This window comes from Streptomyces sp. NPDC048419, from assembly GCF_043200415.1.
In the GTDB taxonomy this organism is placed as follows: Bacteria; Actinomycetota; Actinomycetes; order Streptomycetales; family Streptomycetaceae; genus Streptomyces.
Window position 1 is genome coordinate 327,299 of sequence record NZ_JBICXT010000002.1, and the last position, 56,253, is coordinate 383,551.

Sequence of the window (56,253 nt, forward strand, 5' to 3'; positions counted from 1 at the left end):
GCGTCCGGTGTGCGCCGGCCGGGTGCCCGGTGTGTCCGTCATGGCTGCCAGGTCACCCGGTGTCTCGACCAGTGGTCCCATGTCGACATCACGGCCTCCCAGCCGTCCGGGAACTTCACGAGCGTGCCCAGCTGGACGGGCTCCGCCGAGGGGTAGTCGTCCAGCAGGTCGCTCACGCCCGCCCGGCAGACCACGATGCAGGCGTGCCGGTGGCGGGAGGCGAGGACGCACAGACGGCCCGTCTCCAGGTGGAAGGCGGTGGCGTCCGGGCGGCCGGAGAGCGGGTGGAGGACGACCGTCACGTCGTACTCGCGGCCCTGGAGGCGGTTCGCGGTGTCGACCGTGACCTCCGTGACGCCCAGCTCCGCGAGCGCCGCGCGGACCGCCGCCGCCTGGTCGCGGTGGGCGGTGCCGACGGCGACGCGGTCGGGGGTCAGCGGCACGGGCTCCTCGGGGGCGCGCTCCGACGTCGCCGCGCCGCCACGGTCCAGCAGCCGCCGTACGATCGCCGCCACCGCGCCCACCGCCTCCGGGTCGGTGCGCGGGGTGTGCCGAGCGGGCAGCTCCAGCAGGCCCCAGCCGGACGCGGCGGCCTCGTCGATCACCCGGTCGGGGCCCGAGCCGTCGGACGGGACGGCGAACGAGAGGGAGCGGTCGCCGTGGTCCGTGCCGCTGCGGAAGGGCGTGTACGGGTAGAAGGCGTCGGAGACCAGGGGGGCCGCGGAGGCGGGCAGACGCCAGGACACCGGCAGGCGGTGCTGCGGAAGGTCGGGATTGTGGGCCAGCAGAGTGGTGACCGCGGAGGCCGAGGGGTCGTACGACAGGCCCGCCCACTGCTCGCTGCCCACGATCGAGAACGGGTCGAGCTGGCCCGGGTCGCCCACGAACAGCGCCCGCTCGAAGAGACCGGCCACGGTGAGCAGCGCGTCCGAGCGCATCTGGTACGCCTCGTCGACGATCGCGTGCCGCCAGGGCTCGTCGACCTTCACATGTGCCCACTTCGCGGCCGTGGAGACGACGACCGGGAGACCGGTCAGCTCCGCCGCCTTCGCCGACGTGCGGACGTGCGGCAGGTCGTCGAGCGCCTTGTCGTACGCGTCGGCGTCGCTGCTGTGCAGCCGGCCGACCGGCAGCCCGGGGCTCTTCTCCGCGAGCCGCAGCACCAGGTCGTCCACCTGTGCGTTCGTCTGGGCGACGATCATCAACGGGCGGCCCGCGTCGGCCAGTTCGAGCGCCGCGCGGACGACCAGCGTGGACTTGCCGGCGCCGGGCGGGGAGTCCACGACCACACCGCGGTGGGTGCCGTACAGGGTGTCGCGGAGGATCGCGTCGGTGGCCTCGGCGGCCGCGGCGCCCGGGTCGAGAACGGTGGTCACAGAACGTCCTCCGCGGTCACGGGATCGGCGGTCTCATGGACGGCCTCGCCCGGCGGCCCGCCGTGGGTCCACGGCGTCTGCTCCGGGTCGGGCAGCTTCGGGCCGCCCCGCTGCTCGTGCTCGAACGTCGTGAAGCAGAGCACGTCGCCCTTCTCCGGCACCGAGCCCGCCTCGGGCACCTTGCCGCGGCCCATCTTGTCGACGATGCGCAGCACGAGCAGATCGTCCGCCTCCCGGCCGGCGAACTCCGCCGCCTGCGGCTTGCCGCCCAGCGAGCGGTACACCTTGGCCCGCTCGCCCAGGTGCGGGCGGTCCTCCGTCCGTACGGTGACCAGCGGGCGGGGGCGGGGCTGCTTGCCCTCGCTGTACGCCATCACCACGTCCGTGACCTCACCGGTGAACGCCTCACCGGACAGCCGCCGCCCCGCCATCACCAGCGGGTCGTCGAGCGCCTCCTGCGCCTCCAGCCGGGCCTGCTCCCGCTCACGCGAGGCCAGCTTGTTCGCCGCCGTGACCGCGTCGTCCCGGCGCGGCTGCGGGGGCTCGCCCGCGACGACCCGGTCGCGGTGGGAGGTGAACGACCAGCGGTCGCGCGTCCACCGCTCCTCGACATGCGCGCCGTCAGGCAGCGCCCGCAGCAGGTCCAGGCCGCGCCAGACCTTCTCCCAGGTGGGCAGGGTGCACTTGAGGACCAGCTCGCGGATGTCCCGCTCGGCGGCGGTGAGTTCACCCAGCCGGTCGTCCGCCTCCAGACCGTCCTCGGCGGCGGCGAGGGCGGTACGCGCGCGGTCGTAGCGCTCGATCGCGGGGGCGAGCAGCTTGTTGTCGAAGGCCGGGTCGGTGGCCGGTCCGGCGGGCGGGCACTCCAGCTGGCCCTTCGCGTCCCGGGCGAGCTCGGCCGCGAGAGCCGCCTCCGCTCCGGATGCGCCCTCGGGCGGGTCGATCCAGGCGAGCAGGGCGCCGAGGTGCTGGTCCTCCAGACTGGACTGCCCCGTCGCCCAGTGCCGGGCCAGGACGTCCGTGGTCGCCAGCAGCAGCGAGGAGCCGGGCACACGCGCGCGCTCCCCGAAGTGCGTCAGCCAGCGGCCGAGAAGCGGCACGCGCGGGGGCGCCGGATACGGGGTCTCCGGGTCCTGCTCCGCCGTGCGCCTGAAGCGCATGGAGCGGCCGAGGAGCCGTACGAAATCGACGCCCGCGCGGCTCGGCACGATCAACTGCGGGGCGTCCGCGCACAGTTCGACCTCGACCTTGACCCGCTTGCCGGTCTCCGGATCGGTGTCGGTGCGTTCCGCGGCCTCCACCTCGCCGGCGAACCCCTCCAGATACGGCAGGACGATGTCGGCCAGCTCGGCCAGGAACGCGAACCGGAGGTCGCGGTCACGCGGCTGCGGTACGGCCAGCAGCCGCGGGGCCTCCCGGTCGGTGCCCACGAGTGCGCCGAGCGGGGCGCCGGCCTCGCCGGCGGTGGTGAGCGGCACGAAGACCAGAGGGCGCTCGGACAGGTGCCGGTGCCGGACGGTGGCGGCCGGCCGGGCGCGCCCGGTGCTGACCGCTTCGAGGCGGGCGAGGGTGGTGATCAGCGACACGGGGCGGCCTCCTCGCCGGGGACGACCGCCGGATGCCGGGCGGCCGCCAGGGCCTCCTCGCGCAGCCGCGCCGCCCGCCGCAGCGCCGCCACCGCCGGATCGTCCGGGTCTCCGCTCGCGCCGCGCGCCGCCGAAAGGACCTCCTCGACTCTCGTCAGGCCGCCCAGTTCGGCGCGGACCGGGCGGCCCAGGGAGGTCACGGCCCCTTCCGCGCGTGCGCGGCCGCGGCAGTGGAAGGCCAGTTCGCAGGCGGACAGGCACTCGGGCGCGTACGCCGCCGGGACCGACTCGACGGCGGCCGTCAGCTCCGCCGTCGGCAGCTCGGGGGAGAAGCACGTGCCCTCGGGGAGCGTGTCGGCGATGTCCTCGATGCGGGTCAGACGGGCCAGCTGCCGGCCGGTGACGGCGCGCTGCTTGCGCACGTCGACCGCCGAGGCGGTGGGCAGGTTGGAGAAGTCCTTGGGACAGACCAGCAGAATCCGGTGCCGCACCCCGGCGGCCGGGTCGAGCCGGGCGGCCACCTGCTCCAGGGCCAGTACGTAGACCGCCGCCTGGCGCGCGGCCGCGCCCACCTTCGACGCGTCCGCCGAACCGTCCAGCATCGGGAAGGACTTGATCTCGACGACCGTCCAGCTGCCGTCAGGGTGCACCACCACGGCGTCCGGCTCCAGGAACGCGGGGGAGCCGGCCACCTCGAGCGCGAGCATCGGGTGGTCCAGCAGGGTCCAGGTGCCCGGGGCCGCGGTGGCCTCGCGCAGCGCCAGGGCCGTACGGGCCGCACGTCCCTCGGGGCCGGTCGCCGCGAGGTCGGGCACCTGCGCCCCGGCGGGCGGCTGCGCGCGCGGGTCGAGCCTCTCGTGCACCAGGCGCAGCAGCTCGGCGCCGCCGTCCGCCTTGACCTTCGCCTCGAACGCGTTGCCCCGTGTGAACGCGAACTGCGACTGGCCGAAGGCCGACGGGGAGCCCAGCCTGCTCGCCACCACCGCCTTGTCCACCCCGGCGCCGTCCAGGATCGCGCGCCGCTCGCAGCCCGGGTTCGCGGCGAGCGCCGCGAGGGCTCGGGCGTCCAGCGCCTTGGGGGGTACCTCGGGTCCGCGCAGCTCAGCGAGCCGCTGCCGGAGCGCCTTCCCCCGCGTCCGTGGGAGAGGCACTCGGCCCGGCTCCGGATCCGTCCCGGGACTCGCGCTGCCGTGGAAATCGCTCACCTGCGGAAGTCTGGCATCCGCCACTGACAATTGAGGAGCCTGCGCCGCCGGAGTGCCCTGCGGCGGACGGGAGCTGCGCCCGCAGCCGGTCCGCGCCCCGCATCACGTGCGGCGCGAGGAACAGGCCGAGACCCATCACGGCGACGCCCGCGACCGCGTCGAGGAAGTAGTGGTTCGCGGTGCCCATGACCACGATCGTGGTCAGCAGCGGGTAGGCGACGGCGGCGACCTTCGTCGCGGGCGTCCTGCCGTAGCGCCAGAGCATTACGCCGCACCACAGCGCCCAGCCCACGTGCAGGCTCGGCATGGCCGCGTACTGGTTCGTCATGCCCCCGAGGCCCTTCGGGGCGCTGGCCGCACCGCCCCACCAGCCGTACGAGCTGTACTGGGCCATCGTGTCCACGAACCCGTGACCCGCCGAGAGCAGGCGCGGCGGGCAGGTCGGCAGCAGCGTGAAGCCGATCAGGCCGATGAAGGTGGACGTCATCAGCCAGGTGCGGGCGGCGCGGTAGTGCACGGCGCGCGACCGGAACAGCCAGATCAGGATGGCCGGCGTGATCAGGTAGTGCAGCGACGCGTACCAGAAGTCGGCCGGCACACCGAGCCACGTCTCGCGCGTGAAGAGGCGGTTGAGCGGGTGCTCGGCGTTGAGGTGCAGGAACTTCTCGATGCGCAGGATCGCCAGGCCGTGGTCGACGGCGCCGGCGGTGTCGCCGCGGGCGAGGAGCCGGCCTGCCGAGTAACACCCGTACACCAGGAGGATCAGCGGCACCTCGGTCCACCAGCGCAGGCGCGTTCGTGGGGCTGCTGCCTCGATGCCCGGTGTCGTCTCGGTCCTCGGCATCCGATCGCCTCCCCCTTCGTTCTCGCGCGGCGCCCGCCGGCCGGTCGGGTCGTGCCACTTTACGGCGTACGTGCGGGCCCCGGTCGAGCGCCCCCGGCCCTCAAAGACGCAGAGATCGCCCGTCGGGTTGCCCCAGGCAGACCACGGTCCAGGGTGCGCGATGATGGAGAGGTTCCGCCTGTTGTTTGTTACGGAAGGTCCCTCTCCCCATGGCACCGCGCATCCTGCTGGCCCGGCACGGACAGACCGAGTGGTCACTGTCCGGAAAGCACACCGGGAGGACCGACGTGCCGCTGCTGGAGGAGGGCCGGCGGGGCGCCAAGCTGCTCGGCGAGCGGCTGCACCGGGCGCCCTTCGACGGGCTTCTGGACGTCGAGGTGCGGACCAGCCCGCTGCTGCGCGCGCGTGAGACGTGCGAGCTGGCCGGGTTCGGCGAGCGGGCAGCCGTGTGGGACACGCTCATGGAGTGGGACTACGGCGCGTACGAGGGCAAGACGCCTGAGGACATCCAGGCCCTGCGGCCGGGCTGGCTGATCTGGCGGGACGGCGTCCCCGGGGGCGAGTCGCTCGCCGAGGTGACCGCCCGGGCCGACGAGGTGGTGGCCTGGGCGCGCTCCGCCGACCGGGACGTGCTGGTCTTCGCCCACGGGCACATACTGCGGTCGATCGGGGCGCGCTGGCTGGGCCTGCCGATCGACTTCGCCGCACGGATCCGGCTGAACCCGACATCGCTCTCGGCGCTGGGATGGGCCTACGGGGAGCCGGCGGTCGAAAGCTGGAACGACCTGGGGCACCTCGCGGGCTAGGGTCTGTCGCGAGAGTCCCGTCGTCCGCCCGAAGGGCGGGCCCGGCGGCGTTCGGTGCGTGCTCTCGGCGTGCCGGGTGCGGGGCCTCGTACTGGATGTACTCGGGTCTGTGCCCGGTGCGGCGAGAGTGCGTGCCGGGCGTCGCGGGGCAGGCGGGACTCTCGCAAGAGGCCCTGGCCGCCCCGCCGGTCGCGGCTCACGCTGTGCGCGGTAGTGACGAGTGCCGCTCCAGGAAGCCCGAGACGCCCGACGCGCGCCGGTGCGGCAGCAGTACGCGTGCCGTCCCCGCCAGCATCGTCTGGATCCGGGACGACTGGACCTGGTCGAGCAGGTCCAGTACCCGCATCCCCGCCGCCGCGGCCTCGTCCGGGCGGCCGCCGCGTGCGAGGTCGTCGGCCAGTTCCGCCGTGTACAGGGCGATGTTGCGGGTGAAGTGCGGGTCCTGGAGCTGTGCCGCACGGCGCGCGTGGCGGGCGGCGCGCGTCCAGTCGCCGAGCGTCGACCAGCACTGCGCCTCCAGGCCCTCCAGTTCGGCCTCCCCGTAGAAGCTCATCCACTCGGGGTCGGCGTCCGAGCGGCCTCGCTCGTAGAGGGTCTGCGCGCGGACGAGTGCCTGTTCGCAGCCGGTGCGGTCGGCGAGGCCCGCCCAGCCGCCCGCCTCGCGCAGAGCGAGTAGCGACATCAGGCGCGCCGAGCCGAGCGGGCGCCCGACGCGTTGCGCGGCCTGTGCTGCCCGCACCGCCTCGCGCGGGCGCCCGGCGTCGCGCGCGAGGAACGCGGTGTTGCAGAAGGCGTGCGCCTCCAGGCCGTCGTCGCCGGTCATCCGGGCGGTCGCGAGCGCCTCCGCGTAGTGCGAGCGTGCGTCGTCGAAGCGGCCCGAGTCGTGTGCCAGCCAGCCGACGGAGATGGCGAGTTCACCGGCGCCCGAGTGCAGCCGGTCGGCGGTCGCCTGCCGGGTCGCGCCGGCGTCCAGCAGTGCGTAGGCGGCGCGCAGGGGCGTCGACGCACGCCGGTAGAGCCCGTCCGCGCCGTGCCGGTCGTCGAGCAGCCTGATTCTGCGTACGGCCTCTTCGACCGCGCACACATCGCTCGTCCCGGGGCGGCGGGCGGGTCGATCCGCTGCCGCCGCGTCGAAGGCGAGCCCCATCTGTCCCATCGAGGCGGCGGCCATCGTGGCGCCACCACCGGTCATGAATGCGCGACGTAGCACGTCGCTCTCCTCGTAGGTTTCGTGAAGCGCATGGATCTCGTGATGCCCGAACGGGTCGTGTGTGTTCTGCGGGTCCTGCGTCTCATACGGCTCGTGGCCCCCGTGCGCCTCACCGGGGACCTGCGCCCGGCGTCCGCGGACGGACGCGCGCGGCGCGAAGCCCAGGTCGGTGAGCGCTCGGCCGGGGAACATGTGCAGGAACACCCGTTCGTATGCGTAGTTGGGGCAGCGGATCTCACCCGCCTCGACCCGGCCGACGTAGCGCGCGTCGCAGCTGACCCGCTCGCCGATCTCGCGCGCGGCCCGGCGTACCGCCGCGGCGAACTCGGCCGGGGAGCGCTGTCCGCGCAGTTCCCGGAAGACGAGGTTCGGCCGCGGTGGCCGTGTGGGCATGGGCTGAGACGAGGTCACCTTTGACGACGTCATGGTCGGGTCCTCTCGTGCGAACCGTCGAACCATGCCGGATTCAGGGTGAGTTGTCCGTGTAGCTTCCCCGCTCCCGGCGGGCATGAACGTACCGGCTGTGCCGGACCCGCCACGCAGGGTTTGGCTACAAACCGGATATCTCATACCGGATCTGCCATGAAGTGCCATCCTTTGTGGCTGACTTGCGCCGTAGCCGTTGACGCGGCGCCGCGTTGAACCCTGCGGACCGGGAGCCGCCCGACTCCCGACCCGCTTCGTTCAAGGAGGGGTTCCGTGGTGGAAGCCGGGATGGAGACCAGCCGGAGCGTCGTTCCCCGCATGCCGGTGACCGTGGGCCGTGCCCCGACGGCGGAGTGCGGCGCGCCACCCGGCAGCGGCAGTCCGTGCGACCTGGTCACCGTGGACTCACGGCAGGGCCTGGAGGCGGTCGACATCCTGCGGCGCGGCGCGGGCGACGCGGTCGGTCCCGTGCTGCACGACGACGGCGGCCACACCCTGGGGTTCGTGGTGCCGCCCGGTACCGCCGCCGCCTGGGACCTGCCGGGCAGCACCTGCACGGAGACCGACGGGCGCGGTCTGCGCCTGGACCCCGAACCGCCGGTGGAGGGCTCCGACTGGCTGCTGCCGCCCGGCGAGGCCGACCTCGCGACCGACCCCGCGGTGCTGCGCGCCGCGCTGGGCGAGGCGGCCCGCATCATCGAGGCCGCGGACAGCTGCCGCTGACCGCACCCCGCGCAGGCGTGAGCGTCGGGGGCCGCCGATAATGGCGCCATGGGAAGGTCCAAGAACCCCGACCGCCCGCGCGGCGGCGTGGAAGCCGTCGTCGAGACCGTCGACGGCGGGCTCGCCGAACTCCTGCCGGACCGGGACCGGGCACGGGCCTGGACGCTGCTGATCGACGGGGCGCCGCAGTCCTACGTCGACCTGGACGACCCCACGTACCTCTCCTTCGAGTACCAGCGCAGGCTTGGGCACGTCATCGACCTCGTCGCGCCGGCCGGGAAGCCCGTGCACGCCGTGCACCTCGGCGGGGGTGCCTTCACCCTCGCCCGCTATGTCGCAGCCACCCGCCCCCGCGCCACCCAGCAGGTCGTCGAGCGGGACGCGGCGCTGGTCCAACTGGTCCGCCGGGAACTGCCGTTGGACACAAACGCGCGGATCCGGGTGCGCGCCGTCGACGCCCGCGAAGGGCTCGCCAAGGTGCTCGACGGCTGGGCCGACCTCGTCATCGCCGATGTGTTCAGCGGCGCCCGCACACCCGCCCACCTCACCTCGACCGAGTTCCTCGACGAGGTCCGCCGGGTGCTGAAGGCGGGCGGCTGCTACGCCGCCAACCTCGCCGACGGGCCGCCGCTCGCCCATCTGCGCCGCCAGATCGCCACCGCTGCCGCCCGTTTCACCGAGATCGCGCTGATCGCCGACCCGGCCGTGCTGCGCGGCAAGCGCTTCGGCAACGCGGTCCTCGCCGCCTCCGACGCGCCCCTGCCGATCGCCGAACTCACCCGGCGCGCCGCCTCCGACCCGCACCCGGGCCGGGTCGAACACGGCCGCGCACTGATGGACTTCACCGGCGGGGCGGCCGCGGTGACGGACAGCGCGGCGACCGCGTCACCGGCGCCGCCGCCCTCGGTGTTCCGCTAGCGGGAGCGGACGCCGGTCAGTAGTTGCCGATCTCGACGTGCGGCGGCCCGTCGTGCCAGGTGCAGAAGACCGACACCCGGTCCGCCCCCGAGCTGAACTCCACCCGGATCCACGACTCCGTCTTCCACACCTGCATCGACCAGCCCGCGCCCGGCGTCGCCGACACCAGCGTCGCGTCCGCCGTGCCGAGCGAGAACACCGCCCGTCCGCCGTCCGTGTCGTAGGCCTTGACCTGGCCGGACACGGCGGGCGTGGGGGTCGGGTTCGGTGTCGGCTTCACCGACGGCGTGGGAGTGGCAGAAGGCTTGGCCGACGTCCTCGCCGACTTCGTCGGCGACGGGGAGGGGTGCCTCGTCGAGGACGCCAGCGGCTTCGACTCCTGCGTGGTCGCGTCGGCCGCCGTGATCGGCAGGGCGCGCGGCGGGTCGTACGCCGTGCCCGCCATCACCGTGTGCACGCCCCACCACGACAGCGTGACCGCCGCGCCCGTGGCGAGCGACCAAGCCAGTACGTGTACGAGTCCTCTGCGCATCGCGGGCCATACTGCCTCACGCGTCCCACCAGTGTCCCGCCCGTGTCCACAAGAGCGGAGTTGTCCACAGGTCCAGACCCCGTTCCGCCGCATGGCGTACGGTGCGGCGCATGGCAAGTGTGCTCGTGGTCGAGGACGACCAGTTCGTGCGCTCGGCGCTGATCAGGCACCTGACCGACGCCGCGCACACCGTGCGCAGTGTCGGGACGGCGCTGGAGGCGCTGCGCGAGGTCGCCCATTTCTCCTTCGACGTCGTCATCCTCGACCTCGGACTGCCCGACCTGGACGGGTCCGAGGCGCTGAAGATGCTGCGCGGCATCACCGACGTGCCGGTGATCATCGCCACCGCGCGAGACGACGAGACGGAGATCGTCCGCCTGCTGAACGCGGGCGCGGACGACTATCTGACCAAGCCCTTCTCGGTCGAGCACCTGTCCGCGCGGATGGCCGCGGTCCTGCGCCGGGCCCGCTCCGCCCCCGCGGACACCCCGCCGTCCGCGGTGCTCAGCGTCGGCGGCCTCACCGTCGACCCCCTGCGACGCCAGGCCGAGCTGGACGGCGCCCGCCTCGACCTCACCCGCCGCGAGTTCGACCTGCTCGCCTTCCTGGCCGGACGCCCCGGCGTGGTCGTCCCGCGCAAGGAACTGCTCGCCGAGGTCTGGCAGCAGTCGTACGGCGACGACCAGACCATCGACGTCCATCTGTCCTGGCTGCGGCGGAAGTTGGGGGAGACCGCGGCCCGGCCGCGCTATCTGCACACGCTGCGCGGGGTCGGCGTGAAGCTGGAGCCGCCCGGTGGGGAGCCGCCGCGATGAGATGGGCACTGGTCAAGGTCTGTCTGGCGGTCACCGCCATGGTCGTGGTCGCCTTCGCGGTGCCGCTCGGGCTCGTCATCAAGGAGATGGCCCGCGACCGGGCGTTCTCCAACGCCGAGCGGGAGGCGGCCGCGGTCGCCCCGGCGCTGTCCATCACCACCGAGCGCGACCAGCTGGAGCGGGTCGTGGCCTCCGCGGGCTCGGACTCCGGCATGGCCGTGCACATACCGGCCGCCGCCGGACAGACGGCCGTCGACATCGGCCGGCAGCGCGCCGCCGCCAAGGACATCGCGACCGTTCGCAAGTTGGGCCGCGCCTCCACCACCGAGGTCTCCGGCGGATCCACGCTGCTGCAGCCGGTCGCGCTGAGCACCGGCGCCATCGCCGTCGTCGAGGTCTACGTCCCCGAGTCCGAGGTGAGCAACGGCGTGGGGACGGCTTGGGCGGTGCTCGCCGGAGTCGGCGTCGCGCTGATCGTCGGCTCGGTCGCGGTCGCCGACCGCCTCGGCATACGGATGGTGCAACCCGCCCAGCGACTGGTCGAGGGCGCGCACGAGCTGGGGGAGGGAAAGCTGGGGGCCAGGGTGCCCGAGGAGGGGCCGAACGAACTGCGCCTCGCCGCCGTCGCGTTCAACTCCATGGCCGACCAGGTCGTTCAACTCCTGGCGAACGAACGCGAGTTGGCAGCGGATCTGTCCCACCGCCTGCGCACCCCGCTGACCGTGCTGCGACTGAACGCCGCCTCCCTGGGCGAGGGGCCCGCCGCCGACCAGACCCGGGCCGCCGTCGCCCAGCTGGAGCGTGAGGTCGACACCATCATCCGCACCGCCCGCGACGCCAAGCCGCAGACCGCGGCGGCCGGGCCCGGCGCCGGGTGCGACGCGGCCGAGGTGGTCCGCGAGCGGATGGCGTTCTGGTCGGCGCTCGCGGAGGACGAGGGCCGCAAGTGGCGGGTGGCCGGCGCCGACCGGCCGGTGCGCATACCCGTGGCCCGGTCCGACCTCGCCGCAGCGCTCGACGCCCTGCTCGGCAATGTCTTCCGGCACACCGCCGAGGGCACGGCCTTCGCGGTCGACCTGCACAACGGTGAGGACGCGGTGATCGTGCTCGTCTCGGACGCGGGCGCGGGCATACCCGACCCCGAGGCGGCGATGGCACGTGGCCGCGGTTCGGGCAGCGACGGGTCCACGGGCCTCGGGCTGGACATCGTGCGCCGGCTGGCGGAGTCGACGGGCGGTGACGTACGGCTCGGTTCGTCGGTGCTCGGCGGGACCGAGGTGCGCATCTGGATCCAGCTGGACGGGCGGGTGCGGACGCCCGGCGGGCGCGGGCACAGACTGGTGCGCAGACGGCGGAAGGCGTTCGCCAGGTGACCCGCCGTAGCCGGATTGGTCTCGACCTTTAACCGTCTCCGATGCCTTCCTTAAGCGCACCCTAAGATCCTCAACCCTCGTCCGGATCAGGCACTTTGCCCGATTCCGGATCGCTAGCGTGCTGCCGCACCCCCACCCGTAACAGCGAAGGCAGGCACGCGATGAGGACCCACCGGCGCAAGGTCAGCGGCAGAAACAAGGCGATAGGCGGGCTGGTCGCCGCGGCCGTCGTGGGCGGTGGTGCCCTCGCGCTGACGGGCACCGCGCAGGCGGCCGGCGTGGGTGCCGCGTACACCAAGACCAGCGACTGGTCGACGGGCTACACCGCGCAGTACGTCGTCACCAACAACACCACCAGCACCGAGAAGAACTGGAAGCTGGAGTTCGACCTGCCCACCGGCGCCAAGCTGAGCTCGCTCTGGAACGCCGAGTCGAGCGTGAGCGGACAGCACGTCACCGTGACGCCGCCCAAGTGGGACACCGACGGCCTCGCGCCCGGCAAGTCCGTCACCGTCGGCTTCGTCGTCAACGGCAGCGCCGACCCGAAGAGTTGTCTCATCGACGGCGCCAACTGCTCCGCCGACGACGGTGCCACGCCCGAGCCGAGCGGCCGCCCGACCGGGTCCGCGACACCGACGCCGACCGCCACCCCCACGCCGACCAAGACGGCCACCCCCACCTCGACGCCCACACCCACCCCCTCGCAGAGCTCGGGCACCGGCACCAAGGCGAGCGCCGGCTTCGCGCCGTACGTCGACACCTCGCTCTACCCGGCGTTCGACCTCGTCGCGAGCGCCGAGGCGACCGGCGTGAAGAACTACAACCTCGCCTTCATCACCGACGGCGGCGGCTGCACGCCCAAGTGGGGCGGTGTCACCGACCTCGGCAGCGACGGCGTCGCCTCGCAGATCGGCGCGCTGCGCGCCAAGGGCGGCGACGTCCGCGTCTCCTTCGGCGGCGCGTCCGGCTCCGAACTGGCGACGACGTGCTCCTCGGCGGACGCGCTGGCGGCGGCGTACGGCAAGGCCGTGGACCAGTTCAAGCTGACCAAGGTCGACTTCGACATCGAGGGCGGCGCGCTGCCCAACACCACGGCGAACACCAACCGGGCGAAGGCCATCGCCAAGCTCGAGCAGCAGCACCCGGGCCTGGACGTCTCCTTCACCCTCCCGGTCATGCCCGAGGGCCTCACCCAGGACGGCGTGAACCTGCTGTCCAACGCCAAGTCCAACGGCGTGAAGATCTCCGCGGTCAACATCATGGCGATGGACTACGGCGCCTCGTACAGCGGCGACATGGGCACCTATGCCGAGCAGGCGGCCACCGCCACCCAGGCGCAGGTCAAGAGCGTGCTCGGGCTGTCCGACTCGGACGCCTGGAAGACGGTCGCGGTCACCCCGATGCTCGGTGTCAACGACGTCTCCTCGGAGATCTTCAAGGTCGACGACGCCACGCAGCTGGTGAACTTCGCCAAGTCCAAGGGCCTCGGCTGGCTCTCCATGTGGTCGGCCACCCGTGACAAGCAGTGCGACGGCGGCTCCAAGCCCACCGCGGACGCCACCTGCAGCTCGATCGTGCAGGACAAGTTCGCCTTCTCGAAGGCCTTCGGCGCCTTCAACTGACCTCCGCGCAACGGGGGCTGATGCGTCCCGGCCGGCTCTCCCCCCACCCGGCCGGGGCGCATTTCCGTGTGTCCCTCGCGCCCGCTGACGCCGCGGCCCGACGAAGTTCGGGGCGCGGCGCTCCTCCAGGGGGTGTCTGACACCCCCTAGGGCGCCGCGCCCCGCCCCCCGACTGTGGGTGCCCCCTGGCCGGTCCGGTCGCTCTAGTCGGTCGTCAGCTCGGGCAGCGTCCCGGTCCGGGACGCCTGCCCGTACCAGTGGGCGCTCGACTTCGGCGTACGGGCCAGCGTCGCGTAGTCCACGTAGACCGCGCCGAACCGCTTCTCGTAGCCGTACGCCCACTCGAAGTTGTCCATCAGGGACCACAGGTAGTAGCCCCGGACGTCCGCGCCGTCGGCGATGGCGCGGCGGACCGCCGAGAGGTGGCCGTGCAGATAGGCGACGCGCTCCGGGTCGTGGACGCGGCCGTCGGGGTCGGGCTTGTCGTCGTAGGCGGCGCCGTTCTCGGTGATGTAGAGGGGCAGGCCGGGGGCCTCGCGCGAGTAGCGCATGATCAGGTCGTGCAGGCCGGTCGGGTCGATGGTCCAGCCCATCTCCGTGCGCTCGCCCGGCGTCTGGTGGAACAGGACGTCGTCCGCGCCCGGCCAGGGGGAGTGCTCGCTCGCGCCGTGGCCGTCGGTGCGCGGGCTGGCCACCGGGCCGTCCGCCGTGGAAACCAGCGCCGGTGTGTAGTAGTTGAGGCCCAGCGCGTCCAGCGGCTGGTGGATCGCCTGCAGATCGCCGTCGAGGACGTACGACCAGTCGGTGATCAGCTCGGTCGCGGCGAACAGCGACTGCGGGTACGCGCCGTGCAGGATCGGGCCGTGGAAGACGCCGTTGGCCAGGTCGTCGATCTTCCGCACCGCCGCCAGATCGCCCGGGTCCCCTGGTGAAAGGGGCCTGACGACCGCGGAGTTGAGGCTGATCGCGACCGAGTTGCGGGCGGGCATCACCGAGCGCAGCGCCGTGGTGCCGAGTCCGTGCGCCAGGTTGAGGTGGTGGGCGGCCCGCAGCGACGCCTCCGGGTCCGTGCGGCCCGGGGCGTGCACACCGGAGCCGTAGCCCAAGAAGGCGCTGCACCACGGCTCGTTGAGCGTGATCCACTGCTCCACCCGGTCGCCGAGCGCCTCGCCGACGATCTGCGCGTACTCGGCGAACCGGTAGGCGGTGTCCCGCTCCGGCCAGCCGCCCGCGTCCTCCAGCTCCTGCGGCAGGTCCCAGTGGTAGAGGGTGACCGCGGGCTTGATGTCGTGCGCGAGCAGCTCGTCCACCAGACGCCGGTAGAAGTCCAGGCCCCGCTGCACCGCCGGGCCACGGCCGGTCGGCTGCACCCGCGGCCAGGAGATCGAGAAGCGGTAGCCGGCCAGCCCCAACTCGGCCATCATCGCGACGTCTTCGCGGTACCGGTGGTAGTGGTCGACAGCGATGTCACCGTGGTCGCCGCCGACCGTCTTGCCCGGGGTGTGGCTGAAGGTGTCCCAGATCGATGGCGTACGGCCGTCCTCCCGCACCGCACCCTCGATCTGGTACGCCGAGGTGGCGGCGCCCCAGAGGAAGGCGGGAGGAAAGGTCACCGGGTTCGCAGGTTGTGCGGACTCAAGCATGGAAGCGCTCCCATAAATGGTCGTTCAGACCGAAGAGTTGTGGAGGAAGGGGGCCGAGGCGGTGACCCGGCCCCGCGGTACGTACGGCGAGAACGAGGCGGCGGGGCGTCAGCCCTTGATCGCGCCCTGCATGATTCCGCCCACGATCTGCTTGCCGAACAGGATGAAGGCGATCAGCAGCGGCAGCGTGCCCAGCAGCGCGCCTGCCATGATCACGGCCTGGTCGGGGACATAGCCGGTTCCCAGCGAGTTCAGGGCGACCTGCACGGTCGGGTTCTGCTGGTTGAGGGCGATGATCGGCCACAGGAAGTCGTTCCAGGCGAACACGAAGGTCAGCAGGCCGAGCACGGCCATCGCCGGCCGGGCCGCGGGGAAGACCACGTGCCACACCACCCGCAGGCTGCTCGCACCGTCCACCCGGGCCGCCTCGATCAGCTCGGTCGGCAGCGCCTGCACCAGGTACTGCCGCATGAAGAACGTGCCGAAGGCCGTCACCAGCGTGGGCAGGATGACCGTCTGGAGCTGGTTGGACCAGCCGAGGTTGCTCATCCACAGGTACAGGGGTACGACGGCCAGCTGCGGCGGGATCATCATCGTGCCGATCGTCAGCAGCAGCAGGACGCCGGAGAACCTGAAGCGCAGTTTGGCGAAGGCGAACCCGGCGAGCGTGGAGAAGACCACCGTGCTGATGGTGATGGTGCCCGCGACGATCACGCTGTTGACCATGGCCGTGCCCAGGCCCCCCTGCTCCCAGGCTGCCTGGAGGTTCTTGAACAGGTTCCCGCCGAACCACAGCGGCGGCGGGGTCTCCGCGAGCCGCCGGTCGGTGCGCGATGCGGCGATCGCCGTCCACACCAGGGGCGCCAGCGAGACCAGCGCGAAGACCGTCAGGACGATGTACGTCACCGGGCCGGCGTGCAGCTGCTTGCCCGCGCCCATCACCCGGCGGCCCGGGCCCTTCTTCTGCCGAGCCTGAGGCAGCGTCAGTTCACTGGTGGTCATTGGGACTTCCTCAGGCGTCGGGTGAACAGCATGTTGATCACGGCGACGATCAGCAGGATCAGGAACATCGACCAGGCGATCGCGGACGCCTTGCCGAGGTTGCCGATGATCCAGCCCTGGTCGTACATGTACAGGCCGAGCGTCTGGTACTGGTGCTCCGAGCCGCCCTTGGAACCGCTGACCCCGCCGAACAGCAGCGGCTCACCGAAGAGCTGGGTCGCGCCGATGGTGGACACCACCACGGTGAACAGGATCGTCGGCCGCAGCTGCGGGATCGTCACGTGCCGGAACTGCTGCCAGCGGTTGGCTCCGTCGATCGCCGCCGACTCGTACAGGTCCGCCGGGATCGCCTGCATCGCCGCCAGATAGATCAGCGCGTTGTAACCGGTCCACCGCCAGATCACGATCGAGGACACGGCGAACTGCGAACCCCAGTCGGATTCACGCCAGTTGATCGGGTCGATCCCCACGAAGTGCAGGAAGTAGTTGATCATGCCGCCGTCCCAGGAGTACAGCAGCGTGAACACCAGGGTCGCCGCCGCCACCGAGGTGGCGTACGGGGTGAGCATCACGACCCGCCACACGGTCGAGCCGCGCAGCCGGTAGTTGAGCAGATGCGCCAGGCCGATCGCCGCCATCAGCTGCGGAACGGTCGAGATCACACCGATGGTGAACGTGTTCTTCAGCGCGTTCCAGAAGAAGTCCGAGCTGAGCAGGTTCTTGTAGTTGTCCAGGCCCGCCCAGGTCTGGTGGTCCAAATCGGACAGCTGCACGTTGTGCAGCGAGTACCAGGCCGTGTAGAGGAGCGGGATCAGGGAGAACGCCCCGAAGATGATGAAGAAGGGGGAGATGAACGCGTACGGCGACGCCTTCATGTCCCAGCGGTACAGCCGGCTGCGCCAGGAGCCTTGGTCCGGCGGCTGGGTACCGCGACCGTGAGCGCCCCGGGCCGCGCCCGGCTGGGAGCCGGACGCGGCCTCGGCGCTCGACGCGGGGTGCGCGAGAGCCTGCTTGGAGCTGGTCACTGGCCGAGCACGTCCTTGATCTCCTTGGTCGCGGCATCCCAGCCCTGAGTGGGCGTCTTGCCCTTCTGCTCGACCTGGAGGATGCCGACGTCGGTGATGGCCGTGTTGATCGGCTGGTCCTTGATACCGAAGTACTGGACCGGGATGGTCTTCGCCGAGTCGGCGAAGATCTGCGTGATCGGCGCGTTGGAGAAGTAGGCCGTGGTGTCCGCGGCCGGCTTCAGGCCCGCGTACGCCGACGGGGTCGACGGGAAGCTGGCCTGCTTGGCGAAGACCTTCGCCTGCTGCTCGGGCGCGGTCAGCCACTTCGTCAGGGCGATGGCCTCCTTCTGGTGCTTGCCCGCCGTCGGCACGCCGAGGAAGGAGCCGCCCCAGTTGGCCGCGGTCGGGGCCGCCGCCACGTCCCAGTTGCCCTTGCCGGAGTCACCGGACTTCTGCTCGATGTAGCCGATCATCCAGGCAGGGCAGGCCACCGTGGCGAAGGTGCCGTTCGCGAAGCCCTGGTCCCACGGCTTGTCGAACTGCTTCAGCTTCGCCGACATGTTGCTGGTCGCCACCGACATCGAGACGTCCCAGGCCTTGCTCACGCCCTGGGACTTGTCCCAGATGACGTTGCCGTCCTTGTCGTAGTAGCGCTCGCTGCCACCACCGAGGGCGGCGTTGTAGACGGAGGAGGCGGAGTCCACGAACTTGGTGCCCTTGGGCGCCTTCTTCATGTAGTCCTTGCCGACGTCGACGTATTTCGCCCAGTCGCCCTTCCACATCGCGGCGAGCTTGTTGCGGTCCGTCTCCAGGCCGGCCTTCTGGAACAGGTCCTTGCGGTAACAGATGGCCATCGGGCCGACGTCGGTACCGAGCCCGATCAGCTTGCCGTCCTTGCTGGTGGCCTGGGCGTTCTTCCAGTCCAGCCACTGGGACTTGTCGACCTCCTTGCCGAGGTCGACGAACTTGCTCGCCTGCGTCTGCACGGCCTCGGTGATGTTGCCGACCTCGATCGCCTGGATGTCGTCGGTGCCGGAACCGGCCTGCAGCCGGGTGAGCACCTTCGGCCAGTACACGTCGGTACGGGTGGTGACGTTCTCCTTGATGCTGATGTCGGGGTGCAGCTTCATGTACTCGTCGTAGAGGCCGGCCTGCTTGTAGCCGAAGACTCCGAAGGTGCCGACGGTCAACGTGGTCTTGCCCTTGGCGTTTCCGCCGCCGTTGTCCGAGCCCGACGAGCTGTCGTCACTGGCGCAGCCGGCCAGCAGCCCCGTGGCCAGCGCGGCGACGGCCGCGAAGGCCACCACCCGATGGGACCGGCGGGTACTCGTGCGCATTGGGTCCTCCTGTTGCCTGACGTGCCGACCCCCCGGCCAACTGCACTGGTTGGGCCCGTTGGTACTCGCTGCGGCTCGGGCGGGGAACGTGCGGGATGTGTATGTGTCAGGTACTGTGGGAGCGCTCCCACAGGTGATGTGTTGAAGGTTCGCCGGTTCGGGCGGGGGTGTCAAGGGTGGAAGCGGGGCTAGCTGTCTTCAGTTATCGGGCTGTTAAGTGGACGCGATGACTCCGGTGCCGGTCAATGCCTTTGGCCCGTCCGGCGCGTGGGGGCGGGGCTCTTGAGGGGCCCGAGCCGGGTCCGGGAGCGGCGGCCACCAGGCCGGTCACCACAGCCGACAGGGCTGTTAGATTCCAGGCCAGCAGCAACAACGGTGGAAGGCGGCGGAGCTCATGGCAGGCCACGGAGCGCGGAGCCGGAGCGGGGGCCGGCCCACCCTCGAAGAGGTGGCCGCACGCGCCGGTGTCGGCCGCGGCACCGTCTCCCGGGTGATCAACGGCTCGCCCCGGGTCAGCGAGGCGACCCGCGCCGCGGTCGAGGCGGCGGTCGCCGAACTCGGCTACGTCCCCAACACCGCCGCCCGCGCGCTGGCGGCCAACCGCACGGACGCGATCGCGCTGGTCGTCCCCGAGCCGGAGACCCGCTTCTTCGCGGAGCCGTACTTCTCGGACATGCTCAAGGGTGTCGGTGCCGAGCTGTCCGAGACCGAGATGCAGCTCCTGCTGATCTTCGCGGGCAGCGACCGCGAACGCCGCCGGCTGGCCCAGTACCTGGCCGCCCACCGCGTGGACGGCGTCCTGCTGGTCTCGGTGCACGCCGACGACCCGCTGCCCGACCTGCTGGCCCAGCTGGAGATCCCGGCGGTGATCAGCGGCCCCCGGTCCGCCGCGGAGACGCTGACCTCGGTCGACTCGGACAACTACGGCGGCGGCCGCTCGGCCGTCGAGCACCTGATCGGCCGGGGCCGGCGGCATATCGCCCACATCACCGGCCGCCTCGACGTCTACGGTGCGCAGCGCCGCGTCGAGGGCTACCGGGACGCCCTGCGCGACGCGGGCCACAAGGTGGACGACAAGCTGATCGAGGCGGGCGACTTCACCGAGGAGGGCGGCCGCCGGGCGATGACGAACCTGCTCGCCCGCCACCCCGACCTGGACGCGGTCTTCGCCGGATCCGACGTGATGGCGGCCGGCGCCCGCCAGGTCCTGCGCGAGAAGGGCCACCGCATCCCCGACGACGTGGCGCTGGTCGGCTACGACGACTCGGCCATCGCCCGCCACATGGACCCGCCGCTCACCAGCGTCCGCCAGCCCATCGAGGAGATGGGCCGGCGCATGATCGACCTCCTCCTCGGCGAGATCGCCGACCGCCGCCCGCCGGCCTCCCGCGACCTGGACCGCCGTCAGGTGGTGCTGGCGACGGAGCTGGTGACGCGTACGTCGTCCTGATCACGGGGAGCCCGCTGATGCCACGTCAGTGAGGAGGGCGTGGCCTCTTCTCCCCGGAAACGACTCAGCCGGCGACCCTGTTTCCAGGGCCACCGGCTGATCACGCAGGGTGAGTGACGGGACTTGAACCCGCGGCATCCTGGACCACAACCAGGTGCTCTACCAGCTGAGCTACACCCACCATGACCGACAGTGGACTTTGTGCTTTCCCCACCGGCCGAGAAAAAGTGTACAGGGTCCGAAGGGGTGCTCGCGCACGGCTTTTCGCGGCGCCCCTTCGGGGCCTCTACCGCGCAGGCAGGACGTGCTTCGCCGCGATCGACCTGGCCGTCTCCGAGTCGGGTCCGGGCTGCGGCACGAAGACCGCCTCGCGGTAGTAGCGGAGCTCCGCGATGGACTCGCGGATGTCGGCGAGTGCGCGGTGGTTGCCGTTCTTCTCGGGGCTGTTGAAGTACGCCCGCGGGTACCAGCGCCGGGCCAGCTCCTTGATGCTGGAGACGTCGACGATCCGGTAGTGGAGGTAGCTCTCCAGCGTCGACATGTCCCTGAGCAGGAAGCCGCGGTCGGTGCCGACCGAGTTGCCGCACAGCGGGGCCTTGCCGGCTTCCTTGACGTGCTCGCGGATGTAGGAGAGGACCTGCTCCTCGGCGTCCGCCAGGGTCGTACCGCCGGCGAGCTCCTCCAGCAGGCCGGACGCGGTGTGCATCTGACGCACCACCTCCGGCATCGTCTCCAGCGCCCGGTCCGGCGGGCGGATGACGATGTCCACACCGTCGCCGAGCACGTTCAGCTCGGAGTCGGTGACGAGGGCGGCCACCTCGATGAGCGCGTCGTCCGACAGCGAGAGGCCGGTCATCTCGCAGTCGATCCACACCATGCGATCGTTCATGCGACCACCCTAAGGCGGAGGTCCACTTTTGGGTGCCCCGCGGTGCAGGAGGCGTATCAGGGAGCCCTGGCTCCCTGATACGCCACGCGTTCATGTGCCGCTGCGCTGCCCCGGCAGGGTCGCCCGGCTGGTGACGTACGATTCGCGGCCGTTCTCCGCGGAGGCGGCCGCCGCCGTCGACAGTGACGCGCCCGAGCCGATCGCCGATGCGGCCGCGCGGCGGCTCTGCAGCGGAACCGGACTCTCCGGATGCAGCGACGGACCCGGCATGGCGGGGCCCGCCGGTCCGTCCAGGTCGGCCGGTTTGTCGCTCTGCGGCCGGCGGGCACGGTACGCCGCGCGGTAGGCGGCCGGGGACGAACCCAGCTGACGCCGGAAGTGGCCGCGCAGGGCCACCGGCGAGCGGAAGCCGCAGCGGCCCGCGACCTCGTCCACCGAGTAGTCCGACGTCTCCAGCAGCCGCTGAGCCTGCAGCACCCGCTGGGTGATCAGCCACTGGAGGGGAGCACTACCGGTCAGCGAGCGGAAGCGGCGGTCGAAGGTGCGGCGGCTCATGTACGCGCGTGCCGCCAGCGTTTCGACGTCGAACTGCTCGTGGAGATGCTCCAGCGCCCAGGCGACGACCTCGGCGAGCGGGTCGGCGCCGATCTCCTCTGGTAAAGAGCGGTCCAGGTAGCGCTCCTGGCCTCCCGTCCGGCGCGGTGGGACGACCAGCCGGCGGGCCAGCGCACCGGCCGCCTCGTTGCCGTGGTCCGTGCGCACGATGTGCAGGCACAGGTCGATTCCGGCCGCCGTACCGGCGGACGTCAGCACGTCGCCGTCGTCGACGAAGAGCTCTCTCGGGTCGACATGGACCGACGGATAGCGCTTGGCCAGCGTCGGTGCGTACATCCAGTGCGTGGTCGCCGGACGGCCGTCCAGCAGACCGGCCGCCGCCAGCACGAAGGCGCCGGTGCACAGCCCGACGATACGGGCGCCTTCCTCGTGCGCCCGGCGCAGTGCGTCGAGCGCCTCCTCCGGCGGTGGCGATGTGATCGAGCGCCAGGCCGGTACGACGACCGTGCCCGCACGTGAGATCGCCTCCAGGCCATGTGGCGCGGTGAGTTCCAGGCCCCCTGTGGTCCGCAGCGGGCCTTCCTCGCCTCCGCACACCAGCAGTCGGTATCGCGGTACGCCGGCGTCCTGGCGGTCGATCCCGAACACCGACAGCGGTATGGAACTCTCGAAGATGGGGCCGCCGCTGAACAGCAGCACCGCGACGATCTCCTTGCGGCGTCGCCCGGAAAGCTTCCGGGCCGCGGCTTCCGGCGCGGCAGTGGAGTCGTGGCTCATACTGCTAAGCCCCCCTCGGTGGTCGCGGCTCCTCGGTTGTGTCGCTCCTGCACGTTTCCCCTCGGTCCTGCACGAGTCCCCCGCCGTAAGACGTCAAGATCGAATCTACTGTGTCCCGTGGTGCCGGGGTGACCCAGTTCGGGAACCGGCACATTGTCGACATGGCAACTTGGCGTGAAGCATTCGATCACGAAGCGTTGCACTCACGGGCCGTGCAGGGAAGTGCGCCTTGTCGCAGTGGCCAATCCACGTAGGGTGCGCGGGGCCTCGGAGCCCCTGTTCGTGCAGGTGGAACGGGGGTTGGGGGGTAGTTGCGGCAAGGAATGCACGGGGTCCGGAAGTTGGCTGAAAAGCGACGTGCGCGTGCGCGGAAACCGGTCAGCCGACCGGTGTGTTTCCACCGGCCCGTCGTCCGCCTCTGTGAGCGCCCGTGCCGTTTCTGTGACGACGCTCATGGCCCGGTGCGGACTCCTCCGGCGGGCGCCGAGCCGCGCCGCGTTCGGACTGGCGCAGCAGCAGGCGGCAGACCGCGGTGACGGCGGCGAGGCCGAGCGCCGTGCCCGCGGCGCCGGCGAGCGAGGTGCCGTACCAGACGAGTACCACGGGAACCAGGACGCAGCTGAAGGCGGCCCAGCGGACCACGTCGGTCGCGGTCTCCTGGGACGGATTGGTCGCTCGGGGAGTGTCGGGGGTGGGGCGCGGTCCGGACATGCGTACTCCCTGGGGCCGGGGTCACGGTGTTCAACGCCTGTTCGACCGGTCGGTCACTGGCCGCCGCCGGGTTCCGGACCCGCTCATTCCCGCGCCCCGGGCCGTCGAGACGGCTGAATGCTGCGCAAAGCGCCTGTACAGCGCAGCAACCATTGCGTTGCGGGCGCCCCCTCGTGCATGCTCCCTGGAACCCCCACGACGGGGGCCCCTCGTTCGAGCGAGCCGAGAAGCGAGCCGAGAGCGGGGGAGCGGGCGGGATCTGGGCTAAGGAGGCGTGCCGCCGTACCCTTGGGGGTATGGGGTTGGGAAGGTGATTCCCGGACACAGCTCCGCCGCACACTGTCGTCCCTCCCAAAAAGGATCAAAACGCCGAGACAGCCATGGCCGGTCACGAATTCTTCGAACCCGCGGACCGCAAGCGGCCCGTCGCCGATCCCACGGCGGCCGAGCCCGAGGCGGCGGAACAGCCACGCCACTCCTGCGATCCAGCCTTCAAGCACGGCGTCGTCGTCGGATTCGACGGCTCCACGTCCAGTGAGCGCGCCCTCGCCTACGCGATCGGCATGGCCCATCGCACCGGCTCGGGCCTGATCATCGTCCACGTCGCCAACCGGCTGCCCACCACGGTGTGGGCCGGCTGCGAGCCACCGGTCTTCGTCGACGTGCCGGACCACCGCACCGAGGTTCTCGGCCTCGAACTCGCCTGCGCGGAGTACCTCGCCGAGGTGCCCTGGATCCTGGTCGAGCGCGGTGGCGACATCTGCCACGAACTGGAAGAGGTCGGACGGGAGTACGAGGCGGACGCGATCGTCGTGGGTTCCACGCACGGCATCGTCGGGCGCCTCTTCGGCTCCGTCGCGGGGCGGCTCGCCAAGCGGGCCAAGCGTCCCGTCGTCGTCATTCCGTAACGCGCCGTTCCCCCTGGTGGGATGCGATCCGGGAACGGCCGGTCACCTTTGTGCAAAACGCCAACCTACTGGCGCGTAGAGGTGTTTGTGCTTTTGTGAAGGGCATATATCGCTCACCGCACAACTGCACATGCACGAAGGGAGCCCGCCGTGGACAACGACGTCTCTGCGGGAAGCGGAACCACTACCGTGGTCGGCCGACTCGCCCTGGGAATCACCCTGTTGGCGTTCGGACTCGGGAACACCGACGTGATCAACGGTGTGTCGGCCGCTGACGCCGTCTCAGGCCCACTACGTAGGCGGCGTTGCGCTGTTCGTCGCCGGACTCTTCGCCTTCCGCGACCGTGACACGACGACGGGTACGGCCTACTCGGCGCTCGGCGCCCTGTGGTTCACCTGGGCCGTCACGGCCGGCAACTCGATGTCCGCCAACGCGGCAGGTCTGTTCCTGCTGCTGTTCGCCCTGGTGGCGCTCACCCTGACCCTCGCGGGCGGGGACCAACTCGCCCAGGGCACCTACGGGTTGTTCTTCGTCTCCCTCGTGCTCCTCGCCGTCGCCCAGTTCGCGACGAACGGCTCGCTCACCAAGGTGGGCGGCTGGTTCGCCGTGGCGGCGGGGGCGGTCGCCTGGTACGCGGCGACCGCGGCGTTGGCCCACTGGCCGACGGTTCTGCCTCGACGTGCTGCCGGCCGGGGGGTGACGGCCACCGGCTGAATGGCAGCCGTCGTCGGGGCATTGGGCGGCCCCGGCGATCCGAATGGACCCCCGCGTGTCTGGTGGCAGCACGTGGGGGTCCCTTCTGCGGTCTCTACTCGACCGTCACCGACTTCGCCAGGTTCCGCGGCTTGTCGATGTCCCTGCCCAGGGCCAAGGCCGTGTGGTAGGCGAGGAGTTGAAGGGGGACGCCCATCAGGATGGGGTCGAGTTCGTCCTCGTTCTTCGGGACGACGATCGTCTCGTCGGCCTTCGCCTCGTGCTGGTGGGCCACCGCGAGGATCTTGCCGCTGCGGGCCTTGATCTCCTCCATGGCCGCGCGGTTCTTCTCCAGCAGGTCGTCGTCGGGGACGATCGCGACCGTGGGGAGGGCCGGCTCGATCAGGGCCAGCGGGCCGTGCTTGAGCTCGGAGGCCGGGTAGGCCTCGGCGTGGATGTACGAGACCTCCTTGAGCTTCAGGGAGGCCTCGCGGGCCACCGGGTAACCCCGGACGCGGCCGATGAAGAGCATCGAGCGGGCCTCGGCGAACTGCTCGGCCAGGCGCTTGATCTCGTCCTCCTGCTTGAGGACCTCGGTGATCTGCTCGGGGAGCTTGCGCAGGCCCTCGATGATCCGCTTGCCGTCGCGGACCGAGAGGTCACGGGTGCGGCCCAGGTGCAGGGCGAGCAGCGCGAAGGCGACCGTGGTGTTGGTGAAGCACTTGGTGGAGACGACGCAGACCTCGGGGCCCGCGTGGACGTAGATGCCCGCGTCGGCCTCCCGCGCGATCGCCGAACCGACCACGTTGACGATGCCGAAGACCCGCGCGCCCTTGCGCTTCAGCTCCTGGACGGCGGCGAGGACGTCGTAGGTCTCACCGGACTGGGAGACGGCGACGTAGAGGGTGTCGGGGTCCACGACCGCGTTGCGGTAGCGGAATTCGGAGGCCGGCTCGGCGTCCGCGGGGATGCGGGCCAGCTCCTCGATCATCTGGGCGCCGATCATGCCCGCGTGGTACGAGGTGCCGCAGCCGAGGATCTTCACCCGGCGGATCTGGCGGGCCTCACGGGCGTCCAGGTTGAGGCCGCCGAGGTGCACGGTGGAGAAGCGGTCGTCGATGCGGCCGCGCAGCACGCGGTCCACGGCGTCGGCCTGCTCGTGGATCTCCTTGTGCATATAGGTGTCGTGGCCGCCCATGTCGTAGGAGGCGGCCTCCCACTCGACGGTGGTCGGCTCGGCCGTCGTGCGCGTGCCCTCGGTGGTGTAGGTGCGGAAGTCGTCGGCCTTGAGGGTGGCCATCTCGCCGTCGTCGAGAGTCACTATCTGCCGCGTGTGGGCGACCAGCGCGGCGATGTCCGAGGCGACGAACATCTCCTTCTCGCCGATGCCGAGGACCACCGGGGAGCCGTTGCGGGCGACCACGATGCGGTCGGGGAAGTCGGCGTGCATGACGGCGATGCCGTACGTGCCCTCGATGACCCGCAGGGTCTCGCGGACCTTCTCCTCCAGCTTCTCGGCCTGGGAGCGGGAGATGAGGTGGACGAGGACCTCGGTGTCCGTCTCGGAGAGGAACTCGACGCCGTCCGCCTCCAGCTTGCGGCGCAGGTCGGCGGCGTTGTCGATGATGCCGTTGTGGACGACGGCGACCGTGCCCTCGGCGTCCAGGTGCGGGTGGGCGTTCGCGTCGGAGGGGGCGCCGTGGGTGGCCCAGCGGGTGTGGGCGATACCGGTCGTGCCCTTGAAGCGGGCCGGGACCTTGGCCTCCAGGTCGCGTACGCGCCCCTTGGCCTTGACCATCTTCAGGCCGGCCGCCTTCGGGGAGGTGACGACGATGCCGGCCGAGTCGTAGCCGCGGTACTCCAGGCGCTGCAGGCCCTCCAGGAGGAGGGGCGCGACGTCACGCTTCCCGATGTATCCGACGATTCCGCACATATATAGGTATCCCGTTCCCGGCCTTGCGACTCAGCCGTAGACGATGCGGCGCAGCTGCCTGAGCGTAAGCTCCGGCGGTGCGACCGCCCGGTATTTCAGGTCCGCCCCGATCTGTTCGAAGATCGTCGCGTTCACCAGGCCCTGGGCCTGGAGCTCGCGGTGGCGGCGACGGACGTACTCCTCGGTCGTCTCGTCGAAGTAGGCGAGCACGTCCTGGATCACCCGCAGTGCCTCGCCCCTGCTGAGGGGCGAAGAGCGGGTCAGGTGATCAACAAGTTCGTCGTGCACCCGATGATCCTGGGGTACGAAAGACCGTTTCGCAAGAATCCTGCCCGATTTCGGGCAGGCCGCTGTGGACGATCTTTGGTGTTCTCATGAACGGCTGTTTGCGATCTGTCCACCCCGAGTCTGGTGCTTCGTCGCTCATGTGGACGAGTTTCAGACGTCATGGACATACCTCGTATGGGAGTACCGGAGCAGCTGGCCGAGCGCATGAGCCTGGCCGAGCAGCACGAGTACCTGCGCGCGAGATTCTCGCGGCGCAACCTGATGAGAGGCGGCGCCGTGACCATCGGCGCCGTCGCCGGTGGCGCGTTCGTGCCGGGAGCGGTCGCCCAGGCCGCGGTTCCCGCACAGCGCTCCGCCCCCGCGACCGAGGCCGTCGACGGCGCCTACGTCGCCCCCTTCGGCCGCCACCTCGCCTACGGCAACGACCCGCGCACCGAGATGACCGTCTCCTGGCAGGTCCCGGTCGCGGTGAAGAAGCCCTTCATCCGCATCGGCGCCCACCCCTGGGACCTCTCGCGCAAGATCGAGGCCGAGGTCCGCTCGCTCTACACGCCGGCCGGCGTCGGCGCGAGCGGCGACCACACGCAGTACTACGTCCACGCCAAGCTGACCCATCTGCGCCCGGGCCGGACGTACTACTACGGCGTCGGGCACCAGGGCTTCGACCCCGCCGAGCCACAACTGCTCGGCACCCTGGGCACGTTCACCACCGCGCCCGAGCGCAAGGAGCCGTTCACCTTCACGGCCTTCGGCGACCAGGGCGTCAGCTACCACGCGCTGGCCAACGACAGCCTGATCCTCGGCCAGAACCCGGTCTTCCACCTGCACGCCGGTGACATCGCCTACGGCGACCCGGCCGGCCAGGGCAGGTCGAGCGACACCGGATTCGACTCGCGCACCTGGGACCAGTTCCTCGCGCAGACCGAGCCGGTCGCCAAGTCCGTGCCGTGGATGGTCAGTTACGGCAACCACGACATGGAGGCCTGGTACTCGCCCAACGGCTACGGCGGCGAGGAGGCGCGCTTCACGCTGCCCGACAACGGGCCGGACAAGGCGCACCTGCCGGGCGTCTACTCCTTCGTCTACGGCAACACCGCGGTCATCTCGCTGGACCCGAACGACGTCTCCTTCGAGATCCCGGCCAACCTCGGCATCTCCGGCGGCACGCAGACCACGTGGTTCGAGGGCCAGCTGAAGAAGTTCCGCGCCTCGAAGGACATCGACTTCATCGTCGTGTTCTTCCACCACTGCGCCTACTGCACCTCCACGGCGCACGCCTCGGAGGGGGGCGTGCGACAGGAGTGGGTGCCGCTGTTCGACAAGTACACGGTGGACCTGGTGATCAACGGCCACAACCACCAGTACGAGCGCACCGACGTCATCAAGGGCGACAAGGTCGTCAAGAAGCTGCCGATCGGCGAGACGGCCTACTCCGAGACCGAGGGCGTCGTCTACGTGACGGCGGGCGCCGCGGGCCGCAGCCTGTACGCGTTCTCCGCGCCGGACTCCTACGAGGGGCACCTGAACGAGGTAGATTCCGTCGCCTCCTTCATCAACACCAAGGACGGCAAGGTCAACGAGACCGTCGCCTGGTCCCGGGTGCGCTACCTCAACTACTCCTTCCTGCGCGTGGACGTGGAGCCCGCAGCGCGCGGCCACTACGCCAGGCTGAAGGTGTCGGGCATCGCCGAGACCGGTGACCGCATCGACCACTTCACGGTGGCCCGCAAGGCCAAGTAGCAGCTGCCCGCACGGCAGGGCAGACACCGCGCAGGCGGTCCTCGCGCGCTACATGCGCTTGAGGATCGCCTGCTTGGCCAGGGTGAACTCCTCGTCGGTCAGCACGCCCGTGCGGTGCAGGTCGCCGAGCTCGCGCAGCCGCCGCAGCAGCGCGTCGTGGTCGTCCTCGCGCTGTTCGGCGGACGCGAGCCGCTTGTGGCTGCGCGGCTCCTCGGGCCCTGCGTCCGTCACGGCCGTCGCCGTGGGGTGCGGCAGGCGTGCCTGCACGGCGGCCGCGAGCAGCGCCATCAGCGGGTCCTTCTTGAAGCCCCACAGCTCCACGGAGTTGGGGTCGTACTTGGGCGGCGCCTTGGTGGGCGCGCCCTGCACGGTGAAGCGCAGGTGCCCGTTCTCCAGGCCGGCCGCGGGCTGCCACTCCACCGCCACCAGTTCCGCGACGGCCAGGGTGCGGGTGCCGGCGGCGGCCTTGGCGTCCTCCGTCTTCCAGTTCCACTCCAGGCGGACGAACTCGCCGTCGAAGCTCGCGGTGCCGTCCCCGGCCGAGATGGAGAGCGGGAGCGGCGGGCCCGGCAGCAGATACTCGCTCACCGGGTCGGCCGGAACCTCGTCGAGGAGCAGGGCGTTGCGCACCTCGTCGACGAAGTACTCGGCCACGCCGTAGCGGTCGGACTCGACGATCAGCTGGTAGGGGTCGTTGGGCTCGGTGAGCCGGCCGCCGGAGGCGTGCAGCAGCGGGTCGGCGCCGTCGCGCAGCCGCAGTCTGAGCCGCCCCGACTTCCGGCCCTGCTCGAACGAGATCCCCGCCAACGCCCCCAGCGGCACCACGAGTTCACCCAGCGTGCGGCGGAGCAGGCTGACGTTTCTGTCCCGCCCCGGCGTCAGTCGAAGGGCATCGCCGTCGAAGGCCCAGGTGCCGTCCTTCTGGATGATTTCCGCCATGGGGTGATTGTTTCACCGGATCTGCGAGAGAGTGGTCTCTACCATTCGTGGTCCCTCAGGGGTCCCTGTCCAAGGGAGCGCATGTGAGACGGCACCACAGAACGACTCCCCGTATGGCCCGCGTCCTCGGATCCCTGCTGCTCGTCGCGGCGGCCGGCGCCTTCACCGCCGGCGCGGCACCGGCGGCGAAGACCGGGGTGACGCCGCTCGACCGGGTGGTTCCGGCACCCGCGTCGGTCGCCCCGGGCGGATCCCCGTACCGCATCACCCGCGACACCCGCATCCGCGTCGACGACTCACGGGAGGCGCGACAGGTCGGCGAGTACCTCGCCGGCATCCTGCGGCCCTCCACCGGCTACCGCCTGCCGGTGACCACGCAGGGCGGGGCGGGCATCCAACTCCGCCTGCACAAGGGGAGCTTCGGCGCCGAGGGATATCGCCTCGACAGCGGCGGCAGGGGCGTCACCATCACCGCCGCCGAGCCCGCCGGACTCTTCCACGGCGTGCAGACCCTGCGTCAGCTGCTCCCGGCGGCCGTGGAGAAGAACGCCGTCCAGCCCGGCCCGTGGCAGGTGGCGGGCGGCACCGTCAAGGACAGCCCGCGCTACGCCTACCGCGGGGCGATGCTCGACGTCTCCCGCCACTTCTTCACCGTCGGTCAGGTCAAGCGCTACATCGACGAGTTGGCCCTCTACAAGGTCAACAAGCTGCATCTGCACCTCAGTGACGACCAGGGCTGGCGCATCGCGATCGACTCCTGGCCGCGGCTCGCGGCCTACGGCGGCTCGACGCAGGTCGGCGGCGGCAAGGGCGGTCACTACACCAAGGCCGACTACAAGGAGATCGTCCGGTACGCCGCCTCCCGCTATCTGGAGGTCGTCCCCGAGATCGACATGCCCGGCCACACCAACGCGGCCCTCGCCTCGTACGCCGAACTGAACTGCGACGGCAAGGCGCCCCCGCTCTACACCGGCACCGAGGTCGGCTTCAGCTCGCTGTGCGCGGGCAAGGACGTCACGTACACCTTCGTGGACGACGTGATCCGCGAGCTGGCCGCGACCACTCCCGGCCGCTATCTGCACATCGGCGGCGACGAGGCGCACTCCACCAGCCACGAGGACTACGTCACGTTCATGGACCGGGTGCAGCCCATCGTCGCCAAGTACGGCAAGACGGTGATCGGCTGGCACCAGATCACCGGCGCGCACCCGGTGAAGGGCGCCGTCGCGCAGTACTGGGGTCTGGACGACACCGACGCGGCCGAGAAGGCGCAGGTGGCGAAGGCCGCGCAGAACGGCACCGGGCTGGTCCTCTCGCCCGCCGACCGGCTCTACCTCGACATGAAGTACACCGAGGACACCCCGCTCGGCCAGGACTGGGCCGGCCTGGTGGAGGTGCGGCGGTCCTACGACTGGGATCCGGGCAACTACCTTCCCGGCGCCCCCGGTTCGGCGATCAAGGGCGTCGAGGCGCCGCTGTGGACCGAGACGATCGTGACGAGCGCCGACATCGACTACATGGCGTTCCCGCGGCTGCCCGGCGCCGCCGAGCTCGGCTGGTCGCCCGCGTCCACGCACGACTGGGACAGCTACAGGGTGCGGCTCGCGGCGCAGGCGCCGCGGTGGGACGCACTGGGGATCGGCTACTACCGCTCGCCGCAGGTCCCCTGGCCCGCCACGTAGGCCGGACATGCGGACGGGCACCCCGCAGGACCGTACTCCGGGGTGCCCGTCCGCGTTGATCAGAACCCCGCGACGGGATTTTTGAGGGTTCCGATCAGCTGGAGGGCGCCCGCCGGATCGGCCAGGTCGACCATCTGCCGGTTGTTGCGCAGCTGGAGCCGGTTGAGGCAGGACAGCGCGAACTCCGGGGCGAACATGTCGTACTGCTCGAACTTGCCGGCCAGTTCGGGCACCGACTTCTGGTACTCGCGCACGACCTCGGCGACCGTGCGCCAGAACTCGTCCTCCTCCAGGACTCCTTCGCCTGCCAGGTCCGCGGCGAGGAAGCGGAAGAAGCAGTCGAAGACGTCCGTGAAGATCGACAGGAGCCTCTTGTCCTCCGGGACCCGCACCCGCAGCCGCTCGACCGCCGGCGGCAGCACCGCGTCCGGGTCCATGACGGCGATCTCCTCGGCGATGTCCTTGTAGATCGCGCGCTGGATGACGCCGTCCTTCAGGACCAGGATCACGTTCTCGCCGTGCGGCATGAACACCAGGTCGTAGGCGTAGAAGCTGTGCAGCAGCGGGGTGAGGTACGCCCGCAGATAGCGGCGCAGCCACTCGGTGGGCGTGAGGCCCGACTGCTCGATCAGCGCGCCCGCGAAGGACGCGCCCTCGTGGTCGACATGGACGAGGGAGGCCATGGTGGCCAGGGACTCGCCGTCCTTCAGGGAGGCGACCGGGCTCTCGCGCCACAGCGCCGCGAGCATCTTGCGGTACGGCGAGTAGCGGTCCGTCGCCTTCTCGTACTCCAGGTGCCGGTAGCCGACCGCGGCACGCTCGCGGATGATCGACAGACCGGTCGACCCCAGGACGGGGTCGCCCTCGATGAGCTGGGCGAGCCAGTCGTTGATGGCCGGAGTGGCCTCCATGTAGGCCGCCGAAAGCCCGCGCATGAAGCCCATGTTGAGCACGGACAGCGCCGTCTTCACATAGTGCTTCCCGGGGTGCGAGCGGTTGAAGAAGGTCCGGATGGACTGCTGGGCCAGATACTCGTCCTCGCCCTCGCCCAGGCAGACGAGGTGCCCCCGGGCCACCTCGGCGGCGAAGGTCACCGTGAGCTTGTTCCACCACTGCCAGGGGTGGACGGGGATGAGGAGGTAGTCGGCCGGGTCGAGCCCCTGGTCGCACAGGACGTCGTAGAAGCGCTCGACGGTCCCCTCGCCCAGCTCCTGCCGTACGAAGGACTCGTACTCGATCCCCACACCCGCGGTGAACGCGGCGCGCGAGCGATGGGCGGCCAGCCACACCAGGCGGACCGGGCTCGCGGTCTCGGGGGCGTACGACAGGTACTCGTGGATGCCGAAGCCGAGCCGTCCGTTGTTGGCGACGAAGCAGGGGTGGCCCTCGGACATGCCGGTCTCGATGTCCTGGAAACCGGAGCGGGCGAGCTCGGCGGACGGGATCTGTGGCTTGGTGAGCTTGTAGCAGGTGCCGGAGAGGGTGGAGGAGATCTCCTCCAGATAGACGGGCAGGACCTCGTCGCTCAGGCCGAGGCACTTCTGCAGCTCGATGAAGAAGTCCAGTGCCGAGAGCGGGAGTTCGGTGCCGTCGCGGTGACGGGTGACGGAGCCGGCGTCCACCTGCCAGTGGTCGAGGGCGCGGAGCACGGCCGTGAAGGTGTACCGGGTCTGGCCGTCGTCGCTGCGGACGACGTAGCGGTCGCCCTGCTGCTCCGGGGTGATCAGCCGCTCGTGCGCGAACTCGGCGAGCGCCTTGCGGATCAGCAGGCGGTTGGCCTTCTCCCAGCGTTCGGGGGAGAGATGGGCGACGGCGTCGGCGAGGCTCATGCGGTCACCCCCGTCGCGGACAGGCCGTGCTGAGTCTCGAAGAACCGCTCCCGGGTGCAGAAGCTCAGCAACGCCTTCTTCTCCGGCTTCCGGATCTCGCGCTCGGGCACGAATCCGACAGCCTCGTTCAGTGCGTGTACGGCCTTGTTGGCGACGTCCGGCTCGACGACGACGCGCCGCACCGCCGGGTCCTCGAAGAGCCGGGCCATCACGGCGGTGATGACGGCCTTGGTGAAGCCGTGGACGGGTGCGTCGGTGGCCGGGGTGAGGAAGTGCATGCCTATGTCGCCGGGCAACGGCTCGTACAGGCCGACGAGTTCGCGGTGGACGGGGTCGTAGTACTCCATCAGGAAGGCCGGTTCGCCGTCCCGCAGACCGAGCAGCGCGTGGTGGTGCTCGTCGGCCGCGATCTCCATGTAGGCGCGCTCGACGTCCACCAGGTTCGCGTCCTGCATCATCCAGAAGGCCGCCTTGGGGTGGGTGACCCAGGAGTGCAGCAGCTCGGCGTCCTTCAGCGGGTCGAGTGGGCGGAAGGTGAAGATGCCCACCCGTGGGGCGGTGGTCATGGGGACTCCTTGAGTACGTGGTTCGTGCGTCGAGGTCGAGCGAGACGCGGAGGTGTCTTCGGTTTGGCTCCAGCAGGCGCTGAGACGTTTGCAGTCACCGCTTCCTCGACGTGAAGCGCGGGTAGGCGCAACGCTTCGTGAAAAAGCTCGTGAATGCGACCGCTGCCGGACGGAGCGGATCCCTCCACCGTGACGGTCTCCCGCGACGCTGCCGGGCGACGGAATTCCTCCGGTCGGGCAGTGGGCGATGAAGCAGGAAAAGTCGGGGCGCGAGCCGTGAGAGGTCCCGCCCCGGAGGGGCGGGAAGGTGTCAGACGGCGAACTCCTGGAACGCGATCGTCTTCTCGACCGGGTAGTACGCGGTGCCGAGCAGCTCGCGGATGATGCAGCTGTTGCGGTACGCGCCCATGCCGAGGTCGGGGCTGGTGATGCTGTGGGTGTGCACGCCGGCGTTCTGCAGGAAGACGCCGCGGCCGGTGACATCGATGGCGTAGTTGCGGCCCACGTCGAAGCGGCCGTGGCCGTCGAGGCGCAGCCGGTCCGCGACGGGGGCGAGGAAGGCCGGGGGCTCGTAGTGGTATCCGGTCGCCAGGACGAGGCCCTCCGTGCGGATCTCGAACTCCTTGCCCTGTTCGTCCTGGTGGAAGCCGAGCTGGTACGCCCCGTCGGTGTAACGGGCGCTCGTCAGCGACGAGTTGGTCAGCAGACGGGTCGGCACCGGCCGGCCGCCGCTCTCGACGTTCTTCTGGTAGAGCAGATCGAAGATCGAGTCGATGAGGTCCGAGTTGATGCCCTTGAAGAGGCCCTTCTGCTGCTTCTCCAGCCGGTAGCGGGTCTCCTCGGGCAGCGCCCGGAAGTAGTCGATGTAGTCCGGAGAGGTCATCTCCAGCGTCAGTTTGGTGTACTCCAGCGGGAAGAACCGCGGGGAGCGGGTGATCCAGTTGAGCTGGTAGCCGTGGACGTCCATCTCGGCGAGGAGCTCGTAGTAGATCTCGGCGGCACTCTGCCCGCTGCCGACGACGGTGATCGACTTCTTCGACTGCAGCTCGCTCTTGCGGTGCATGTACTGCGAGTTGTGGAACAGACCGCCCTCGAGCCCCCGGCACGCCTCCGGCACGAAGGGGGCCGTCCCCGTGCCGAGGACGAGGTGCCGGGCGCGGTGGACGTCGCCGGTGCCGGTGCGCACGAGGTAGTGGCCGTCCTCGTACGTCACCTCCGTGACCGTCGTGCCGAGCCGGACGCTGCCGAGCCGGCCGGCGGCCCAGCGGCAGTAGTCGTCGTACTCGACGCGCAGCGGGTAGAAGTTCTCGCGGATGTAGAACGAGTACAGCCGGCCCTTCTCCTTCAGGTAGTTGAGGAAGGAGTACGGCGACGTCGGGTCGGCGAGGGTGACCAGGTCCGCCATGAACGGGGTCTGCAGGTGGGCGCCGTCCAGGAACATGCCCGCGTGCCACTCGACGTCCGGCTTCGACTCCAGGAAGAGGCCGTCGAGTTCGGCGATCGGCTCGGTCAGACAGGCCAGGCCGAGGTTGAAGGGGCCGAGCCCGATGCCCACGAAGTCGTAGGTCCTCGGTGCGGAGTCGGTGGGCTCAGGAAGCGCGGTCAAGGGATTCTCCCAGGTACTGCTCGGCGTGGCCGGCGATCAGGTCGAGTACGGCGGCGATGTCGTCGGTCGTCGTCTCGGGGTTGAGCAGGGTGAACTTCAGGTAGTGGCGGCCGCCCACCTTGGTGCCCGCGACCACCGCGTCGCCGGAGGCGAAGAGGGCCTTGCGGGCATGGAGGTTGGCGCGGTCGATCTCGGCCGGGTCGGTGACGGCGGCCGGGATGCAGCGGAAGACGAGGGTGGAGAGGGTGGGCTGGACGACGACGTCGAAGCGCGGGTCGGCGGCGAGCAGCCGCCAGCCGCCGGACGCGAGGTCGCAGACCTGGTCGAAGAGCTCGCCGATGCCGTCGGCGCCCATCACCCGCAATGTCATCCACAGCTTGAGTGCGTCGAAGCGGCGGGTGGTCTGCAGGGACTTGTCGACCTGGTTGGGGATGCGCTCGGTGACCATGCGGCGCGGGTTCAGGTACTCGGCGTGATAGGTCGCGTGCCGCAGCGTGGAGGCGTCCCGCACCAGCACCGCGGACGAACTCACGGGCTGGAAGAAGGACTTGTGGTAGTCGACGGTGACCGAGTCGGCGCGCTCGATGCCGTCGATGCGGTCCCGGTACTTCAGCGAGGCGAGCAGACCGCAGCCGTAGGCCGCGTCCACGTGCAGCCAGGCGCCGTACTGGGCGCACAGTTCGGCGATCTCGGGCAGCGGATCGATGGAGCCGAAGTCGGTGGTGCCGGCGGTGGCGACGACGGCCATGGGGATCAGGCCGTCCTTCCTGCAGCGCTCCAGCTCGTGGGCGAGGGCGACGGTCTGCATCCGCTTGTCGTGGCCGACGGGGATGGGGACCACCGCGTCCTGGCCGAGGCCGAGGAGTTTCGCCGACTTCTGCACGCTGAAGTGGCCCACCTCGGAGGCGAAGATGCGCAGTCCGGCGAGGGAGTTGGACTTGGCCTCCTCCCTCGCCAGCAGCAGCGCCTGGAGGTTGGACTGGGTGCCGCCCGAGGTGAACACGCCGTCGGCGTTCTCGCCGAGGCCGATGCGGGCGGCCGTCCAGTCGATGAGCCTGCGCTCGATCAGGGTGCCGCCGGCCGACTGGTCCCAGGTGTCGAGGGAGGAGTTGACGGCGGACAGGACGGCCTCGCCGAGCACGGCCGGAATGACGACGGGGCAGTTGAGGTGGGCGAGGTAGCGCGGGTGGTGGAAGTAGACCGCGTCGCGGAGGTAGACGTCCTCCAGCTCGTCCAGGACGGCGCTGGTGTCGCCGAGCGGCCGGTCCAGGTCGATGGCGGCGATCCGGGGGGCGAGGGTGTCGACGGTGACACCGGTGAACGGACGGTCGGTGGTGGCGAGTTTGGCCGCCACCCGCTCGACTCCTTCGGTCACGGAGCTGCGGTACTGCTCCGCGGTCAGGTCATTGAGCAGGTGCGAGCGCATGTTGGGGTCCTCCGGTGGGGACAGTCCGTGCGGGGCGGGAGAGCGGGGAAACCCAGAGCTTCTGGCTTCAACTTAGGTTAGCCTAACCTAAGTTAGTTGCCTCCAATCCTGTCCCTCCAGTGACCGCCGTCACTCCGTCTCGCGCAGCTGCTCCTCGCTCAGGCCCTGCCGCCAGTAGCCGACGAAGGTGACGCGCCGACGGTCGATCCCGCGCTCGCCGACCAGGTGCCGGCGCAGCTGCTTCACGCATCCGCTCTCGCCCGCGATCCAGGCGTACGGGCGTTCCGCGGGCGGGAGTTGGGCGCAGCGCAGGGCGTCGAGGGCCATGGGGGACCCCTCGACGCCACTCGCGTCCCGGACCAGCCAGGTGATCTCGGCGTCGGCCTCGGTCGCCAGGTCCTGGATGTCTCCCGCGTCCCGCACCTCCAGCCAGACGCGGGCGCGGGAGTCGGCGGGCAGGGACTCGAGGATCGCGGAGACGGCCGGGACGGCGGTCCCGTCGCCCCAGATCAGCGTCAGGTCGGTGTCCGCGGGCGGCCGGAACCGGATCGCGCGGTTGTCCGCGAGCGCGGGGCCGAGCAGGACGACACGGTCACCGGCGCCGGCCCGTGCGGCCCACCGCGAGGCGGGGCCGGCCGGGGTGTGCAGGACGAAGTCGACGTCGATCTCGTCGGGGTCGCGCCGCAGCGAGCGCAGGGTGTACGAGCGCATCACCGCCCGTACGCCGTCCGGGAGTTCACGCCAGGCCTGCCACCAGCTGTCGCCGAGCTCGTACGGCACGGCGGGCTCGCGCTGCCCGGGATGCGGCAGGAAGAGGGACAGGGACTGGTCGCACCCGTCGGAGCGGAACGCGTGCAGATCCTCCCCGCCGAAGGTGACACGCACCAAGGACGGCCCCAGCCGCCTCGTCCGTACGACCTGGAGGGAGAAGAAACGGAACGGGGCGGCTACGGCCGTCGTCATGGCGGAACTCCTGAATCGACGTCAGGGGATGCGCACCTCAGGGGCGCGGGGCGGTGTCGATATGCGGCTCCGCCGCGTGGGCGCGATCCGCCACGACGGGCTCGCAGATGCTCACGGCCCTCACGGTCAGCTGACCTTCTTCGCCTTCTCCAGCGCCTCGGCCAGACCTGCGAGCAGCGGAACGCACTTGTCGTAGGACAGGATCGGCTCGGGCGAACGGCCGATGACCTGCCCGGCCTTGACCGCGGGGAGCTTCTTCCAGGTCGCCTTGGTGATGTCGGCGGGCTGGATCGCCGAGGTCCGGTCGTCCATCATGATGATGTCCGCCGCGTACTTGTCGACGTTCTCCCAGCTCAGCGACTCGTACCAGCCGCCGCCCTTGGCCTTCGCCTTCTCCGGGGGCTCGACGAAGTTCACGCCGAGCGCCTTGAAGTACTCCAGGTCGATGGAGAGGTTGGTGCCGGAGACGTAGAAGAGCGTGTCGGCCGCGGAGGCGGCCATCACCTTGATGTCCGGCTTGGCCTTCGCGGCCTTGCGCAGCCGGGCCGCCGCCTCCTCGAACCTCTTCTTGGCGTCGGTGGCCTCGGCCGCCTTCAGGTCCGCGCCGAGCGACTCCGCCAGCGCCCACATGCGCTGGAGCGGCTCGGTCAGCTGGCGGTCGTAGACGGAGATGCCGACGCTGGGGGCCAGCTGGGCGATCTTGTCCTTGGAGGCCTCGGGGACGTACCAGAGCGTGCCGGCGCCGTCGAACATCGTGGTGATGAGCACGTCGGGCGCGAGGGCCGCGAGCTTCTCGACGTTGAACTGGTCCCAGACGTTGCCGAGGATCGTGACCTTGCTGATGTCCATGTCGCCGGCCTGGACGTCGGGCTTGCCGTCCGTGGTCCTGGTGGGGCCGAAGACGCCCTTGACGCTGATGCCGTAGTCGAAGAGCGCGGCGGCGACACCGGTGAACGCCACGATGTTCTTGGGCGCCTCGTCGAGCTTCACCGTCTTGCCGCGGTCGTCCTTGAAGGTCCAGGGGCCGGATTTGGCTGCGGTCGTCGCGTCGGAGCCACCGCTTTTCGCGTCGTCGTCACCGCAGGCGGCCAGCGCGGCACCGAGGCCGAGGGCGCCGCCGGCGGCCAGGATGCCGCGTCGGGTGAGATGGGTGGCTCTGGCGTTGGACATGGTGAGGCTGCTTTCGAACGGGGCGGAACGCCCGCCGGACAACTTTCAACGTAGGTTAGCCTAACCTCAGTCGATGTCCAGGGGTGGGGGCGTTCCGCGCCCGGGCACGGTCAGCCGGTGAGGCCCAACTCCCGTGCGATCAGCATCCGTTGCACCTCGCTCGTGCCCTCGCCGATCTCCAGGATCTTGGAGTCGCGCCACATCCGGGCCACCGGGTACTCGTTCATGAAGCCGTAGCCGCCGTGGATCTGGGTGGCGTCGCGGGCGTTGTCGACCGCGACGGTGGAGGAGTGGAGCTTGGCGAGGGCGGCCTCCTTCTTGAAGGGGGCACCGGTCACCAGCCGGGCGGCCGCGTCCCGCCAGGCGAGCCGGGCGGTGTGGGCCTTCATCTCCATGTCGGCGATCTTGAACTGGATGGCCTGGTTGGCGCCGATGGGGCGGCCGAAGGCGTGGCGCTCCTTGGCGTACTTCACCGACTCGTCCACACAGCCCTGGGCGAGGCCGGTCGCGAGCGCCGCGATGGCGACGCGGCCCTCGTCGAGGATGCGCAGGAACTGGGCGTAGCCGCGGCCCTTCGCGCCGAGCAGGTTCGCCGCCGGGACGCGCACGTCCGTGAAGGAGAGCTCGCGGGTGTCCGAGGCGTTCCAGCCGACCTTGGAGTACGGCGCGGCCACCGTGAAGCCCGGGGTGCCGGACGGGACGATGATCGACGAGATCAGCGGCTTGCCGTCGGGCTTGCGGCCGGTGACCGCGGTGACCGTGACCAGGCCCGTGATGTCCGTACCCGAGTTGGTGATGAAGCACTTGGTGCCGTTGATCACCCACTCGTTCGTCGACTCGTCGAGGCGGGCCGTCGTGCGGGTCGCGCCCGCGTCCGAGCCTCCGTCGGGCTCGGTGAGGCCGAACGCACCGAGGATCTCGCCCGAGCACAGACGCGGCAGCCACTCGTGCTTCTGCTCCTCGGTGCCGAAGAGGTGGATCGGCATGGCGCCCAGCGAGACGCCGGCCTCCAGGGTGATGGCCACCGAGGAGTCGACGCGGGCCAGCTCCTCCAGCGCCACGCCCAGCGCCAGGTAGTCACCGCCCATGCCGCCGTGCTCCTCGGGGAACGGCAGCCCGAACAGGCCCATGCGGCCCATCTCGCGGACGATCTCGTACGGGAACTCGTGGTGCTCGTAGAACTCGCCGATCTTGGGCGCCACCACGTCGTGGGCGAACGCCTCGACGGTGCGGCGGAGTTCTTCGAGCTCGGGGGAGAGACGGAAGTCCATGACGGTCACTGCTCCTCAGTGGCCTCGGCGGCCTCGGTGTCCTTGTGGGACAGCGCTCGGACGGTGCGGGACGGGCTGGGTCGGCCCAGTTGGCCGGCCATCCACGCGCTGGTGGCGACGAGACGGCCGAGGTCGACTCCGGTGTCGATGCCGAGACCCTGCAGCATCCACACGAGGTCTTCGGTGGCGAGATTTCCGGTGGCGGACTTGGCGTACGGGCAGCCGCCGAGGCCGCCCGCCGAGGCGTCGACCGTGGTGACGCCGTGTTCCAGGGCGGCGTAGGTGTTGGCCAGCGCCTGGCCGTAGGTGTCGTGGAAGTGGACGCCCAACCGCTCCACGGGAATGCCGTGTTCGCCGAGCTCGGTCAGGAGCGCCCGCACATGGCCCGGTGTCGCGACCCCGATCGTGTCGCCCAGACTCAGTTCGTCGCAGCCCATGTCCAGCAGGGCCCCGCAGACCCGGACCACCTGGGGGATGGGGACCGGCCCCTCCCAAGGGTCGCCGAAGCACATGGAGAGGTAGCCGCGGACATGGACCTGCTGGGACTTGGCGCGGGCCACCACCGGTTCGAACATGGCCAGCGCCTCGTCCACCGTGCGGTTGAGGTTGGCCTTCGCGAAGGACTCGGTGGCACTGGCGAAGACGGCGACGCGGCGGGCACCGAGGGCGAGAGCACGGTCGAGGCCGCGCTCGTTCGGGACGAGCACCGGCAGATCCACCGGGAGGCCGGAGATCTGCGGGAACAGCTGCTCGGCATCGGCGAGTTGAGGCACCCACTTCGGGTGCACGAAGCTCGTGGCCTCGATCGTGGTCAGCCCGGCCTCGGACAGCCGGTGCACGAACTCCGCCTTGACCTGCGTCGGTACGGTCGTCTTCTCGTTCTGCAGACCGTCGCGGGCGCCGACCTCATGGATGCGGACCCGGGTCGGCAGACCGGGAGCCGGTACGGCCATGGGCAGCGTCATTTCTCCTCCTCGTGCGGTGCGATGACGGCCAGCACCTGGTCCATGGCGACCGTCGTGCCCGGCGCCACGTCCAGTTCGGCGACCGTGCCGGCGTGCGGGGCGGAGATGACGTGCTCCATCTTCATCGCCTCGACGACCAGCAGGCTCTGGCCCGCGCTCACCTCGTCGCCGACGGCGACCTTCACCACGGTGACCGTGCCGGGCATGGGTGCGGTCAGCGAGTCGGCGCCGGCGTGGCCCGCGCGCGTGAGGGACGCGGCGACCGGGTCGTGGTCGCGCACGTGCCAGGCGTCGCCGTCCCGGCCGATCCAGTCGGCGGCGCGGTGGAAGGTGTGCCGGACACCGTCCAGGATGACCGCCACCGTGTCGGCGGTGACGGTGTGGGCGCCGCGCGTCTCATGGGTGACGGGTTCGAGTCCCGGCACGCGGAGGGGGAAGGCGACGGGCCTGGGCGTGCCGCCGAGCCGCCAGCCGCTCGGCACCGAGAAGGGGTCGCACCAGCCGTCCCCGCGCGGCTCCAGCGCATCCAGCCGCACGGCCGCGGCCGCCTCGTACACCTCGTCCGGTACGTCGGTGGACACGAGCGAGTCCACCTCCCGCTCCACCAGCCCGGTGTCCAACTCGCCCGCCACGACCGCCGGATGGGCCAGCAGGCGGCGCAGGAAGCCGGCGTTGGTCTGCACGCCCAGCGTCACCGTCCCGGCGAGGGCCGTGCGCAGCTTCCGGATCGCCGTCTCGCGGTCCGGGCCGTAGGCGATGACCTTGGACAGCATCGGGTCGTAGAGGCTGCCGACCTCGGTGCCCTCGCTGAGCCCGGAGTCGGTGCGGATGCCGTCGCCCTGGGGTTCGTGCAGCCTGAGGACCGTGCCGCCGGAGGGCAGGAACCCGCGCGCGGGGTCCTCGGCACAGACACGGGCCTCGACCGCGTGCCCGGTCAGCGTGATGTCGTCCTGCTCGTACGGCAGTTGCTCGCCCGCCGCCACCCGCAGCTGCCACTCCACCAGGTCCAGGCCCGTGATCAGCTCGGTGACCGGGTGCTCGACCTGGAGGCGGGTGTTCATCTCCATGAAGTAGTACGACGACGGGTCGCCGCCCGGCACGATGAACTCCACCGTGCCCGCCCCGCGGTAACCGCAGGACCGGGCCGCCTGCACTGCCGCCTCGCCCATCGCCGCGCGCGTGGCTTCGTCGAGGAGCACGCTGGGCGCCTCCTCGATGATCTTCTGGTGCCGGCGCTGCAGCGAGCACTCGCGCTCGCCCAGGTGCACCACGTTCCCGTGACTGTCGGCGAGGACCTGGATCTCGATGTGCCGGGGCCGGTCCACCCACCGCTCCACCAGGAGCGTGTCGTCGCCGAAGGAGGCGCGGGCCTCGCGGCGGGCGGAAGCGATCTCGTCCGCCAGCTTCTCCGCGTCCCGCACCAGCCGCATGCCCTTGCCGCCGCCGCCGGCCGACGGCTTCAGCAGCACCGGCATGCCGATCTCGCGGGCGGCGTCGGCGAGTTGGCCGTCCGTCAGGCCGCTGCCGCTGGACCCGGGGACGACCGGGACCCCGGCCGCCTGCACCGTCTCCTTGGCGCGGATCTTGTCGCCCATCAGGGAGATGGCGTCCGCGGGCGGCCCGATGAAGACCAGCCCGGCATCCGCGCAGGCACGCGCGAAGGAGGCGTTCTCCGCGAGGAAGCCGTAGCCGGGGTGCACGGCCTGGGCGCCGGTGCGGGCGGCGGCCTCCAGCAGGCGCTCCGCCGACAGATAGCTCTCGGCTGCCGGGGCCGGGCCGATCCGGACCGCCGTGTCGGCCTCGCGGACATGGCGGGCGTCGGCGTCCGCGTCGGAGAAGACGGCCACCGAGCGCACGCCCAGCGAGCGGAGCGTACGGATCACGCGGACGGCGATCTCGCCCCGGTTGGCCACGAGCACTGTGTCGAACATGGGTCCCCTCCTCACATCCGGAAGACGCCGAACTGGGGCTCGCCCAGTGGCGCGTTGGCACAGGCGGTCAGTGCGAGACCCAGCACCTGGCGGGTCTCCAGCGGGTCGATGACGCCGTCGTCCCAGAGACGGGCGGTGGCGTAGTAGGCGCTGCCCTGGCGCTCGTACTGCTGTCGGATCGGCGCCTTGAAGGACTCCTCGTCCTCGGCCGGCCACTGTTCGCCCCGGGACTCCAGCTGGTCCCGCTTGACCGTCGCGAGGACCGAGGCGGCCTGCTCGCCGCCCATGACGGAGATCTTGGCGTTCGGCCACATCCACAGGAAGCGGGGGGAGTAGGCCCGGCCGCACATCGAGTAGTTGCCCGCGCCGTACGAACCGCCCACCACGACCGTCAGCTTCGGCACGCGCGTGCAGGCCACGGCCGTCACCATCTTGGCGCCGTGCTTGGCGATGCCGCCCGCCTCGTAGTCCTTGCCGACCATGAAGCCGGAGATGTTCTGCAGGAACACCAGCGGGATGCCGCGCTGGTCGCACAGCTCGATGAAGTGGGCGCCCTTCTGGGCGGATTCGGAGAACAGGATGCCGTTGTTGGCGACGATCCCGACCGGGTGGCCCTGGATCCGGGCGAAGCCGGTGATCAGCGTCTGCCCGAACTCCGCCTTGAACTCGGCGAACCGGGAGCCGTCGGTCACGCGCGCGATGATCTCGCGGACGTCGTACGGGGTGCGGGAGTCCACCGGCACCGCGCCGTACAGGCCGTAGGGATCGACCTTCGGCTCGGCCGCGGGCCGCACCTCCCAGGGCAGCGCGCCGCGCGCGGGCAGCGTGGCGGCGATGTTCCGCACGATGCTGAGCGCGTGCGCGTCGTCCTCGGCGAGATGGTCGGTGACGCCGGAGATCCGGGAGTGCACCTCGCCGCCGCCGAGCTCCTCGGCGGTCACCACCTCACCGGTGGCGGCCTTCACCAGGGGCGGGCCGCCCAGGAAGATGGTGCCCTGGTTGCGGACGATGACCGCCTCGTCGCTCATGGCGGGAACGTACGCCCCGCCGGCCGTGCACGATCCGAGGACCGCGGCGATCTGCGGGATGCCGGCGCCGGACATCCGCGCCTGGTTGTAGAAGATCCGCCCGAAGTGCTCCCGGTCCGGGAAGACCTCGTCCTGCATGGGCAGGAAGGCGCCGCCGGAGTCGACCAGGTAGATGCAGGGGAGGCGGTTCTCCAGGGCCACCTCCTGGGCGCGCAGGTGCTTCTTCACCGTCATCGGGTAGTACGTCCCGCCCTTGACGGTGGCGTCGTTGGCGACGATCACGCACTCGCGCCCGCCGACCCGCCCGATCCCGGCGATGACGCCGGCGGCCGGGGCCGCCCCGTCGTACAGCCCGTCGGCGGCGAGGGGCGCCAGCTCCAGGAAGGGCGAGCCCTGGTCGAGCAGCGTGTCCACCCGGTCCCGCGGCAGCAGCTTCCCGCGTGCGGTGTGCCTGGCCCGCGCCTTCTCGCCGCCGCCGAGCCGCGCCGCGGCCAGCTTGCCGTGCAGCTCCTCGACGAGTGCGCGGTGCGCCGCCTCGTTGGCCCGCCAGGCCTCCGACGCGGGGTCTGCCGCGCTCGTCAGCTCCGGTGCCTCGTGCATCCTGCGGTCCCCTCACCCAGTGGTCGGACTGTTAATGAGCGTTAACCATTTCCATCAGGTTAACGACCGCTAACCTCCCTGTCTAGAATTACCTTCATGGCCACCAGAACCGACGCCCCCACCCGCCGCGAGCAGATCCTCAAGGAGGCCGCGCGGCTGTTCGCCGAGCGCGGTTTCCACGGGGTCGGAGTCGACGAGATAGGTGCCGCCGTCGGCATCAGCGGCCCGGGCCTGTACCGCCACTTCGCGGGCAAGGACGCGATGCTCGCCGAGCTGCTGGTGGGGATCAGCGGCCAGCTGCTGACGGGCGCGAAGCGGCGCCTCCAGGAGGCCGACGGGACGCGCCCCGAGGCGGTCCTCGACTCGCTCATCGAGGGGCACATCGACTTCGCGCTCGACGACCGCCCCCTGATCACCCTGCACGACCGCGAGCTGGACCGCCTGCGCGACAGCGACCGCAAGCTGGTGAGGCAGCTCCAGCGGCAGTACGTCGAGCTGTGGGTGGCGGTGCTGCGGGAGGTCTACCCGGGCGTCGCGGAGCCCGCGGCCCGGTCCGCCGTGCACTCGGTCTTCGGCCTGCTCAACTCCACCCCGCACCTGGGCCGGCCCGGCTCGCTGCCCGGCCGCGGGACGACGGCGGAGCTGCTGCACCGTATGGCCAAGGGGGCGTTCGCGGCCGCGGCGGCGTGACGAGCGTTACGGGATCTCCTCTGGACGCCTCTCCCTACCCGCCGGTACCTTGAAGATCTGAGCAAGCGCTTAGACATTGGGAACCAGGAGGTGGCGGCGGTGCGCCGTACGGTGTTCAACGAGGACCACGAGGCGTTCCGGGAGACCCTCCGGGCCTTCATCGAGGCCGAGGTCGTTCCCGTCTACGACGAGTGGTTCGCCGCGGGCCAGGCGCCGCGCGACTTCTACTACAAGCTCGCCGAGCTCGGCGTCTTCGGCATCCGCGTGGACGAGGAGTTCGGCGGCGCCGGCATCGACTCGTACAAGTTCGAGGCCGTGATGTACGAGGAGACCGCTCGCGCCGGTGTCCAGTTCGGCGGCTCCGGCGTGCACGTGCTGCTCGGCCTGCCGTACATCAAGATGCTCGCCTCCGACGAGCAGAAGAAGCGCTTCCTGCCGAAGTTCGTCTCCGGCGAGGAGATGTGGGCCCTCGCGATGACCGAGCCGGGCACCGGCTCCGACCTCGCGGGCATGAAGACCACCGCCAAGCTCTCCGAGGACGGCACGCACTACGTCCTCAACGGCTCCAAGACCTTCATCACCGGCGGCGTCCACGCCGACCGCGTGATCGTCTGCGCCCGTACCTCCGCGCCGACCGCCGAGGACCGCCGCTTCGGCATCTCCCTCTTCGCCGTCGACACCAAGTCCGAGGGCTACTCCATCGGCCGCAAGCTGGACAAGCTCGGCCTGAAGACCTCCGACACCGCCGAGCTGGCGTTCGTCGACGTGAAGGTCCCGGTCGAGGACCTGCTCGGCGAGGAGAACAAGGGCTTCTACTACCTGGGCCACAACCTCGCCTCCGAGCGCTGGGGCATCGCCTTCGGCGCCTACGCGCAGGCCAAGGCCGCCGTGCGGTTCGCCAAGGAGTATGTCCAGGAGCGCACCGTCTTCGGCAAGGCCGTCGCCTCCTTCCAGAACACCAAGTTCGAGCTGGCCGCCTGCCAGGCCGAGGTCGACGCCGCCGAGGCCGTCGCCGACCGCGCCCTGGAGGCCCTGGACGCGGGCGAGCTGACCCCCGCCGAGGCCGCCAGCGCCAAGCTGTTCTGCACCGAGGTCGCGCACCGCGTCATCGACCGCTGCCTCCAGCTCCACGGTGGCTACGGCTTCATGAACGAGTACCCGATCGCCCGTCTGTACGCGGACAACCGGGTCAACCGCATCTACGGCGGCACCAGCGAGATCATGAAGACGATCATCGCCAAGGACATGGGTCTGTAAGGCCCGCGAAACCCCAGGAAAAGACTGGCAGGTACAACTGTCTGCCATGAGCCAGGCACTCAAGGATCTCCTCGATCTGCTCGACCTGGAGCAGATCGAGGAGAACATATTCCGCGGCCGGTCCCGGTCCGCCGTCGTCCCGCGGGTCTTCGGCGGGCAGGTGGCGGCCCAGGCGCTGGTCGCCGCAGGGCGCACGGTCCCCGCGGACCGGCACGCCCACTCCCTGCACGCGTACTTCCTGCGCCCCGGCGACCCGGGCGCGCCGATCGTCTACGACGTCGACCGCATCCGCGACGGCCGCTCCTTCACCACACGCCGCGTGGTCGCGATTCAGCACGGCAAGCCGATCTTCCACCTCTCGGCCTCCTTCCAGGGCGACGAGGACGGCCTCGACCACCAGGCGCCGATGCCGTCCGCTCCCGACCCGGCGACGCTGCCCACCTCCCAGGAGCGGCTGCGCGGCTACGGCCACCTCGACGCGGTGGTGGTCGAGAAGTTCCTGGAGGCGCGCGAGGCGGTCGACCTGCGCTACGTCGAGGAGCCGCCGTACGGGCGGTTCGGTGAGCCGCGCGAGCCGCACTCCCAGGTCTGGTTCCGCACCAACGGCAAGCTCGAGGGCGCCATCGACGAGCACCTGCTGCACGTCGTCCTCGCCACGTACGTCTCCGACATGACCCTGCTCGACTCGGTCCTGCTCGCGCACGGCCGCGGCGGCTGGGCCGTGGGGGACGTGGTCGGGGCCTCGCTCGACCACGCCATGTGGTTCCACCGGCCCTTCCGCGCCGACGAGTGGCTGCTGTACGACCAGGAGTCGCCGTCGGCCCACGGCGGGCGCGGGCTCGGCCAGGCCCGTATCTACACGCAGGAGGGGCAGCTCGCCATCTCGGTCATCCAGGAAGGTCTGGTGCGCGTTCCGCGGGAACACTGAGAGGCATGACGTCTGCAGAGGAGGGCGGCGGCGAGAGCACCTTCACGGTGGTGGTCGCCGCCGTCGCCAATCTCGGGATCGCTCTCGCCAAGGCGGTCGCCGGAATCATCAGCGGGTCCAGCGCGATGCTCTCCGAGGCGGCGCACTCCGTCGCCGACACGGTCACCGAGGTCCTGCTGCTGACCGCCCTCAAACGCAGCGGGAAGCCCGCCGACGAGGAGCACCCGCTCGGCTACGGGCCCGAGCGCTACATCTGGGCGATGCTCGCCGCGGTCGCGACGTTCGTCGGCGGCGCCGTCTTCTCGATCTACGACGGCGTCCACACCCTGGCGGCGGGCGAGGATCTGGGCGATCCGCTCGTGTCGTACATCGTCCTGCTGGTCGCCTTCCTGCTGGAGGGCTTCTCGCTGCGGACGGGGCTGCGCCAGGCGCGCGGCGAGGCCCGGCGCGTCCGGGCACCCTTCAAGCTGTACCTCCGCCACACCCCCGACACCGCGGTGAAGGCCGTCGTCCTGGAGGACTCGGCCGCGCTGATCGGCCTCGTGCTCGCCGCGGGCGGTCTGCTCGGCGGGCAGCTCACCGGGTCCGGCGTCTGGGACGGGATCGCCTCGCTGCTGATCGGCCTGCTGCTGCTCGTCGTCGCCTGGGTGCTGGGCCGCTCCAACGCCGAGTTGCTCGTCGGGCGCCCGCTGCCGAGGTCGGTCCGGCAGCGGATCAGGGCCGAGCTGCTGGACGTGGAGCACATCGAGGCCGTACTGGAGCTGACGACGCTCGTGCAGGGCCCGCGCGAGGCGCTGGTCGCCGCCAAGATCGACTTCCGCGACCGCTCGACGGCGGCCCAGATCGAGTGGGCCTGCGAAACCGCCGAACTGCGCCTGCGCTCGGTGTTCCCGGCGGTGACCAGGGTGTACCTGGACCCGACACCGGGGTTCGCACAGCGTCGGTCGGAGGGGTTGAATCCTTGGCCGTGAGCGACTCGACAGCCGGTTCGCGCAGTGCCGGCGGAAGGGTTTCGTCTCCGGCCGTGGGCGCCCGGGAAAGTCGGTTGAGCTGGGGGCGTGGTCGCGGTGGGATGGCGGCATGGCGGAAGCATCGGCGGAGACGTGGAACTGGCGGGGCGGGCGGATCAGAGGCGCGTTTCTGGAGGCCGCGGACGTCGCTGTCGGGCTGCTGGGCGAGGCGGCCGTCGCCAAGGGCTGGGAGAAGCCGAGCGTGCTCGAGCACTTCGGTGTGCGGGGACTGGCCGGACACATGTTCTGGCAGGAGCTGGCGCTGCCCGCGCTGCTCGCCGGGCCGGTGCCCGCGGAGCCGGTGGTGTCCCTGCGCACGTACTACCTGGAGAAGGTCACCTGGCTGGACGCCGGTCCCGGCGCGCCCGTCAGCGGGCGGATCCGGCAGGGCGGCGAGTCGACCGCCGCGGACGGGCACACGGCGCTGCACGCGCGCGTGCGCGACGCGCTGGAGCGGTTGCGGGACCAGGTGCGGGACGCGCCCGCCGCACGCCCCGTCCACATCCCCTCCTGGGGCGGCTGGTCCCTCGAACTCGACGACCTTTTGCTCACCCGGCTGCTGGAACTCGTCGTCCACGGCGACGACTTGGCGTCGAGCGTGGGCCTGCCGGCCCCGGCGTTCCCGGAGCACGTCACCGCACCCGTCGTCGAGCTGCTTGCGCGCCTCGCGGTCCGTCGGCACGGCACGGTGGACGTGATGAGGGGACTCGCCCGCGCCGAACGCGCCCCCGCCTCGATCGCCGGTATCTAGCGACGGCTCAGGAGAGCCCCGCCTCCGCCAGCAGGTACGCCGTCATCGGGTCGTAGTGGCGCGGGCTGACGACATGGTCGTCCAGCGGGACCACGACCTGGACGGTGCCCTCCGCCTCCGCCAGGAACAGCGCCGGGTCGTTGCAGTCGGCGTAGCCGACGGAGTCGACGCCGTGCTGACCGGCGTAGCCCGCCCAGCCGTGGTCGGCGACGACCAGGTCGGGCAGCGGGCGGCTGGAGTTCCCCAGCGCCGTGAGGATGGCCTTCATCGGCTCGCCGGAGTGCGTGTGCCACAGGGAGGCGCCGTGCTCCAGGACCGCGACGTCCGCGAGCTGCCAGACGTAGCCCTCCTCCGTCTGGAGCCCCTCCGGGATCACGACGATCTCGCAGCCGGCCGCCCGCAGCGCGGCGGCCGTGGCGCGGTGCACGTCGAGCAGCCCGCCCGGGTGGCCGGTCGCGAACAGCACCCGCTGCTGCCCGTCTGCGGCCTTGCGCAGCCGCGCCGCCATCCGGTCCAGGGCGTCGACGGTCAGCTCGGGATCGATGGTGTCCTGGCCGTACCGGTACTCGGGGTCGTCGTTCACGCCCACCCGCTCCGCCATCACCGCGAGGACGTCCTGCTCGTCCCGCCAGCGGTCGCCGAGCTCCAGGCCGAGCCAGTAGTGGCGGTCGCCGTTCGCCAGCTTGCGGTAGTGGCTGAGATTGTTCTCGCGGGGCGTCGCGACGTCGCCCGCGATGCGGGTCCGTACGAGGTGGTCGACGAGCTCGGCGCGGCTGGGTGTCCCGGGTATCGGCATGCAGCCCATTGTGGTGCAGGCGGCCGTGCGAGTCCCTGGCGTCCCGCACCCTGGGACGTGGCTCACGTACTCATCGTCATGGGTTCTCGTACCTATTGCCGTGCCGCGAACGCCCGTACCCATGGCCGGGAACCGCCGTCCCCGCCGCCCCTACCGCTGCCGCAGCGCGAACCACAGCTCCATGCGTACGTCCGGGTCGTCCAGGTCGGTGCCGAGGAGCGCGGCGCAGCGGGCGATGCGCTGGCGCACGGTGTTGCGGTGCACGGACAGGGCGACGGCCGTACGGTCCCAACTGCCGTGCAGGGAGAGCCAGGTGCGCAGCGTCTCGGCCAGCGCGGGGGTGGCCGTGACGGGGGCGAGCAGCAGCCGGGCGTGTGCCTCGGCCTCCTCGGGCGGCACCAGGTCGGCGAGGCCCGCGCGGTCGCCGTGCCGGACCAGCGAGGTGCGGGTGGCGCGGGCGCGGGCCAGCGCGCGGGCGGCCTGTGTGTCCGCGGCCGGCCACTCGTCCGGGGCCACGGCCGCGCTGACGCCCAGCGTCCAGCCGGGCTGCGCGGCCGGTTCGCGGTCGGCCGGCACCAGGACCCGTACGACGTCCTGCGCCAGGTCGACCAGCGGCGACCCGAGGGCCGCGCCCAGCGCGGAGGCGGCCACGGCGTCGGGGGACTGCGCGTCCGGCCGGGCGTGCAGCACGAGCCAGCGTCCGGGCCCGAGGAGCGGGGCGACGCCGGCCGGCGGGGCGCCCAGCAGCAGCCGTACCAGCGCGGAGGACCGGGCCGCGCCCGTGCCGCTCTGGTGCTCGCCGGTGAGCAGGGTGAGCAGGACGGCGGCGACGGAGGCGATGGTGTGGTCCCCGGGGTCGCGCTGCGGTGCGGCCACCCCGAGCGCGAAGCCCTGTCCGGCGCCGAGGGCGTAGGCGGCGAGGTGGGTGCCGGCCTTGCTGTCGGTGGCGGAGGTGGGGGCGCCCGGGCCCGACGGGCGTACGACGTCGGCGAGTTCGGCGAGCGCCGCCGCGAGGTCCGTCCCCGCGGGGCGCCCCCCGGAGGCGATCTCCGCGCCGTCCGGCCCGTACAGCACCGCCCATCCGCTCACGCGCTGGGCGAGCTGCCGCAGCACCGACGGCACCGGGTCCGGGCGGGAGGCCGCCGCCGCGAGGCGCTGCTGGGCCTCCGTGACCCGGCGCAGCTCCGCGAGCCGGGCCTGCGCCATGAGCTGCCAGACCGCGCGGGCCACGCCCGAGAACGTGGTCCGCGGCGGGACCTCCAGCAGCGGGAGCCCCTGCGCCTCGCAGGCCGTCACCAGGGCGGGCGGCACCGTGTCGAACACGGGCGCCACGCCGAAGCCGACGGCGGCGCCGCCCGCCGCGACGATCCGCGCCACGTAGTCGTCGAAGTAGCCGCCCGGGTCCGCCCCCTCGGGGACGTGGACGCCGGCCGTCAGCAGCAGCTCCCCGCCCAGCAGATACGGATACGGATCGGCCATCTCCGAGGTGTGCACCCAGTGGATCACGATGCCGGGGTCGGACGGCCCCGCGATCTGCCGCAGGGCCAGGTCCTCACGGGCCAGGAGGGACGCGAGAGGCACCGGTGGAGTAGGGGGGACAGCGGGGTCGGGCATGGTGTGCGTTCCCTCCATCCGACACCGTACGAATGGATGAAACGTACACTTCGCAGTCGCTTTCCGGCCACCTAATGTCGGTGCTCATCACCCGCCGGCGAGACCGAGCGAAGGAGGCCCCGTGGCCGTCGACTACACCGTCATCGTCATCTACCTGGCCGGCATGCTGGCCATGGGCTGGTGGGGCATGCGCCGCGCCAGGTCCAAGAGCGACTTCCTGGTGGCCGGGCGCCGCCTCGGGCCCGCCATGTACTCCGGCACCATGGCCGCGATCGTCCTCGGCGGCGCGTCCACCATCGGCGGCGTGGGCCTCGGATACCAGTACGGCCTCTCCGGCGCCTGGATGGTCTTCACCATCGGACTCGGCCTGCTCGCGCTGTCCGTCTTCTTCTCCGCCCGCATCGCGCGGCTGAAGGTCTACACGGTCTCCGAGATGCTGGACCTGCGCTACGGCGGCCGGGCGGGCGTCATCTCCGGCGTGGTCATGTGGGCGTACACGCTGATGCTCGCGGTCACCTCGACCATCGCGTACGCCACGATCTTCGACGTCCTGTTCGACATGAACCGGACCGTCGCGATCATCCTCGGCGGCTCGATCGTCGTCGCGTACTCGACGCTCGGCGGCATGTGGTCGATCACCCTCACCGACATGGTGCAGTTCGTGGTGAAGACCATCGGCGTCCTGCTCCTGCTGCTCCCCATCGCGGTCGTCAAGGCGGGCGGCTTCAGCGAGATGAAGGCCAAGCTGCCGACCTCGTACTTCGACCCGCTGGGCATCGGCGGCGAGACGATCTTCACCTACGTCCTGATCTACACGTTCGGCATGCTGATCGGGCAGGACATCTGGCAGCGCGTGTTCACGTCCGGCAGCGACAGGACGGCCAAGTGGGGCGGCACGGTCGCGGGCACCTACTGCCTCGTCTACGCCCTCGCCGGCGCCGTCATCGGCACCGCCGCCAAGGTGATGTACCCCAAGCTCGGCAGCCCGGACGACGCCTTCGCGACCATCGTCAAGGACGAACTCCCCGTCGGCGTACGGGGGCTGGTGCTCGCCGCCGCCCTGGCCGCCGTGATGTCGACCTCCTCCGGCGCGCTGATCGCCTGTGCGACCGTCGCCAACAACGACATCTGGTCGCGGCTGCGCGGAGCGGTGCGCCGCTCGGACGAGCCGCACGACGAGGTCAGGGGCAACCGCGTCTTCATCCTGGTGATGGGCGTCGCGGTGATCGTCACGGCGATCGCGCTGAACAACGTCGTCGAGGCGCTCACCGTCGCCTACAACCTCCTCGTCGGCGGACTCCTCGTGCCCATCCTCGGCGGGCTGCTGTGGAAGCGCGGCACCGCGCAGGGCGCCCTCGCCTCGGTCGTCGTCGGCGGCCTCGCGGTCGTCGGCCTGATGGCGGGCTACGGCATCCTCGCCAACGAGCCCGTGTACTACGGCCTGCTGTCCTCCCTCGTCGTCTACGTGGCCGTCTCCCTCGCGACACCCGCCACCGACGCAGCCGTCCTCGCCGCCTGGCGCGAGCGTCTCGCCGGACGGACCCCACAAGCCGCCGCCGAGCCCGTGCCCGCGGCCCAGTAGAGTCGTACAAGAAGCAGTACATATCGCTCCATACGCGATGAAGCGTAGGAAAGAAGGCAGCGCCCCATGAGCAGCAACGAGACGCCCCGCGGACCCGTCGACTCCTCCCGCATACCGCGGTACGCCGGACCCGCGACCTTCGCCCGGCTGCCCCGCCTCGACGAGGTCGGCCGCGCCGACGTCGCCGTCGTGGGCGTGCCGTTCGACTCGGGCGTCTCCTACCGGCCGGGCGCCCGCTTCGGCGGCAACGCGATCCGCGAGGCGTCCCGGCTGCTGCGGCCCTACAACCCGGCGCAGGACGCGTCCCCCTTCGCGCTGGCGCAGGTCGCGGACGGCGGCGACATCGCGGTGAACCCGTTCGACATCCACGAGGCCGTCGACACGATCGAGGCGGCCGCCGACGAGCTGCTCGGCACGGGCGCCCGGCTGATGACCCTGGGCGGCGACCACACCATCGCGCTGCCGCTGCTGCGGTCGGTGGCGAAGAAGCACGGCCCCGTCGCCCTGCTCCACTTCGACGCCCACCTCGACACCTGGGACACGTACTTCGGCGCCGAGTACACACACGGGACGCCGTTCCGGCGCGCGGTGGAGGAGGGCATCCTCGACACGTCCGCCCTCTCACACGTGGGCACCCGCGGCCCGCTCTACGGCAAGCAGGACCTCACCGACGACGAGAAGATGGGCTTCGGCATCGTCACCTCGGCGGACGTCTACCGCCGCGGGGCCGACGAGGTGGCGGACCAGCTGCGCCGGCGCATCGGCGACCGCCCGCTCTACATCTCGATCGACATCGACTGCCTCGACCCGGCGCACGCGCCCGGCACCGGCACCCCCGAGGCCGGCGGCATGACCTCCCGCGAGCTGCTGGAGATCCTGCGCGGGCTGGCATCCTGCAACCTGGTGTCGGCGGACGTCGTCGAGGTGGCACCGGCGTACGACCACGCCGAGATCACATCGGTGGCGGCCTCGCACACCGCGTACGAACTGACCACGATCATGTCCCGCCAGATTGCAGAGGCCCGCGAGAAGTGACGCACGACCACGACCTGGAACTCCGCCCGACGGCCGCGCAGACCGAGGCCGCGCTGAACCCGCCCGCCGGCCGCAACGGCGGAGACCTGGTCGTGGAGACGCTGGCCGGGCTCGGCGCGACCACGGTGTTCGGGCTGCCCGGCCAGCACGCGCTCGGCATGTTCGACGCGCTGAGCCGCTCCGACCTGCGCTACGTCGGCCTGCGGGTGGAGAACAACGCGGGGTTCGCGGCGGACGCCTACGGCCGCGTCACCGGCGAGGCGGCGCCGCTGCTGCTGTCGACGGGGCCGGGCGCGCTCACCTCGCTCGCGGCGCTTCAGGAGGCGCGCGCCGCCTCCGCCCCCGTACTGGCGATCAGCAGCCAGGTCCCGACGGCGGGGCTGGGCGGCGGCCGCCACGGTTATCTGCACGAACTCCCCGACCAGGCCGCCTCGTTCAGGGGCATCGTGAAATCGGTGCACACCGTCCGAACGCAGTCGCAGATCCCGTCCGCGATCGCGGAGGCCTGGAAGTCGGCCCTGACCGCCCCGCACGGACCGGTGTGGGTGGAGATCCCGCAGGACGTGCTGCTCGCCGGGACGCACCTGCCGATGGTGACGGCGCTCGACGCGACCCCGGACGACCTGCCGCCGCGCCCCGAACTCACCGCCGTAGCCGCTGACTTGCTGTCGCGCGCGGAGCGGCCCGCGATCATCGCGGGCGGGGGAGTGGTGCGGGCGGACGCGTCGGGCAAGCTGCGGCAGCTGGCGGAGAAGCTCGACGCTCCCGTCGTCACGACCTTCGGCGGCAAGGGCGCGTTCCCGTGGACGCACCCCCTCTCCCTCCAGTCCTGGCTGGAGGACCGCCACACCACCGACCTCCTGGAGGACGCGGACGTCCTGCTCGTGGTCGGCTCGGGTCTCGGTGAACTCTCCTCGAACTACCACACGTTCAGGCCCCGGGGCCGGGTGATCCAGATCGAGGCGGACCTCGGCAAGCTGGAGTCCAACCACTCGGCCCTCGGCATCCACGCGGATGCGCGACTGGCCATGCAGGCACTGCTGGAGACGGTGACAGAGCGCGTCGACCCGACGGCTTCGGAGCGCGTACGAGCGCTTCTCGCAAAGGTCGCCGATCGCATCTCCGCGCAGGAACTCACCCTGGAGCAGGACGTGTTGGCGTCGGTCCGCCGGGCCCTGCCCGCCGACTCGCCGTCCTTCTGGGACATGACGATCCTCGCGTACTGGGCGTGGTCCGCCTTCGACGCGAAGTCCCCCAACCACATGCACTCGGCCCAGGGCGCCGGCGGCCTCGGCTACGGCTTCCCGGCGGCGCTCGGCGCGGCCGCCGCGGACCCGACCCGCCCGGTCCTCGCTGTGTCCGGCGACGGCGGCGCCCTGTACTCCATCGCGGAGCTGGCGACGGCCAGGCAGTACGACCTGAACGTCACCTGGCTGATCGTCGACGACGGCGGCTACGGCATCCTGCGCGAGTACATGACGGACGCCTTCGGCCGGCCGACGGCGACGGAACTGACCCGCCCGGACTACGTGGCCCTCGCCGAGTCGTTCGGCGTCCCGGGGACATGGACGACCCCCGGGACGCTGGAGAGCGACCTGGCGAAGGCGCTGTCCCAGCCGGGCCCGTCGGTCGTCGTACTCCCCGCCGTTCTGCGGATGTTCGCGCCGACGCACCTCGGCTGAGCGGTTCCTACCAGATCGAGTCCACCCACTCCGGGTGGTCGATGAACGGGTTCCGGTTGTGCTGGTAGGTGTCGTAGATGACCTGGTTGCGCTTCTCCTCGAAGGCGCTCGGCGGGTCCTGGTCGTTCCACTGCTTGAGGACCGAGAGCTTGCCCATGTAGGGGCTGCTGCCGTTGTTGACCTTGTCGTCGGGCTCCAGGTCGGCGAAGCCGTCGCCGCCGTCGTAGCGCACCGCCATGTAGAGGATCATGCGGGCCACGTCGCCCTTGTCCGCGTCGCGCGGCTCGAAGGAGTCGGAGTCGACCTTGCTGCCGCCGCCGCCCGTGACCGCGCTGCCACCGTTGTCGAAGTCCAGGTTGCCGCGGATGCTGTTGACCTGGACGTCCGCGGGGCGCAGGTGGTGCAGGTCGGTGCCGGGTCCGGTGACCTCGCCGAAGTCGCCGTGGGACTTGGCCCAGGTGTGCTCCCGGTTCCAGTCGCCGACGTCGCCGCCGTTGAGGGACTTGGCACGCGAGACCCCGCTGTAGAGCAGGATCACGTTGTTGCTGTTGTTCGGGTCCTG

Annotated in this window: 47 protein-coding genes, 1 tRNA gene and 1 pseudogene (1 of these 49 running past the window's edge); 19 read left to right on the forward strand and 30 right to left on the reverse strand. The window is 71.0% G+C overall.

The annotated features are described in order from the left end of the window. Positions 1 to 38: 38 nt before the first annotated feature. From ACGFYN_RS05485 to ACGFYN_RS05500, 4 genes are read right to left on the reverse strand one after another with little or no spacing between them, the layout of a single operon-like run. Positions 39 to 1,376 carry an AAA domain-containing protein gene (locus tag ACGFYN_RS05485; protein WP_393864432.1) on the reverse strand — a complete coding sequence of 446 codons (1,338 nt, stop codon included), beginning with the start codon at positions 1,374 to 1,376 and terminating at the stop codon, positions 39 to 41. Next, complete coding sequence (locus ACGFYN_RS05490; protein ID WP_393864433.1) at positions 1,373 to 2,962, reverse strand: hypothetical protein; 1,590 nt, start codon at positions 2,960 to 2,962, stop codon at positions 1,373 to 1,375. The genes ACGFYN_RS05485 and ACGFYN_RS05490 overlap by 4 nt, the downstream gene beginning before the upstream one ends. Then, positions 2,953 to 4,113, reverse strand: coding sequence for a hypothetical protein (locus ACGFYN_RS05495; RefSeq protein WP_393864434.1), 1,161 nt, complete (start codon positions 4,111 to 4,113; stop codon positions 2,953 to 2,955). Before ACGFYN_RS05495 ends, ACGFYN_RS05490 begins: the two co-directional genes overlap by 10 nt. Beyond that, complete coding sequence (locus ACGFYN_RS05500) at positions 4,064 to 5,011, reverse strand: phosphatase PAP2 family protein (protein ID WP_393864435.1); 948 nt, start codon at positions 5,009 to 5,011, stop codon at positions 4,064 to 4,066. Before ACGFYN_RS05500 ends, ACGFYN_RS05495 begins: the two co-directional genes overlap by 50 nt. Before the next feature lie 209 nt (positions 5,012 to 5,220). Between ACGFYN_RS05500 and ACGFYN_RS05505 the strand changes: the two genes are divergently transcribed. Next, positions 5,221 to 5,817: a histidine phosphatase family protein gene (locus ACGFYN_RS05505; protein ID WP_393864436.1), complete on the forward strand. Its 597-nt coding sequence runs from the start codon at positions 5,221 to 5,223 to the stop codon at positions 5,815 to 5,817. Positions 5,818 to 6,013: 196 nt separating this feature from the next. On the opposite strand, the gene ACGFYN_RS05510 is transcribed toward ACGFYN_RS05505, so the two are convergent. Further along, complete coding sequence (locus ACGFYN_RS05510; RefSeq protein WP_393864437.1) at positions 6,014 to 7,453, reverse strand: hypothetical protein; 1,440 nt, start codon at positions 7,451 to 7,453, stop codon at positions 6,014 to 6,016. A gap of 288 nt (positions 7,454 to 7,741) precedes the next feature. Between ACGFYN_RS05510 and ACGFYN_RS05515 the strand changes: the two genes are divergently transcribed. Continuing rightward, positions 7,742 to 8,176, forward strand: a complete 435-nt coding sequence (locus ACGFYN_RS05515; RefSeq protein WP_393864861.1) for a hypothetical protein — start codon at positions 7,742 to 7,744, stop codon at positions 8,174 to 8,176. A 48-nt stretch (positions 8,177 to 8,224) separates the two neighbouring features. Further along, positions 8,225 to 9,094, forward strand: a complete 870-nt coding sequence (locus ACGFYN_RS05520; RefSeq protein WP_393864438.1) for a spermidine synthase — start codon at positions 8,225 to 8,227, stop codon at positions 9,092 to 9,094. A 16-nt stretch (positions 9,095 to 9,110) separates the two neighbouring features. On the opposite strand, the gene ACGFYN_RS05525 is transcribed toward ACGFYN_RS05520, so the two are convergent. Next, positions 9,111 to 9,626: a hypothetical protein gene (locus ACGFYN_RS05525; protein WP_393864439.1), complete on the reverse strand. Its 516-nt coding sequence runs from the start codon at positions 9,624 to 9,626 to the stop codon at positions 9,111 to 9,113. Between the two features lie 110 nt (positions 9,627 to 9,736). Here ACGFYN_RS05525 and ACGFYN_RS05530 point away from each other — a divergent pair, with 110 nt between their 5' ends. The 3 genes from ACGFYN_RS05530 to ACGFYN_RS05540 all read left to right on the forward strand — a co-directional run bounded on the left by ACGFYN_RS05530 (position 9,737) and on the right by ACGFYN_RS05540 (position 13,436). Then, on the forward strand, positions 9,737 to 10,441 hold the full coding sequence (locus ACGFYN_RS05530; protein WP_393864440.1) for a response regulator transcription factor: 705 nt from the start codon (positions 9,737 to 9,739) through the stop codon (positions 10,439 to 10,441). Then, entirely contained in the window at positions 10,438 to 11,814 is a 1,377-nt protein-coding gene (locus ACGFYN_RS05535) for a sensor histidine kinase (RefSeq protein WP_393864441.1), read from the forward strand. Before ACGFYN_RS05530 ends, ACGFYN_RS05535 begins: the two co-directional genes overlap by 4 nt. 161 nt (positions 11,815 to 11,975) lie before the next feature. Beyond that, the gene (locus tag ACGFYN_RS05540) at positions 11,976 to 13,436 is read left to right on the forward strand and encodes a cellulose binding domain-containing protein (RefSeq protein WP_393864442.1); all 1,461 of its coding nucleotides are present in this window, start codon (positions 11,976 to 11,978) and stop codon (positions 13,434 to 13,436) included. Between the two features lie 203 nt (positions 13,437 to 13,639). Here the strand turns inward: ACGFYN_RS05540 and ACGFYN_RS05545 are convergent, their stop codons facing one another. The 4 genes from ACGFYN_RS05545 to ACGFYN_RS05560 form a co-directional block, all read right to left on the reverse strand. Next, on the reverse strand, positions 13,640 to 15,079 hold the full coding sequence (locus ACGFYN_RS05545; RefSeq protein ID WP_393864443.1) for a GH1 family beta-glucosidase: 1,440 nt from the start codon (positions 15,077 to 15,079) through the stop codon (positions 13,640 to 13,642). A gap of 108 nt (positions 15,080 to 15,187) precedes the next feature. Beyond that, positions 15,188 to 16,081 (reverse strand): carbohydrate ABC transporter permease, encoded by an 894-nt coding sequence (locus ACGFYN_RS05550; protein ID WP_393864444.1) that lies wholly within the window; start codon positions 16,079 to 16,081, stop codon positions 15,188 to 15,190. Continuing rightward, positions 16,078 to 17,106 (reverse strand): carbohydrate ABC transporter permease, encoded by a 1,029-nt coding sequence (locus ACGFYN_RS05555; RefSeq protein ID WP_393864445.1) that lies wholly within the window; start codon positions 17,104 to 17,106, stop codon positions 16,078 to 16,080. The genes ACGFYN_RS05550 and ACGFYN_RS05555 overlap by 4 nt, the downstream gene beginning before the upstream one ends. Then, a complete protein-coding gene (locus ACGFYN_RS05560; RefSeq protein ID WP_393864446.1) occupies positions 17,103 to 18,425 on the reverse strand; it encodes an ABC transporter substrate-binding protein in 1,323 nt (440 codons plus the stop codon). Before ACGFYN_RS05560 ends, ACGFYN_RS05555 begins: the two co-directional genes overlap by 4 nt. A 394-nt stretch (positions 18,426 to 18,819) precedes the next feature. On the opposite strand from ACGFYN_RS05560, the gene ACGFYN_RS05565 reads away from it, so the two are divergent. Next, positions 18,820 to 19,875 carry a LacI family DNA-binding transcriptional regulator gene (locus ACGFYN_RS05565; protein ID WP_393864447.1) on the forward strand — a complete coding sequence of 352 codons (1,056 nt, stop codon included), beginning with the start codon at positions 18,820 to 18,822 and terminating at the stop codon, positions 19,873 to 19,875. A 108-nt stretch (positions 19,876 to 19,983) separates the two neighbouring features. On the opposite strand, the gene ACGFYN_RS05570 is transcribed toward ACGFYN_RS05565, so the two are convergent. The 4 genes from ACGFYN_RS05570 to ACGFYN_RS05585 form a co-directional block, all read right to left on the reverse strand. After that, positions 19,984 to 20,056 (reverse strand) — tRNA-His (locus ACGFYN_RS05570). Between the two features lie 105 nt (positions 20,057 to 20,161). Then, positions 20,162 to 20,764 carry an oligoribonuclease gene (gene orn / locus ACGFYN_RS05575; RefSeq protein ID WP_393864448.1) on the reverse strand — a complete coding sequence of 201 codons (603 nt, stop codon included), beginning with the start codon at positions 20,762 to 20,764 and terminating at the stop codon, positions 20,162 to 20,164. A gap of 90 nt (positions 20,765 to 20,854) precedes the next feature. Beyond that, positions 20,855 to 22,096, reverse strand: coding sequence for a helix-turn-helix domain-containing protein (locus tag ACGFYN_RS05580; protein WP_393864449.1), 1,242 nt, complete (start codon positions 22,094 to 22,096; stop codon positions 20,855 to 20,857). 378 nt (positions 22,097 to 22,474) lie between these two features. Further along, complete coding sequence (locus ACGFYN_RS05585) at positions 22,475 to 22,807, reverse strand: hypothetical protein (RefSeq protein WP_393864450.1); 333 nt, start codon at positions 22,805 to 22,807, stop codon at positions 22,475 to 22,477. 380 nt (positions 22,808 to 23,187) lie between these two features. On the opposite strand from ACGFYN_RS05585, the gene ACGFYN_RS05590 reads away from it, so the two are divergent. Together ACGFYN_RS05590 and ACGFYN_RS05595 are read left to right on the forward strand one after the other, a co-directional pair. Next, the gene (locus tag ACGFYN_RS05590) at positions 23,188 to 23,715 is read left to right on the forward strand and encodes a universal stress protein (RefSeq protein WP_393864451.1); all 528 of its coding nucleotides are present in this window, start codon (positions 23,188 to 23,190) and stop codon (positions 23,713 to 23,715) included. Between the two features lie 150 nt (positions 23,716 to 23,865). Next, positions 23,866 to 24,430: pseudogene (locus tag ACGFYN_RS05595) on the forward strand (GPR1/FUN34/YaaH family transporter). 94 nt (positions 24,431 to 24,524) lie between these two features. On the opposite strand, the gene glmS reads toward ACGFYN_RS05595, so the two are convergent. After that, positions 24,525 to 26,342: a glutamine--fructose-6-phosphate transaminase (isomerizing) gene (gene glmS / locus ACGFYN_RS05600; protein WP_393864452.1), complete on the reverse strand. Its 1,818-nt coding sequence runs from the start codon at positions 26,340 to 26,342 to the stop codon at positions 24,525 to 24,527. A 30-nt stretch (positions 26,343 to 26,372) separates the two neighbouring features. After that, complete coding sequence (locus ACGFYN_RS05605) at positions 26,373 to 26,630, reverse strand: hypothetical protein (RefSeq protein ID WP_393864453.1); 258 nt, start codon at positions 26,628 to 26,630, stop codon at positions 26,373 to 26,375. 174 nt (positions 26,631 to 26,804) lie between these two features. Between ACGFYN_RS05605 and ACGFYN_RS05610 the strand changes: the two genes are divergently transcribed. Continuing rightward, positions 26,805 to 28,370, forward strand: coding sequence for a purple acid phosphatase family protein (locus tag ACGFYN_RS05610; protein ID WP_393864454.1), 1,566 nt, complete (start codon positions 26,805 to 26,807; stop codon positions 28,368 to 28,370). 48 nt (positions 28,371 to 28,418) lie between these two features. On the opposite strand, the gene ACGFYN_RS05615 is transcribed toward ACGFYN_RS05610, so the two are convergent. Further along, a complete protein-coding gene (locus ACGFYN_RS05615) occupies positions 28,419 to 29,309 on the reverse strand; it encodes a DUF4429 domain-containing protein (RefSeq protein ID WP_393864455.1) in 891 nt (296 codons plus the stop codon). An 83-nt stretch (positions 29,310 to 29,392) separates the two neighbouring features. Between ACGFYN_RS05615 and ACGFYN_RS05620 the strand changes: the two genes are divergently transcribed. Next, positions 29,393 to 30,991, forward strand: a complete 1,599-nt coding sequence (locus ACGFYN_RS05620) for a beta-N-acetylhexosaminidase (RefSeq protein ID WP_393864456.1) — start codon at positions 29,393 to 29,395, stop codon at positions 30,989 to 30,991. A gap of 59 nt (positions 30,992 to 31,050) precedes the next feature. Here the strand turns inward: ACGFYN_RS05620 and ACGFYN_RS05625 are convergent, their stop codons facing one another. The 10 genes from ACGFYN_RS05625 to ACGFYN_RS05670 form a co-directional block, all read right to left on the reverse strand. Continuing rightward, positions 31,051 to 32,820: an IucA/IucC family protein gene (locus ACGFYN_RS05625; RefSeq protein WP_393864457.1), complete on the reverse strand. Its 1,770-nt coding sequence runs from the start codon at positions 32,818 to 32,820 to the stop codon at positions 31,051 to 31,053. After that, positions 32,817 to 33,386 carry a GNAT family N-acetyltransferase gene (locus ACGFYN_RS05630; protein WP_393864458.1) on the reverse strand — a complete coding sequence of 190 codons (570 nt, stop codon included), beginning with the start codon at positions 33,384 to 33,386 and terminating at the stop codon, positions 32,817 to 32,819. The genes ACGFYN_RS05625 and ACGFYN_RS05630 overlap by 4 nt, the downstream gene beginning before the upstream one ends. 310 nt (positions 33,387 to 33,696) lie before the next feature. Continuing rightward, the gene (locus ACGFYN_RS05635) at positions 33,697 to 34,992 is read right to left on the reverse strand and encodes a lysine N(6)-hydroxylase/L-ornithine N(5)-oxygenase family protein (RefSeq protein WP_393864459.1); all 1,296 of its coding nucleotides are present in this window, start codon (positions 34,990 to 34,992) and stop codon (positions 33,697 to 33,699) included. After that, positions 34,976 to 36,418 carry a lysine decarboxylase DesA gene (desA, locus tag ACGFYN_RS05640; protein WP_393864460.1) on the reverse strand — a complete coding sequence of 481 codons (1,443 nt, stop codon included), beginning with the start codon at positions 36,416 to 36,418 and terminating at the stop codon, positions 34,976 to 34,978. Before desA ends, ACGFYN_RS05635 begins: the two co-directional genes overlap by 17 nt. A 129-nt stretch (positions 36,419 to 36,547) precedes the next feature. Continuing rightward, a complete protein-coding gene (locus ACGFYN_RS05645) occupies positions 36,548 to 37,381 on the reverse strand; it encodes a siderophore-interacting protein (protein ID WP_393864461.1) in 834 nt (277 codons plus the stop codon). A gap of 126 nt (positions 37,382 to 37,507) precedes the next feature. Further along, positions 37,508 to 38,551, reverse strand: a complete 1,044-nt coding sequence (locus tag ACGFYN_RS05650; protein WP_393864462.1) for an ABC transporter substrate-binding protein — start codon at positions 38,549 to 38,551, stop codon at positions 37,508 to 37,510. 110 nt (positions 38,552 to 38,661) lie between these two features. Then, positions 38,662 to 39,822 (reverse strand): acyl-CoA dehydrogenase family protein, encoded by a 1,161-nt coding sequence (locus ACGFYN_RS05655; RefSeq protein WP_393864463.1) that lies wholly within the window; start codon positions 39,820 to 39,822, stop codon positions 38,662 to 38,664. Positions 39,823 to 39,827: 5 nt separating this feature from the next. Next, positions 39,828 to 40,787, reverse strand: coding sequence for a hydroxymethylglutaryl-CoA lyase (locus tag ACGFYN_RS05660; protein ID WP_393864464.1), 960 nt, complete (start codon positions 40,785 to 40,787; stop codon positions 39,828 to 39,830). Next, positions 40,784 to 42,718: an acetyl/propionyl/methylcrotonyl-CoA carboxylase subunit alpha gene (locus ACGFYN_RS05665; protein WP_393864465.1), complete on the reverse strand. Its 1,935-nt coding sequence runs from the start codon at positions 42,716 to 42,718 to the stop codon at positions 40,784 to 40,786. Before ACGFYN_RS05665 ends, ACGFYN_RS05660 begins: the two co-directional genes overlap by 4 nt. A gap of 11 nt (positions 42,719 to 42,729) precedes the next feature. Next, positions 42,730 to 44,346: a carboxyl transferase domain-containing protein gene (locus tag ACGFYN_RS05670; protein ID WP_393864466.1), complete on the reverse strand. Its 1,617-nt coding sequence runs from the start codon at positions 44,344 to 44,346 to the stop codon at positions 42,730 to 42,732. Positions 44,347 to 44,442: 96 nt separating this feature from the next. On the opposite strand from ACGFYN_RS05670, the gene ACGFYN_RS05675 reads away from it, so the two are divergent. The 5 genes from ACGFYN_RS05675 to ACGFYN_RS05695 all read left to right on the forward strand — a co-directional run bounded on the left by ACGFYN_RS05675 (position 44,443) and on the right by ACGFYN_RS05695 (position 48,982). Next, the gene (locus tag ACGFYN_RS05675; protein WP_393864467.1) at positions 44,443 to 45,036 is read left to right on the forward strand and encodes a TetR/AcrR family transcriptional regulator; all 594 of its coding nucleotides are present in this window, start codon (positions 44,443 to 44,445) and stop codon (positions 45,034 to 45,036) included. A 99-nt stretch (positions 45,037 to 45,135) separates the two neighbouring features. After that, complete coding sequence (locus ACGFYN_RS05680) at positions 45,136 to 46,293, forward strand: acyl-CoA dehydrogenase family protein (RefSeq protein WP_393864468.1); 1,158 nt, start codon at positions 45,136 to 45,138, stop codon at positions 46,291 to 46,293. Between the two features lie 46 nt (positions 46,294 to 46,339). Beyond that, the gene (locus ACGFYN_RS05685) at positions 46,340 to 47,221 is read left to right on the forward strand and encodes an acyl-CoA thioesterase (protein ID WP_393864469.1); all 882 of its coding nucleotides are present in this window, start codon (positions 46,340 to 46,342) and stop codon (positions 47,219 to 47,221) included. Positions 47,222 to 47,226: 5 nt separating this feature from the next. Next, positions 47,227 to 48,192: a cation diffusion facilitator family transporter gene (locus ACGFYN_RS05690; protein ID WP_393864470.1), complete on the forward strand. Its 966-nt coding sequence runs from the start codon at positions 47,227 to 47,229 to the stop codon at positions 48,190 to 48,192. Between the two features lie 109 nt (positions 48,193 to 48,301). Then, positions 48,302 to 48,982 carry a maleylpyruvate isomerase N-terminal domain-containing protein gene (locus ACGFYN_RS05695; RefSeq protein WP_393864471.1) on the forward strand — a complete coding sequence of 227 codons (681 nt, stop codon included), beginning with the start codon at positions 48,302 to 48,304 and terminating at the stop codon, positions 48,980 to 48,982. 7 nt (positions 48,983 to 48,989) lie between these two features. Here ACGFYN_RS05695 and ACGFYN_RS05700 read toward each other — a convergent pair whose 3' ends face one another. Both ACGFYN_RS05700 and ACGFYN_RS05705 read right to left on the reverse strand, forming a co-directional pair. After that, positions 48,990 to 49,778, reverse strand: a complete 789-nt coding sequence (locus ACGFYN_RS05700; protein WP_393864472.1) for a phosphatase — start codon at positions 49,776 to 49,778, stop codon at positions 48,990 to 48,992. 150 nt (positions 49,779 to 49,928) lie between these two features. Next, a complete protein-coding gene (locus ACGFYN_RS05705) occupies positions 49,929 to 51,392 on the reverse strand; it encodes a helix-turn-helix domain-containing protein (protein WP_393864473.1) in 1,464 nt (487 codons plus the stop codon). Between the two features lie 121 nt (positions 51,393 to 51,513). Here ACGFYN_RS05705 and ACGFYN_RS05710 point away from each other — a divergent pair, with 121 nt between their 5' ends. The 3 genes from ACGFYN_RS05710 (at position 51,514) to ACGFYN_RS05720 (ending at position 55,691) form a co-directional block, all read left to right on the forward strand. Next, positions 51,514 to 52,974, forward strand: coding sequence for a sodium:solute symporter (locus tag ACGFYN_RS05710; RefSeq protein WP_393864474.1), 1,461 nt, complete (start codon positions 51,514 to 51,516; stop codon positions 52,972 to 52,974). Between the two features lie 66 nt (positions 52,975 to 53,040). Beyond that, positions 53,041 to 54,009, forward strand: coding sequence for an agmatinase (gene speB, locus ACGFYN_RS05715; RefSeq protein WP_393864475.1), 969 nt, complete (start codon positions 53,041 to 53,043; stop codon positions 54,007 to 54,009). After that, positions 54,006 to 55,691 carry a thiamine pyrophosphate-binding protein gene (locus ACGFYN_RS05720; RefSeq protein ID WP_393864476.1) on the forward strand — a complete coding sequence of 562 codons (1,686 nt, stop codon included), beginning with the start codon at positions 54,006 to 54,008 and terminating at the stop codon, positions 55,689 to 55,691. Before speB ends, ACGFYN_RS05720 begins: the two co-directional genes overlap by 4 nt. Before the next feature lie 7 nt (positions 55,692 to 55,698). Here ACGFYN_RS05720 and ACGFYN_RS05725 read toward each other — a convergent pair whose 3' ends face one another. After that, positions 55,699 to 56,253, reverse strand: the 3' portion of a protein-coding gene (locus tag ACGFYN_RS05725; protein ID WP_393864477.1) for an endonuclease I family protein. 249 nt of this gene lie beyond the right edge of the window; only the last 555 of its 804 coding nucleotides appear in the window; its start codon lies beyond the right edge, outside the window; its stop codon occupies positions 55,699 to 55,701.

Bases quoted from the DNA above. Each gene is read 5' to 3' on its own strand.
- ACGFYN_RS05550 (WP_393864444.1), bottom strand. From the start codon at position 16,081: ATGACCACCAGTGAACTGACGCTGCCTCAGGCTCGGCAGAAGAAGGGC.
- ACGFYN_RS05655 (WP_393864463.1), bottom strand. From the start codon at position 39,822: ATGGACTTCCGTCTCTCCCCCGAGCTCGAAGAACTCCGCCGCACCGTC.
- ACGFYN_RS05545 (WP_393864443.1), bottom strand. From the start codon at position 15,079: ATGCTTGAGTCCGCACAACCTGCGAACCCGGTGACCTTTCCTCCCGCC.
- glmS (WP_393864452.1), bottom strand. From the start codon at position 26,342: ATGTGCGGAATCGTCGGATACATCGGGAAGCGTGACGTCGCGCCCCTC.
- ACGFYN_RS05530 (WP_393864440.1), top strand. From the start codon at position 9,737: ATGGCAAGTGTGCTCGTGGTCGAGGACGACCAGTTCGTGCGCTCGGCG.
- ACGFYN_RS05585 (WP_393864450.1), bottom strand. From the start codon at position 22,807: ATGTCCGGACCGCGCCCCACCCCCGACACTCCCCGAGCGACCAATCCG.
- ACGFYN_RS05580 (WP_393864449.1), bottom strand. From the start codon at position 22,096: ATGAGCCACGACTCCACTGCCGCGCCGGAAGCCGCGGCCCGGAAGCTT.
- ACGFYN_RS05590 (WP_393864451.1), top strand. From the start codon at position 23,188: ATGGCCGGTCACGAATTCTTCGAACCCGCGGACCGCAAGCGGCCCGTC.
- ACGFYN_RS05560 (WP_393864446.1), bottom strand. From the start codon at position 18,425: ATGCGCACGAGTACCCGCCGGTCCCATCGGGTGGTGGCCTTCGCGGCC.
- ACGFYN_RS05520 (WP_393864438.1), top strand. From the start codon at position 8,225: ATGGGAAGGTCCAAGAACCCCGACCGCCCGCGCGGCGGCGTGGAAGCC.
- ACGFYN_RS05610 (WP_393864454.1), top strand. From the start codon at position 26,805: ATGGGAGTACCGGAGCAGCTGGCCGAGCGCATGAGCCTGGCCGAGCAG.
- ACGFYN_RS05510 (WP_393864437.1), bottom strand. From the start codon at position 7,453: ATGACGTCGTCAAAGGTGACCTCGTCTCAGCCCATGCCCACACGGCCA.
- ACGFYN_RS05505 (WP_393864436.1), top strand. From the start codon at position 5,221: ATGGCACCGCGCATCCTGCTGGCCCGGCACGGACAGACCGAGTGGTCA.
- speB (WP_393864475.1), top strand. From the start codon at position 53,041: ATGAGCAGCAACGAGACGCCCCGCGGACCCGTCGACTCCTCCCGCATA.
- ACGFYN_RS05565 (WP_393864447.1), top strand. From the start codon at position 18,820: ATGGCAGGCCACGGAGCGCGGAGCCGGAGCGGGGGCCGGCCCACCCTC.
- ACGFYN_RS05650 (WP_393864462.1), bottom strand. From the start codon at position 38,551: ATGTCCAACGCCAGAGCCACCCATCTCACCCGACGCGGCATCCTGGCC.
- ACGFYN_RS05660 (WP_393864464.1), bottom strand. From the start codon at position 40,787: ATGACGCTGCCCATGGCCGTACCGGCTCCCGGTCTGCCGACCCGGGTC.
- ACGFYN_RS05535 (WP_393864441.1), top strand. From the start codon at position 10,438: ATGAGATGGGCACTGGTCAAGGTCTGTCTGGCGGTCACCGCCATGGTC.
- ACGFYN_RS05665 (WP_393864465.1), bottom strand. From the start codon at position 42,718: ATGTTCGACACAGTGCTCGTGGCCAACCGGGGCGAGATCGCCGTCCGC.
- ACGFYN_RS05630 (WP_393864458.1), bottom strand. From the start codon at position 33,386: ATGACCACCGCCCCACGGGTGGGCATCTTCACCTTCCGCCCACTCGAC.
- ACGFYN_RS05615 (WP_393864455.1), bottom strand. From the start codon at position 29,309: ATGGCGGAAATCATCCAGAAGGACGGCACCTGGGCCTTCGACGGCGAT.
- ACGFYN_RS05525 (WP_393864439.1), bottom strand. From the start codon at position 9,626: ATGCGCAGAGGACTCGTACACGTACTGGCTTGGTCGCTCGCCACGGGC.
- desA (WP_393864460.1), bottom strand. From the start codon at position 36,418: ATGCGCTCGCACCTGCTCAATGACCTGACCGCGGAGCAGTACCGCAGC.
- ACGFYN_RS05515 (WP_393864861.1), top strand. From the start codon at position 7,742: ATGGAGACCAGCCGGAGCGTCGTTCCCCGCATGCCGGTGACCGTGGGC.
- ACGFYN_RS05670 (WP_393864466.1), bottom strand. From the start codon at position 44,346: ATGCACGAGGCACCGGAGCTGACGAGCGCGGCAGACCCCGCGTCGGAG.
- orn (WP_393864448.1), bottom strand. From the start codon at position 20,764: ATGAACGATCGCATGGTGTGGATCGACTGCGAGATGACCGGCCTCTCG.
- ACGFYN_RS05500 (WP_393864435.1), bottom strand. From the start codon at position 5,011: ATGCCGAGGACCGAGACGACACCGGGCATCGAGGCAGCAGCCCCACGA.
- ACGFYN_RS05700 (WP_393864472.1), bottom strand. From the start codon at position 49,778: ATGCCGATACCCGGGACACCCAGCCGCGCCGAGCTCGTCGACCACCTC.
- ACGFYN_RS05540 (WP_393864442.1), top strand. From the start codon at position 11,976: ATGAGGACCCACCGGCGCAAGGTCAGCGGCAGAAACAAGGCGATAGGC.
- ACGFYN_RS05705 (WP_393864473.1), bottom strand. From the start codon at position 51,392: ATGCCCGACCCCGCTGTCCCCCCTACTCCACCGGTGCCTCTCGCGTCC.
- ACGFYN_RS05625 (WP_393864457.1), bottom strand. From the start codon at position 32,820: ATGAGCCTCGCCGACGCCGTCGCCCATCTCTCCCCCGAACGCTGGGAG.
- ACGFYN_RS05645 (WP_393864461.1), bottom strand. From the start codon at position 37,381: ATGACGACGGCCGTAGCCGCCCCGTTCCGTTTCTTCTCCCTCCAGGTC.
- ACGFYN_RS05690 (WP_393864470.1), top strand. From the start codon at position 47,227: ATGACGTCTGCAGAGGAGGGCGGCGGCGAGAGCACCTTCACGGTGGTG.
- ACGFYN_RS05695 (WP_393864471.1), top strand. From the start codon at position 48,302: ATGGCGGAAGCATCGGCGGAGACGTGGAACTGGCGGGGCGGGCGGATC.
- ACGFYN_RS05685 (WP_393864469.1), top strand. From the start codon at position 46,340: ATGAGCCAGGCACTCAAGGATCTCCTCGATCTGCTCGACCTGGAGCAG.
- ACGFYN_RS05675 (WP_393864467.1), top strand. From the start codon at position 44,443: ATGGCCACCAGAACCGACGCCCCCACCCGCCGCGAGCAGATCCTCAAG.